At 71.2% G+C, this 57,216-nt stretch carries 50 protein-coding genes (2 of these 50 running past the window's edge); 6 read left to right on the top strand and 44 right to left on the bottom strand.

The annotated features are described in order from the left end of the window. The 11 genes from VF584_13370 to VF584_13320 all read right to left on the bottom strand — a co-directional run. Positions 1-799 carry the 5' portion of an anti-sigma factor gene (locus VF584_13370; GenBank protein ID HEX8211158.1) on the bottom strand. The gene continues 47 nt to the left of window position 1, outside the view, so 799 of the gene's 846 nt are visible here — the first part of the coding sequence; it begins with the start codon at positions 797-799; the stop codon falls past the left edge of the window. After that, the gene (locus VF584_13365) at positions 796-1,410 is read right to left on the bottom strand and encodes a sigma-70 family RNA polymerase sigma factor (protein ID HEX8211157.1); all 615 of its coding nucleotides are present in this window, start codon (positions 1,408-1,410) and stop codon (positions 796-798) included. The genes VF584_13370 and VF584_13365 overlap by 4 nt, the downstream gene beginning before the upstream one ends. Before the next feature lie 202 nt (positions 1,411-1,612). Then, a complete protein-coding gene (locus tag VF584_13360) occupies positions 1,613-2,281 on the bottom strand; it encodes a helix-hairpin-helix domain-containing protein (GenBank protein HEX8211156.1) in 669 nt (222 codons plus the stop codon). Between the two features lie 10 nt (positions 2,282-2,291). Further along, positions 2,292-4,544, bottom strand: a complete 2,253-nt coding sequence (gene glgB, locus VF584_13355; protein ID HEX8211155.1) for a 1,4-alpha-glucan branching protein GlgB — start codon at positions 4,542-4,544, stop codon at positions 2,292-2,294. A gap of 102 nt (positions 4,545-4,646) precedes the next feature. Continuing rightward, a complete protein-coding gene (gene pgl, locus VF584_13350; protein ID HEX8211154.1) occupies positions 4,647-5,402 on the bottom strand; it encodes a 6-phosphogluconolactonase in 756 nt (251 codons plus the stop codon). A 192-nt stretch (positions 5,403-5,594) separates the two neighbouring features. Beyond that, positions 5,595-7,145: a glucose-6-phosphate dehydrogenase gene (zwf, locus tag VF584_13345; protein HEX8211153.1), complete on the bottom strand. Its 1,551-nt coding sequence runs from the start codon at positions 7,143-7,145 to the stop codon at positions 5,595-5,597. Beyond that, on the bottom strand, positions 7,142-8,059 hold the full coding sequence (gene gnd, locus VF584_13340; protein HEX8211152.1) for a decarboxylating 6-phosphogluconate dehydrogenase: 918 nt from the start codon (positions 8,057-8,059) through the stop codon (positions 7,142-7,144). Before gnd ends, zwf begins: the two co-directional genes overlap by 4 nt. A gap of 746 nt (positions 8,060-8,805) precedes the next feature. Beyond that, entirely contained in the window at positions 8,806-9,924 is a 1,119-nt protein-coding gene (gene tal, locus VF584_13335) for a transaldolase (protein ID HEX8211151.1), read from the bottom strand. Positions 9,925-10,033: 109 nt separating this feature from the next. Then, positions 10,034-12,133 (bottom strand): transketolase, encoded by a 2,100-nt coding sequence (gene tkt, locus VF584_13330; protein HEX8211150.1) that lies wholly within the window; start codon positions 12,131-12,133, stop codon positions 10,034-10,036. Between the two features lie 75 nt (positions 12,134-12,208). Then, on the bottom strand, positions 12,209-13,690 hold the full coding sequence (locus tag VF584_13325; GenBank protein HEX8211149.1) for a gluconokinase: 1,482 nt from the start codon (positions 13,688-13,690) through the stop codon (positions 12,209-12,211). 332 nt (positions 13,691-14,022) lie between these two features. After that, a complete protein-coding gene (locus VF584_13320; GenBank protein ID HEX8211148.1) occupies positions 14,023-15,111 on the bottom strand; it encodes a DUF2382 domain-containing protein in 1,089 nt (362 codons plus the stop codon). A 331-nt stretch (positions 15,112-15,442) separates the two neighbouring features. Here VF584_13320 and uvsE point away from each other — a divergent pair, with 331 nt between their 5' ends. Then, positions 15,443-16,390 carry a UV DNA damage repair endonuclease UvsE gene (gene uvsE, locus VF584_13315; protein HEX8211147.1) on the top strand — a complete coding sequence of 316 codons (948 nt, stop codon included), beginning with the start codon at positions 15,443-15,445 and terminating at the stop codon, positions 16,388-16,390. Between the two features lie 290 nt (positions 16,391-16,680). Here the strand turns inward: uvsE and VF584_13310 are convergent, their stop codons facing one another. The 5 genes from VF584_13310 to VF584_13290 form a co-directional block, all read right to left on the bottom strand. Beyond that, positions 16,681-17,721: a 3-isopropylmalate dehydrogenase gene (locus VF584_13310; protein ID HEX8211146.1), complete on the bottom strand. Its 1,041-nt coding sequence runs from the start codon at positions 17,719-17,721 to the stop codon at positions 16,681-16,683. A gap of 213 nt (positions 17,722-17,934) precedes the next feature. Then, entirely contained in the window at positions 17,935-18,381 is a 447-nt protein-coding gene (locus tag VF584_13305) for a c-type cytochrome (protein ID HEX8211145.1), read from the bottom strand. A gap of 51 nt (positions 18,382-18,432) precedes the next feature. Beyond that, positions 18,433-19,068 carry a zinc ribbon domain-containing protein gene (locus tag VF584_13300; protein HEX8211144.1) on the bottom strand — a complete coding sequence of 212 codons (636 nt, stop codon included), beginning with the start codon at positions 19,066-19,068 and terminating at the stop codon, positions 18,433-18,435. Positions 19,069-19,103: 35 nt separating this feature from the next. Beyond that, entirely contained in the window at positions 19,104-20,165 is a 1,062-nt protein-coding gene (locus VF584_13295) for a tetratricopeptide repeat protein (protein ID HEX8211143.1), read from the bottom strand. Positions 20,166-20,167: 2 nt separating this feature from the next. Next, the gene (locus VF584_13290) at positions 20,168-21,277 is read right to left on the bottom strand and encodes a tetratricopeptide repeat protein (GenBank protein ID HEX8211142.1); all 1,110 of its coding nucleotides are present in this window, start codon (positions 21,275-21,277) and stop codon (positions 20,168-20,170) included. Positions 21,278-21,475: 198 nt separating this feature from the next. Here VF584_13290 and VF584_13285 point away from each other — a divergent pair, with 198 nt between their 5' ends. The 3 genes from VF584_13285 (at position 21,476) to VF584_13275 (ending at position 23,303) form a co-directional block, all read left to right on the top strand. Continuing rightward, entirely contained in the window at positions 21,476-21,796 is a 321-nt protein-coding gene (locus VF584_13285) for a hypothetical protein (GenBank protein HEX8211141.1), read from the top strand. Between the two features lie 116 nt (positions 21,797-21,912). Next, the gene (locus VF584_13280) at positions 21,913-23,034 is read left to right on the top strand and encodes a ribonuclease D (GenBank protein HEX8211140.1); all 1,122 of its coding nucleotides are present in this window, start codon (positions 21,913-21,915) and stop codon (positions 23,032-23,034) included. A 23-nt stretch (positions 23,035-23,057) separates the two neighbouring features. Then, positions 23,058-23,303, top strand: coding sequence for a hypothetical protein (locus VF584_13275; protein ID HEX8211139.1), 246 nt, complete (start codon positions 23,058-23,060; stop codon positions 23,301-23,303). 321 nt (positions 23,304-23,624) lie between these two features. Here VF584_13275 and VF584_13270 read toward each other — a convergent pair whose 3' ends face one another. The 6 genes from VF584_13270 to VF584_13245 form a co-directional block, all read right to left on the bottom strand. Continuing rightward, complete coding sequence (locus VF584_13270) at positions 23,625-24,896, bottom strand: dipeptidase (protein HEX8211138.1); 1,272 nt, start codon at positions 24,894-24,896, stop codon at positions 23,625-23,627. A gap of 19 nt (positions 24,897-24,915) precedes the next feature. Continuing rightward, a complete protein-coding gene (locus tag VF584_13265) occupies positions 24,916-25,596 on the bottom strand; it encodes a hypothetical protein (GenBank protein HEX8211137.1) in 681 nt (226 codons plus the stop codon). A gap of 46 nt (positions 25,597-25,642) precedes the next feature. Further along, positions 25,643-26,986, bottom strand: a complete 1,344-nt coding sequence (locus VF584_13260) for an ATP-binding protein (GenBank protein ID HEX8211136.1) — start codon at positions 26,984-26,986, stop codon at positions 25,643-25,645. Beyond that, positions 26,983-27,678, bottom strand: a complete 696-nt coding sequence (locus VF584_13255; protein HEX8211135.1) for a B12-binding domain-containing protein — start codon at positions 27,676-27,678, stop codon at positions 26,983-26,985. Before VF584_13255 ends, VF584_13260 begins: the two co-directional genes overlap by 4 nt. Before the next feature lie 123 nt (positions 27,679-27,801). Beyond that, complete coding sequence (locus VF584_13250) at positions 27,802-28,362, bottom strand: NUDIX hydrolase (GenBank protein HEX8211134.1); 561 nt, start codon at positions 28,360-28,362, stop codon at positions 27,802-27,804. 71 nt (positions 28,363-28,433) lie between these two features. Beyond that, complete coding sequence (locus VF584_13245) at positions 28,434-29,081, bottom strand: hypothetical protein (GenBank protein ID HEX8211133.1); 648 nt, start codon at positions 29,079-29,081, stop codon at positions 28,434-28,436. A gap of 128 nt (positions 29,082-29,209) precedes the next feature. Between VF584_13245 and VF584_13240 the strand changes: the two genes are divergently transcribed. Next, positions 29,210-29,404 (top strand): hypothetical protein, encoded by a 195-nt coding sequence (locus VF584_13240; GenBank protein ID HEX8211132.1) that lies wholly within the window; start codon positions 29,210-29,212, stop codon positions 29,402-29,404. A 160-nt stretch (positions 29,405-29,564) separates the two neighbouring features. On the opposite strand, the gene VF584_13235 is transcribed toward VF584_13240, so the two are convergent. From VF584_13235 to VF584_13225, 3 genes are all read right to left on the bottom strand, one after another. Beyond that, positions 29,565-31,058 carry an amino acid permease gene (locus VF584_13235; protein ID HEX8211131.1) on the bottom strand — a complete coding sequence of 498 codons (1,494 nt, stop codon included), beginning with the start codon at positions 31,056-31,058 and terminating at the stop codon, positions 29,565-29,567. Between the two features lie 130 nt (positions 31,059-31,188). Continuing rightward, positions 31,189-32,013, bottom strand: coding sequence for an energy transducer TonB (locus VF584_13230; GenBank protein HEX8211130.1), 825 nt, complete (start codon positions 32,011-32,013; stop codon positions 31,189-31,191). 192 nt (positions 32,014-32,205) lie between these two features. Further along, positions 32,206-34,095, bottom strand: a complete 1,890-nt coding sequence (locus VF584_13225) for a potassium transporter Kup (protein HEX8211129.1) — start codon at positions 34,093-34,095, stop codon at positions 32,206-32,208. A 339-nt stretch (positions 34,096-34,434) separates the two neighbouring features. Here VF584_13225 and VF584_13220 point away from each other — a divergent pair, with 339 nt between their 5' ends. Continuing rightward, entirely contained in the window at positions 34,435-35,055 is a 621-nt protein-coding gene (locus VF584_13220) for an HD domain-containing phosphohydrolase (GenBank protein HEX8211128.1), read from the top strand. Between the two features lie 168 nt (positions 35,056-35,223). On the opposite strand, the gene recA is transcribed toward VF584_13220, so the two are convergent. The 19 genes from recA to rsmH all read right to left on the bottom strand — a co-directional run. Further along, positions 35,224-36,276 (bottom strand): recombinase RecA, encoded by a 1,053-nt coding sequence (recA, locus tag VF584_13215; protein ID HEX8211127.1) that lies wholly within the window; start codon positions 36,274-36,276, stop codon positions 35,224-35,226. Positions 36,277-36,430: 154 nt separating this feature from the next. Next, positions 36,431-37,483: a GntG family PLP-dependent aldolase gene (locus tag VF584_13210; protein HEX8211126.1), complete on the bottom strand. Its 1,053-nt coding sequence runs from the start codon at positions 37,481-37,483 to the stop codon at positions 36,431-36,433. A 286-nt stretch (positions 37,484-37,769) separates the two neighbouring features. Beyond that, a complete protein-coding gene (locus VF584_13205; protein ID HEX8211125.1) occupies positions 37,770-38,000 on the bottom strand; it encodes a hypothetical protein in 231 nt (76 codons plus the stop codon). A 308-nt stretch (positions 38,001-38,308) separates the two neighbouring features. Beyond that, positions 38,309-38,542 carry a hypothetical protein gene (locus VF584_13200; GenBank protein ID HEX8211124.1) on the bottom strand — a complete coding sequence of 78 codons (234 nt, stop codon included), beginning with the start codon at positions 38,540-38,542 and terminating at the stop codon, positions 38,309-38,311. Continuing rightward, positions 38,542-39,303 (bottom strand): 1-(5-phosphoribosyl)-5-[(5-phosphoribosylamino)methylideneamino]imidazole-4-carboxamide isomerase, encoded by a 762-nt coding sequence (gene hisA / locus VF584_13195; GenBank protein ID HEX8211123.1) that lies wholly within the window; start codon positions 39,301-39,303, stop codon positions 38,542-38,544. The genes VF584_13200 and hisA overlap by 1 nt, the downstream gene beginning before the upstream one ends. After that, positions 39,296-40,585: a peptidoglycan DD-metalloendopeptidase family protein gene (locus VF584_13190; protein HEX8211122.1), complete on the bottom strand. Its 1,290-nt coding sequence runs from the start codon at positions 40,583-40,585 to the stop codon at positions 39,296-39,298. The genes hisA and VF584_13190 overlap by 8 nt, the downstream gene beginning before the upstream one ends. 225 nt (positions 40,586-40,810) lie before the next feature. Then, on the bottom strand, positions 40,811-42,052 hold the full coding sequence (ftsZ, locus tag VF584_13185) for a cell division protein FtsZ (GenBank protein ID HEX8211121.1): 1,242 nt from the start codon (positions 42,050-42,052) through the stop codon (positions 40,811-40,813). 76 nt (positions 42,053-42,128) lie between these two features. Continuing rightward, positions 42,129-43,388 (bottom strand): cell division protein FtsA, encoded by a 1,260-nt coding sequence (gene ftsA / locus VF584_13180; GenBank protein HEX8211120.1) that lies wholly within the window; start codon positions 43,386-43,388, stop codon positions 42,129-42,131. Positions 43,389-43,511: 123 nt separating this feature from the next. Continuing rightward, the gene (locus VF584_13175; GenBank protein ID HEX8211119.1) at positions 43,512-44,261 is read right to left on the bottom strand and encodes an FtsQ-type POTRA domain-containing protein; all 750 of its coding nucleotides are present in this window, start codon (positions 44,259-44,261) and stop codon (positions 43,512-43,514) included. Then, positions 44,261-45,670: a UDP-N-acetylmuramate--L-alanine ligase gene (murC, locus tag VF584_13170; GenBank protein ID HEX8211118.1), complete on the bottom strand. Its 1,410-nt coding sequence runs from the start codon at positions 45,668-45,670 to the stop codon at positions 44,261-44,263. Before murC ends, VF584_13175 begins: the two co-directional genes overlap by 1 nt. Before the next feature lie 269 nt (positions 45,671-45,939). After that, positions 45,940-47,067, bottom strand: a complete 1,128-nt coding sequence (gene murG, locus VF584_13165) for an undecaprenyldiphospho-muramoylpentapeptide beta-N-acetylglucosaminyltransferase (GenBank protein ID HEX8211117.1) — start codon at positions 47,065-47,067, stop codon at positions 45,940-45,942. After that, a complete protein-coding gene (gene ftsW, locus VF584_13160; GenBank protein HEX8211116.1) occupies positions 47,064-48,284 on the bottom strand; it encodes a putative lipid II flippase FtsW in 1,221 nt (406 codons plus the stop codon). The genes murG and ftsW overlap by 4 nt, the downstream gene beginning before the upstream one ends. Continuing rightward, complete coding sequence (gene murD, locus VF584_13155; GenBank protein ID HEX8211115.1) at positions 48,281-49,657, bottom strand: UDP-N-acetylmuramoyl-L-alanine--D-glutamate ligase; 1,377 nt, start codon at positions 49,655-49,657, stop codon at positions 48,281-48,283. The genes ftsW and murD overlap by 4 nt, the downstream gene beginning before the upstream one ends. 352 nt (positions 49,658-50,009) lie before the next feature. After that, entirely contained in the window at positions 50,010-51,116 is a 1,107-nt protein-coding gene (mraY, locus tag VF584_13150) for a phospho-N-acetylmuramoyl-pentapeptide-transferase (protein ID HEX8211114.1), read from the bottom strand. A gap of 4 nt (positions 51,117-51,120) precedes the next feature. Continuing rightward, positions 51,121-52,536 (bottom strand): UDP-N-acetylmuramoyl-tripeptide--D-alanyl-D-alanine ligase, encoded by a 1,416-nt coding sequence (murF, locus tag VF584_13145; GenBank protein HEX8211113.1) that lies wholly within the window; start codon positions 52,534-52,536, stop codon positions 51,121-51,123. Then, positions 52,533-54,032, bottom strand: coding sequence for a UDP-N-acetylmuramoyl-L-alanyl-D-glutamate--2,6-diaminopimelate ligase (locus tag VF584_13140; GenBank protein HEX8211112.1), 1,500 nt, complete (start codon positions 54,030-54,032; stop codon positions 52,533-52,535). Before VF584_13140 ends, murF begins: the two co-directional genes overlap by 4 nt. Further along, positions 54,032-56,035 (bottom strand): penicillin-binding transpeptidase domain-containing protein, encoded by a 2,004-nt coding sequence (locus VF584_13135; protein HEX8211111.1) that lies wholly within the window; start codon positions 56,033-56,035, stop codon positions 54,032-54,034. Before VF584_13135 ends, VF584_13140 begins: the two co-directional genes overlap by 1 nt. Then, entirely contained in the window at positions 56,032-56,418 is a 387-nt protein-coding gene (locus VF584_13130; protein ID HEX8211110.1) for a septum formation initiator family protein, read from the bottom strand. The genes VF584_13135 and VF584_13130 overlap by 4 nt, the downstream gene beginning before the upstream one ends. After that, positions 56,415-57,216, bottom strand: the 3' portion of a protein-coding gene (gene rsmH, locus VF584_13125) for a 16S rRNA (cytosine(1402)-N(4))-methyltransferase RsmH (GenBank protein ID HEX8211109.1). Its footprint extends 134 nt past the window's final position; only the last 802 of its 936 coding nucleotides appear in the window; its start codon lies beyond the right edge, outside the window — the gene reads right to left on this strand; the stop codon is at positions 56,415-56,417. The genes VF584_13130 and rsmH overlap by 4 nt, the downstream gene beginning before the upstream one ends.

Genomic DNA, 57,216 nt, shown 5'->3' with positions numbered 1-57,216 from the left:
GGAGGCCGCCAGCGGGCTCCTCCGTGACGGCGACCGCGCGGATCTGTTCGTTGGGAACGTCGTAGGCGCCCTCCACGCTGCCGGCGCCGTCGCGGCCGGGGCGGAAGGTGGGGGCGGCGACCGGGCCGGCGGGAGTGATCAGCCAGAGCTGGTACTCGCGGCCCGGACGCACCTGCGGGAGGTTGTACGCGAAAAAGGTGTAGCGCCGCCGGACCGGGTTCCAGAACATGCGCCCAGACGGTGCTCGCTCCTGCGTGGACGCCAGGGTGATCACGCGCACCTCCGGCCCGGCCAGCGCCGCCAGCGTCGCCTCTCGCTCCGCCAGCGTGGATTCCAGACGGCCACGGTCGCGAGAGAGGGAGGCGGTCTGCTGCTCCAGCGAGCTGACCCGGCCGCGCAGCGAGAGGGCGTACGCACCCAGGCCGATGGCGATGAGCACCGAGGCCGCCGCCGCGAGCCAGGCAGGCAGCGCCGAGCGCCGGCGCGACGCGATCGGGATCACGCGCGTCTCCGGCGCGGCCACCACGGGCTCGGCCGCTTCCCCGCCCCGCACGTCGGCGGCGGCGCGGGCAAGGAGGCGCGCGCGGATGCGGTCCGAGCGGGCGGGCGCCAGCGGGACGTGCGGGGCCGTGTGCGCCAGGAGCGACGCGGCCTCTCGCAGCGACTCCAGCTCGGCGCGGCACTCGGCGCAGCCAGCAAGGTGGGCGTGCAGGGCTTCCCGCTCCTCACCGTCGAGGGCGTCGAGAGCCTCCGCGGCGAGCGCCGCCTGCACGTTTTCGTGCTCAGTGTCGAGACTCATCCACCCTCCTCCCGGAAAACCACGAGCGATTCCCTCAGCTTCTGGAGCGCCAGGCGAGCGCGCGTCTTCACCGTGCCCAGCGGCTGTCCCAGCTTCGCCGCGATCTCGGACTGGCTCAGACCGCGAAAGTAGGCGAGCTCCACCGTCTCGCGCTGTTCGGGCGGAAGCTGCGCCACCGCGGCCGCGATCAACCGCCTGCGCTCGTCCTGCTCCGCCGCGGCATCGGGCGAAGCGGGACCCTCGCCATCACCCGAGCCGGGCTCCGGGATGTTCTCCCACGACTCCTCGCGGAGCCGGCCACGCGCGCGCACCCGGTCCAGCGCGCGGCTGCGCACGATCATGGTGAGCCAGGTGGAGACGCCGCCGCGCCCTTCTTCGTAGCGCCCCGCCTGCCGCCACGCCTGCCAGAACGCCTCCTCCAGCACCTCTTCGGCGTCGTTGGGATCGGCCACGATGCGGCGCGCGACGGAGTGCAGGAGAGGGGACCAGCGGTCGTACAGGAGCCCGAGGGCCTTCTCGTCTCCCGCCGCCATGCGCCGGACCAGCGCGCCGTCGTCGGGACCCGAGTCGTCTGCAGGGAGATACGAGACCGTGCGCTGTGTCGGATGCATGGAGAGAAGTTGCTGCGACACGAAGGGCCTCGCAAGGTATAAGTTGGAGCGGGTACAGGGTGGAGCCTGAAACGTCCTTTGCACAACGCGCGCCATCCTGATGCAAAGCTTGTACGACAGCAGAAAAAGCGCATGAACGGAAGCATGAAAACGCCCCCTCCCCGGCGGACCAGGAAGGGGGCGGCGTTACAAATGACGAGGATCAGGCGAACTGCTGATGCACCCGCTCGGCGAGGGCCCGGTTCATCCCGGGCAGCTCGGCCAGCTCGGCGGCATCGGCCTGGCGCAGCGAGTAGAGGGTGTGGTAGCGGCCGACCAGCGCCTCCACGCGGCGCGGACCCATCCCGGGGATCGCCTCCAGGTGGACGGCCAGGCGCTCGCGCTCCAGCGACATCCCGACGACGGACGCGTCGGAGACGTCGTGGCCGCGGCCGCGCAGGTCGTCCAGCAGGCCGAGCCACTCGGCGTGGTTCCACCCCTTGGGGCGGGCGCTGACGAACTCGCGGAGGTCGGCGCGCAGGTTGGCGTCGCGGCGCACCGCGTCCTGCCGGTTGCCGCCACGCGCGCCCGTGCCGGCGCGCGGCGAGTTCCCCGCCGCCTTCTTCGCGCTCACGCCGGCGCGCGGGCCGGCTGCGCGCACGGTGCGGGTGGAGGTGGTGCCCCCCTCGGTGCCGCCCGGGACGGCGCCGCCCTCCTCCTTGGCCGTGCGCGTGGTGCGGGTGGCGCCCTTGCGCGCCGCGGTGCTCGTCTCGCCCGTGGCGGTGGTGGTGGAGCGGCCGGTGCGCTTGGACGGGGTCTTCGCGTCCCCGGCCGGGCCGGCGGTGGCGTCGGCTTTGGCGCCCTTCGCCCGGGTCTTGTCTGTCTTCGCCATGGACGTTGGCTCAGTCGTTATCGGTGATGGCCGGCGTGCCGGCCGTGGGCTGCTGCTCCTCGTCCCGCTTGAGGACCAGGATGGAAAGCGGCGGAAGCATCAGCCGCAGCGAGTCCGGCCGCCCATGCTCGGGCACCGGCTCGCTGTACACGGCGCCCGCGTTCCCCAGGTTGCTCCCGCCGTACGCGAGCGCGTCGCTGTTCAGCAGCTCGCGGTACAGCCCCGGGCGCGGCACACCGATCCGGTAGTCCGGCCGCGGGATGGGGGTGAAGTTGCACGCGAAGACCAGCTCTTCGCCAGTGGCCGTGCTGCGCCGCAGGAAGGAGAGCACCGTCTGCTCCACGTCGTGGAAGTCGATCCACTGGAAGCCCTCGTGCGTGCAATCCGAGTCCCAGAAGGCGCTCTCGCGTGCGTACAGCGCGTTGAGGTCGCGCATGAAGCGCTGGACGCCGCCGTTGAGCGGGTTCTCAAGGAGGTGCCAGTCCAGCGACCTCCCCTCGCTCCACTCGCTCCACTGCCCGAACTCGCCGCCCATGAAGAGGAGCTTCTTCCCCGGGTGCGCCCACATGAACCCGAGCGCCATGCGCAGGTTGGCGGCCTTCTGCCAGGCGTCGCCCGGCATCTTGCCGATCAGCGAGCCCTTGAGGTGCACCACCTCGTCGTGCGAGAAGGGGAGCACGAACCGCTCGCTGAAGGCGTACATCAGCGAAAAGGTGATCAGGTTGAAGTGGTACTTCCGGTAGACGGGGTCCTCCTCCACGAAGCGGAGGAAGTCGTTCATCCACCCCATGTTCCACTTCATGTGGAAGCCCAGCCCGCCCAGGTGCGGCGCCTGCGTCACCCCCGGCCACGCCGTCGACTCCTCGGCGATCATCAGCACGCCGGGGAAGCGGTCGCGCACGGTGGCGTTGAGCTGCTGGAGGAAGTCGATCGCCTCCAGGTTCTCGCGCCCGCCGTAGCGGTTGGGGACCCACTCCCCCGCTTTGCGGCTGTAGTCCAGGTAGAGCATGGAGGCCACCGCGTCCACCCGCAGCCCGTCCAGGTGGTACTCCTCCATCCAGAAGAGCGCGTTGGACAGCAGGAAGTTGCGGACCTCGTTGCGCCCGAAGTTGAAGACCATCGTCCCCCAGTCCGGGTGCTCGCCCTGGCGGGGGTCTTCGTGCTCGTACAGCGCCGTGCCGTCGAAGCGGCGCAGCGCGAAGGCGTCCTTGGGAAAGTGCGCCGGCACCCAGTCCAGGATCACCCCGATCCCGCGGCTGTGCAGGTGGTCCACCAGGTACTTGAAGTCCTGCGGCGGCCCGAAGCGCGACGTCGGCGCGAAGTACCCCGTCACCTGGTACCCCCACGACGGGTCGTACGGGTGCTCCATCACCGGCAGGAGCTCCACGTGCGTGAAGCCCATGTCGCACACGTAGTCCGCCAGCTGGTGCGCCAGCTCGCGGTAGGTGAGCGGACGGTTCTCCTCCTCGGGAACGCGCTTCCAGCTCCCCAGGTGCACCTCGTAGACGGCCATCGGGCGATCCTTGCCCGGGTCCTCGCGCCGCTTCTCCATCCACTCCGCGTCCGTCCACTCGTAGCCGCGCAGGTCCGCGACGACGGATGCGGTGAGCGGGTTGTGCTGCGCCGCGAAGGCCACGGGGTCGGCCTTGAGGAAAATCTCGCCGGTCGGACCGCGGATCTCGTACTTGTACGGCGTGCCGGTTGGGACGCCCGGGATGAACATCTCCCACACACCGACGCCGGGGTGGCGGCGCATGGTGTGGCGCCGGCCGTCCCACAGGTTGAAGTCGCCCACCACGCTCACGCGCTGCGCGGCCGGCGCCCACACGGCGAAGCGCACGCCCTGGACGCCGTCGATCTCGTCCGGGTGCGCGCCGAGCACGTCGTACAGGCGCAGGTGCGTCCCCTCGCCAATCAGGTAAAGGTCGAACTCGGCGAGGGTGGACTTGAAGGAGTACGCGTCCGCGAACTCGCCCACGGACCCGTCTTCCCACGTTACGCGCAGCTGGTAGGCGAAGGGCTCGGTGCCGCGCGGAAGGATCGCCTCGAAGAAACCCGCATCGTTCACCCGGTCCAGCGTGCGCGGCGAAACGATCCCGGTGCCGAGGAGCGCCACCTCACTCGCGCCGGGGATGAAGGCGCGCACCACGGTGCGGATCTCCCGCCCCACGGAAACTCTGTGCATGCCGAGCACCCGAAACGGGTCCGTGTGCTCGCCCTGGACGATCAGTCGTACGTCGTGCTGGAGTGTTGCCTGGGCCATCGTGCTCCGGTCTCTGGCGTGCGGGGGCGCGGGGTAAAAGCGTGCCCGCCTTGTGGCTCGAAGCCCGCGCCGTGCTGCGAAGCCCGTGCCGCCGCGCGCCTTCTACCCGTTCGCCCCCTTTCCGTGTGACGCGAGCCGCGCCGCCGCGGCCTCGTCCAGCAGCCACACCATGTCGCCGCCCGCCGGCCTCACCCCCTGCGCGGGGATGCGATGGGGGTCACGCGGCCCCTCCAGCACCTTCTTCACGACCTCGGCCTTGTCCCCGCCCGGCGCCAGCATCTCCACGTGCGCCGCCGCGTTGACCACGGCGAAGGTGAGGGTGATGCGCGGCTCGCCCAGCGGCCGGTACAGCGCCGCCGCTACCGTGCGCCCGCGCTCCAGCAGCAGTGGATCGAAAGGGAAGAGGGAGCAGGTGTGCCCGTCGGTGCCGAGCCCCAGGTGCACGAGGTCGAAGCGCGGAATCCCCTCTCCGAAGTCCGCCGCCAGCTCCATCGCGTACTCCTCCGCCGCGCGCTCGGGTGGAATCTCGCCGCGCATGCGGTGCACGTTGGCGGGCGGGATGGGGACGCGCGACACGAACGCCTCGTTGGCCATCCTGAAGTTGCTGCGCACGTGCCCCGGAGGCACGCACCGCTCGTCCCCCCAGAACAGGTGCACCTGCTCCCACGGGATGCTGGACCGCAGCGGCTCCTCCGCGAGCATGGCGTACGCCGCGCGCGGCGTCGTTCCTCCGGAGAGCGCCACGGTGAACCGTCCGCGCTCCGCCACCGCCTTGCGCGCGAGCTCCGCGAATCGCTCCGCGGAGGCGCGGGACGCCTCCGCGGCGGTGGGGAAGGTGAGGAGGAGCGGGGTGGTCATGGCAATGGCGTTCAGTGTAGGTATGCTCGGCGATGAGCCCAACGCGGCCTCCCCCTCTCCCCGGCCCTCTCCCCCGCAAGCGGGGGAAAGGGTGCACTCCGCCCGTGATCACAATCCCGAAGCGCTCCCCCTCCCCCAGGCGGTTTTGGGGAGGGGAATGCGTCGCGGAGCGACGCTGGGGGTGAGGGTCCCTCACGGCTGATGCCACGCCCTCCGATCGTCCCCCATCAGCCGGTCCGCGCACTCCGGCCCCCAGCTCCCCGCCGGGTAGCCCTCGGGCTCGCCGCCTGCCTCCCAGCGCTCCAGGATCGGCGTGACCAGGGTCCATGCGGCCTCCACCTCGTCGCGGCGGGCGAAGAGGGTGGCGTCGCCGAGCATGGCGTCCAGGAGGAGGCGCTGGTAGGCCTCGGGCGACTCGGCGCCGTCGAAGGCGGTGGCGTAGTCGAAGTCCATGCTCACCGCCTGCATGCGGCCGGTGAGGCCGGGGACCTTGGCCTCGAAGAAGAGCGAGATCCCCTCCCTGGGCTGGATGCGCAGGACCAGCGAGTTCGGCGCGGGGAGGTCGCCCTCCACCAGGTCCATCACCGGGTGCGGCGCCGGGCGGAAGGCGACCACCACCTCCGTCGCCTTGGCCGGAAGACGCTTCCCCGTGCGCAGGTAGAACGGGACCCCTGCCCATCGCCAGTTCTCCACCTGCAGCCGAAGAGCCGCGTAGGTCTCGGTGCGCGAATCGGGGGCGGCGCCCTCCTCCTGGCGGTAGCCGCGGCCCGCGATCCCGGCGGTGTACTGGCCGCGGACGGTCTCGCGATCGATGTCCTCGCCCAGCAACGGGCGGACGGAGCGCAGCACCTTGACCTTCTCGTTGCGCACCGAGTCCGCGTCGTACGATGCGGGGGGCTCCATCGCCACCAGCGTCAGGATCTGGAGGAGGTGGCTCTGCACCATGTCCCGCAGGGCGCCGCTCTTCTCGTAGTAGTCGGCGCGCATCTCCAGCCCCACCTCCTCCGCGACGGTGATCTGCACGTGGTCGATGTGGCTGCGCGTCCACAGCGGCTCCCACACCGAGTTGCCGAAGCGGAAGACCATCAGGTTCTGGAGCGTCTCCTTCCCCAGGTAGTGGTCGATGCGAAAGATCTGCCGCTCGTCGTAGACCTCCAGCAGCGCCAGGTTCAACTCCTTCGCGGAGGCCAGATCGCGGCCGAAGGGCTTCTCCACGATGGCGCGCGTCCAGCACGGGCAGCTCGGCGGGCAGATGAGCCCCGACTTCCCCAGGTCGCGCGAGATCTCGTCCACCACCTGCGGGGGCACGGCGTAGTAGAAGAGGCGGTTGCCCGGGACTCCGAACTGTTGATCGATCGCCTGGAGCTGCGTCTTGAGCCGCTCGAAACCTTCCGCATCGTCGAAGACGTGGCTTCCGAAGAAGAGCCGCCGCCCGAACTCCGCCCACTCCTCGTCGGTCGCCGCCGTGGCGAACTCGCCCAGCGCCTCGCGTGCGCGGCGACGGTACTCCTCGTCGTCCATCTGCTCGCGCGCCACGCCGACCACCGCGAACCCCTCGGGCAGAAGCTGCTGCTGCCAGAGGCGAAAGAGCGCGGGGATCAGCTTGCGGCGCGCCAGGTCGCCGGTGCCGCCAAAGATCACCAGCACCAGCGGCTGCGGCACGCGCACACTCGACAGCGCCTTGCGCAGCGGCGACGCAGAGGCCGCTCTCGCCCCTGCCGCGGCCGGCGATGCGGTGCTCACTTGGGCCCCTCCGGCTCGGCGGCCTTGATGGCGTGCCCGCCGAACTGGTTGCGGAGCGCGGCCAGCACCTGCGCGCCGTAGCTCTCGTCCTGCCGGCTGGCGAAGCGTGCCATCAGCGACAGGGTGATGACGGGGGCGGGAACGTCCAGGTCGATGGCGGCCTGCACCGTCCAGCGCCCCTCGCCCGAGTCGGCCACCCACCCGCGGATGCGCTCCAGCTCCTGCCCCTCGGCGGCGTAGGCGCGCTCCAGAAGCTCCAGGAGCCACGACCTCACCACGCTCCCGTGCTGCCACAGCCCGGCGATGCGCTGCAGGTCCAGCGGAAACTCGGACTTCTTGAGGATCTCGAAGCCCTCGGCGTACGCCTGCATCAGGCCGTACTCGATGCCGTTGTGGACCATCTTGGTGAAGTGCCCCGCCCCGCTCGGCCCCACGTGCTCGTAGCCGTTCTCCGGCGCCAGCGTGCGGAAGGCGGGCTCGCAGATCCGCACCGCCTCGTCCGGCCCGCCCACCATCAGGCAGTAGCCGTTCTCCAGCCCCCACACCCCGCCGCTCGTGCCCGCGTCGATCAGGTGGATGCCGCGCGCGCCCAGCTCGGCCGAGCGCCGCTTGGTGTCGTGGAAGTTGGAGTTGCCGCCGTCGATCAGCACGTCGCCGGGCTGCAAGAGGTCGGCGAGCGAGCGCAGGGTCTGCTCCGTGGGGTCGCCGGCGGGGACCATCACCCACACCACGCGCGGCGCCTGGAGCGCGCCCACCAGCTCCGCCAGCGAACCTGCGGGGGTCGCGCCGGCGTCGGCCACCTTCTGGACCGCCTCGGCGTTGAGGTCGAACACCGCCACCTCGTGCCCGCCGCGGATGAGGCGCTGCACCATGTTGCCGCCCATCTTCCCGAGCCCCACCATCCCGAGCCGCATCCGCCCCTCCGCGTGTGCTGGTGTACGCCGGCCGCGCTTCGTCGCGCGGCATCGCTGCAAATACGCACCCCCGGCCGGGCGCGGCAAGCTCCGGGCACAAAAACGCCACCGGGCCGCTCCTGGTTAGGAGGCGGCCCGGCGGGGAGGCGATGTCCGGAGGGGTCCTGGCGGGGAGCGGCGGGGAGCCGCTTCGTCTTGGGCCCGGGGCACGCCGCCATCCGAGGCGGTCCCGGGGTGCTGCTGTGAATGTGCGAGGCGGAAAAGTGGCGAGCAGGGGGACATTCGATGACATCCCTCAGGGCAACCGGTGTGCCGATCCCGGCCGATTCCGGTGTTGTGCTACGATATCGTGTGGCAGCAACATCTTAGCCTCGGGGAACATTTCCGTCCGATGGGAACATGTGCGGCACGATTGGGACAGCCGGGACACACGGGTCGCAGCCAGGTGTCCCAAATCGGATGCCGGGCGTCGTCGCGAAGGCGGGCACGGGCAGCCACGCGGGGCGGCCCCTACGAGGTCTGGTTGGTCAGGCGGCTTGGGCGCGGAAGAAGGGTGGGCAGACACGTGGGTCTGCCCTACGGAATTCGTGCGTGGGGGCGAATGTCGAGAACGGGCGGAGGGTGGGCGCGATGAATCGCGCCCACACGGAATCCGTGCACCCCACGGAGATCTGCGCGACCGCCCCCTTCCCCAAGGTAGTTATAGGGGGAGGGGGCAGCGAGGTGACGAGCGGGGGAGGGGGCCCCTACGCCTTCGCCCCCACCCGCGCCAGCTTCTCCTCCACCACCTGCATCATCCCGCGGAACGACTTGGAGAACTTCTCCACGCCCTCGGTCTGCAGCTGCTCGGTGACGGCGTCCAGGTCGATCCCCAGCTCGCGGAGGTCGGCGAGCACCTGGCGCGACGAGGCCACGTCCTGGTCCACCGTGCGGCGCGCGACGCCGTGGTCCGCGAACGCCTTGACGGTGGCGAGCGGCATCGTGTTGACGGTGTGCGGCCCGATCAGCTCCTCCACGTAAATGACGTCGCGATACTCGGGGTTCTTGGTGGAGGTGCTTGCCCAGAGCGGCCGCTGCACCCGCGCGCCGCGCCCCGCCAGCCGGTCCCATCGCTCGCCCGCGAAGACCTCGGTGAAGCGGTGGTACGCCAGCTTCGCGTTCGCCACCGCAGCCTTCCCCATCATCGACTTCGCCGTGTCGCCGCCCAGCTTCTCGAGCTGCGCATCGACCGCGGAGTCCACGCGCGAGATGAAGAACGACGCCACCGAGGCCACCCGGTCCAGCGCCCCGCCCTGTTCGGTGCGCTTCTCCAGCCCGCGCAGGTACGCCTCCATCACCCGCTCGTAGCCGGAGATGGAGAAGAGGAGCGTGACGTTGACGTTGATCCCCTCCGCGATGAGCTGCTCGAAGGCGGGGACGCTGTGCTCCGTGCCCGGCACCTTGACCATGAGGTTGGGCCGGTCGACCGCCTTCCACAGCCGCCGCGCCTCCTCCAGCGTCTCCTCCGCGCTGTGCGCCAGCTCGGGCGACACCTCCAGCGACACGAACCCGTCGTGCCCGCCCGCGGCCTCGTAGACGGGGCGAAAGAAGTCGCAGGCGCGCTGGATGTCCTGCACCGCGAGCGTCTCGTACGCGCGGCTCGCGTCCGCCCCGTCCGCCGCCAGCTCCTCCATCGCGGAGTCGTAGTCGTCGCTCTTGCCGATCGCTTCCTCGAAGATGCTGGGGTTGGAAGTGACGCCGCGCAGGTCATACCGCGCGATCATCGCCTCCAGCTCCCCGTTCTCCAGGATCTCGCGACGGATGTAGTCCAGCCACACGGATTGGCCGAGGGGATGCAGTTGGTGAAGTGGGTTCGTTTCGGGCATGGGTCGTCCTCGCGGTATGGGTACTGAATACTGGAGTCCCAAGTGCTGAGTCCTAAGTGCTAAGTAACTGCGGTTCAGCACTTAGCACTCAGCACTTAGCACTTCTTTTCTATTTCTCATCCATTCCCAGCTTCGCCCCGCCGGCCCCCGCCTCCCCTTCCCCGCCGGTCGGCGTCGGGCCGCGGCCGAGGGCGGCGCGGGCGTGCGCGGCGATGTTGGCGGCGCTGAAGCCCAGCTCCTCGAAGACGCGCGTGGCCGGGGCCGATGCGCCGAAGCGCGTGATCCCCACGATGTGCCCGTCGCTCCCCACCCAGCGGTGCCACCCCATCGGGCTCCCCGCCTCCACCGCCACTCGTGCGGTGACCGACGGCGGGAGCACCGATTCGCGGTACTCGCGCGGCTGCCGGGCGAAGAGCTGCCAGCTCGGCATGCTCACCACGCGCGCCCGGATCCCCTCCGCACGCAGCGCCTCCTGCGCCTCCAGCGTCACCGCCACCTCGGAGCCGGTCGCCATCAGCAACACCTCCGGAGCGCCGCCCTCCGCGTCCGAGAGGACGTAGGCGCCGCGGCGCAGGCCAGACGCGGCGCCGAAGCGGTCGCGGTCGAGGTGCGGCAGGGCCTGCCGGGTGAGCGCCATGAAGATGGGGCCCTCCCTGAACTCCATCGCGAAGCGCCACGCCTCCGCCGTCTCGTTGGCGTCGCACGGGCGCAGGTCCACGAGGCCGGGGATGGAGCGCAGCGCCGCGAGCTGCTCGATCGGCTGGTGCGTGGGGCCGTCCTCGCCCAGCCCGACGGAGTCGTGCGTGAAGATGTAGATCGTCGGCTGCTCCATCAGCGCCGCCAGGCGGATCGGCGGGCGCATGTAGTCCGAGAAGATCAGAAAGGTGCCGCCGAAGACGCGGACGCCGCCGTGCAGCGTCATCCCGTTCATCACCGAGCCCATCGCGTGCTCGCGTACCCCGAAGTGCAGGACGCGCCCCGCATAGCTCCCCGGCTCGAAGTCGGCGCCGCCGTCGATGTTGGTGTTGTTGGAGCCCGCCAGGTCCGCGCTCCCGCCCATCAGCCAGGGGACGTTCTTCGCGATGGCGTTCAGCGCCTTCCCCGACGCCGCGCGCGTGGCGATCGGCTTCTCGTCCGGCGCCCAGGTGGGGATCTCCGCGTCCCACCCCTCGGGAAGACGCTGCTCCAGCGCGCCGTAGAGGCCGCGCGCCAGCTCGGGGTTTTCCGCGGCGTACCGGTCGAAGCGCTGCTCCCAATCGCGCTGCATCAGCGGGCCGCGCTCGGTGGCCTGGCGCATGTGGGCCAGCGCCTCGTCGGGAACGAAGAACGGCTCCTCCCAAGGCCACCCCAGGTTGTGCTTGGTCGCGACGATCTCCTCGGCGCCCAGCGGCTCGCCGTGCGCCTTCTCGGAGCCTGCCTTCTTGGGCGATCCGTAGCCGATCACCGTGCGGACGGCGATGAGCGAGGGGCGCGGATCGGCCTTGGCGGAGCGGATCGCCGCATCCAGCGCTTCCAGGTCGTTGACGTCCTCCACGCGCTCCGTGTGCCAGCCGCACGCGGCGAAGCGCCCCTCCACGTCCTCCGTGAAGGCGAGATCGGTGGAGCCTTCGATGGTGATCTTGTTGTCGTCCCAGAAGTAGATCAGCTTCCCCAGCTTCAGGTGCCCCGCCAGCGACACCGCCTCCGCCGCGACGCCTTCCATCAGGTCGCCGTCCGAGCAGATGGCGTACACGTGGTGATCCACCACGCGGTGCCCGTCACGGTTGTACAGCGCGGCCAGGTGAGCCTCCGCCATCGCCATCCCCACCCCGTTCGCCACGCCCTGCCCCAGCGGTCCCGTGGTCGTCTCCACGCCGGGCGTGTGGCCGTATTCGGGGTGCCCGGGGGTGCGGCTCTCCCACTGGCGGAAGTCCTTGAGGTCCTGCAGCTCCAGCCCGTACCCGGTCAGGTACAGCATCGAGTACAGGAGCATCGACGCGTGCCCCGCCGACAGGATGAAGCGGTCGCGCCCGAACCACTTCGGGTCGAGCGGGTTGTGGCGCATGTGGCGCGTCCAGATGACGTACGCCAGCGGAGCCAGCGCCATCGGCGTTCCCGGGTGTCCCGAGTTGGCCGCCTGCACCGCGTCCATCGAGAGGGTGCGGATCGTGTTGATGCAGAGCTGGTCCAGTTCGCTCCCGCTCGTCGTGCCGGAAGAGGGCATCGTCATTTGGCTCGAATGTTTGATTGGATGCTTCACGCAGTTCCCCCCCTCTCCCGAGAACGAGAGGGGCACCCTCTCCTGTTATCGGGAGAGGGGGCCGGGGGGTGAGGGCCTCCGCTCCCGCGCCGCCGCGTACACCGCGTGCCGCCCTTCGTCCGGCTCGAACAGCTCGCCGCCGACACGCGCGACGGCCGCCAGGTCCTCGATCAGCCCCAGCCGCTCCAGCGCGATGAGCGCCGCGCCGCGCGCCGTCTCCTCGTCCACCGCGGCCAGGCGCACGGGGCGACCCAGCACGTCCGCGATGATGCGGGTCCACGCGGGCGACGCATGCAGCGCGCCGCCGCTGGCGACCACCTCGGCGGCGGGTCCGTACGCGCCCTCCACCGCGTCCGCCGCATCCGCGATGCGGTAGGCGACCGCCTCCAGCCACGCCCGCGCGATGTGCAGCGGCGTCGTGGCGAGGGAGACGCCGAGGAGCGCCGCGCGCTCGTCCGGGTCCAGCGTGGGAGGGCGGCCGGGCACCAATCCGGGGCTCACCGTCAGCCCGTGCCCGTCCGGCGGAAGCTCGTCCAGCGCCGCGTCCAGCTCCTCCGCCGGGGGCAGCACCAGCGTCCGCGAAAGCCAGGCGAACGCATTCCCCGCGTTCGAAAGCGCCCGGCCGGAAACCGTGCGCCGCCCATCCAGCCGGTAGCACCAGAGCGACTCTGGCGGCTGCGGGTCGGGATCCGCGCGCAGCACCCGCAGCGCCGCCGACGTCCCCACCGTCAGCCCGATGCGTCCGGGCCCAAAGGCGCCGCTCCCCAGGCTCGCGCACCCGCCGTCGCCCAGCGCGGGGAACCAGGGAACGTCCGCCAGCTCCGGCCAGCGCGCCGCCCACTCCGCCCCCAGCCCGCGCAGTGGCTCGTCCGACACCCTTGGCAGCGCACCCGGCTCCACGCCGACCGCCGCCAGCGTCTCCTCGTCCCACGCGCACGAGCGAAGCCCGAGGAGCCCCGTCCCCGACGCCATCGACAGCGACGTGCGCGCCTCGCCAAAGAAGCGCAGCAGGAGCATCTCGCCCACCGAGAGCCAGGTGACGGCGCGCGGCAAGCTATCGCCCGCCTCGGCGCGAAGCCAGAGGAGCCGCGCGGCGGGATAGGTGGGATGGAGCCAGCACCCGGTCCGTCGGTGGTACTCCGCCGCGTCCATCCGCCCGGCGAGCTCGCGCGCGGCGCCGGCGGCCCGCGCCTCGCCCCAGCCGAAGAGCGGCGTGACGGCGCGCCCGTCGCTCCCTACACCCGCGAGCCCATGCCAGAACGTCGCCATCGCCACCCCGGCGATCTCCGCCCCGGCCCTCCGCGCCGCGACCACCGCCCCGTCGATCACCTCCACGCACCGCCCGACGAGCGCCTCGGGGTCGGTCTCCATGGCGCCCTCCTCGGTGCGCCACGAATACTCCGCCCTCGCGGCCCCGAACCCGGGCGGCTCCCCGCCCGCCGTGTCGAACAACTCGGCGCGCACGGACGAGCTCCCGGCGTCAAGCGCCAGGATCCACGGCCCCCGTACCGCGCCTGAATCGCTCATGGTTTCCCGGATGGCGAGTGAACTCGCTGCAACAACAGCACAAAGTCCGCCTGCGCGGACTCGGGGGCGGGATCCGCGCGGCGCTTCTGACTTCTGCGCGGCTGGAAGCCCGCTCCACGAGCGAATGAATTGGCCGCTGGAACCACACGAAGTCCGCCTCCGCGGACTCCGGGTCTAATGCCGCGTTTCTCGAGCCGGCTTCAGCCGCCTTCCCGTCGTTCCAGCCGGGGGCTTCAGCCACCGGTGCCCCGCGGTCCCGGCCTATCACCACCGAAAAGGGGCGCCCCCGCAGCCGCGGGAGCGCCCCTCCGTTCATCCAGCCCGGCCGGCGGCTACAGGTTGCCGCCGGTGTCGTTGCGCCGGAGCGGATCGGTGGAGCTGTTGTTCAGCCCCATGCTGTCGCTCCCGTTCCCTATCCCCGGGTTGTCGGTGAGCCCGTTGCCAGTCGAATGTCCAGGGCCGGTCGCACCGCCGAGGCCCGATTCGGTCGTGCCACCGAGCCCCGCGGACCCGGCGCTGTATCCCCCGCCGCCGACCGTCCCCTCGTCCCGGCGCACCTCAGCGCGCTCGCGGCGCAGGTCGGCCTCGACCGTCTCGGTCTCGGTCACCTGGTTGGTGCGCACCACCAGCTCCTCCTTAGCCACCGTGCGCGTCTCCGCGACCACCTCTTCCTGCGTGAGCGGCACGCGGATCGTCTCGTCCTCGCCGATGGTGGCGCCGCGGGCGGCCATGGGGTCGGTGATCGGGCGGCGTTCCACGACGGCCTCCTCGTGCATCACCGGCACGCTCTCGGCGACGTGGCGGGTCTCGACGTGCTTGTCGATCTCCACCTGGCCCGCCTGCACCTGCCGCGTGCCGACCGCCAGCTCCTCCTCGGAGAGCGTGAGGCGCTGCTCGCTAGTCCCGGTCTCCATCCCGCGCCCGTAGAAGCGGTTGTCGTCGAACGAGTCGTGCGTGTAGAAGTCGGTGTCGTGCGAGCCGGCCGCGGCCATCCCGGTGTCCACGGCGCCGGTGCCGGTATTGCTCTCGATCTCGGACGCCGCCAGGCCGCCGGGGAAGCTGTTGCGCACGCTCGTCTCGTAGTCGCGCGTCACCGGCGACTGGTCGTAGGCGGGCATGGTGCGCAGGTCGGTGGAGGCGATGTGGTCCACCATCACGCGGTCGGCGCTGCGGTCCAGGCGCGCGTAGCCGATGGGGACGAGGACGTGGCGGTCGGGCTCGGCCATTAGGCCGTTCTCCACCTCTACGTCCAGGTAGCGCACCTTCATGGCGTTGGTGTCGATCAGCAGCTCGTCCACCTCGCCGATCGTCCGCCCGTCGGAGGCCACCACTTCCCAGCCGCGCACGTCCGGATCGCCCTCGGCCACCTTGAAGTCGTCCAGCTGCCCCAGCGGTACCACCCGATCCATTTCGCTCGCCATGGGATGTCTCCTTCGTGGTTTCGCCGGCTCCCGGTGCCGCGCCGCGCCGGCTCGATCCTCAGAGGGGAATCCGCCCCTCCCCGCCCACCGGGGGAGGCGGGACCCATCGCAACAGCCGTTCCACGTGTGCCCTCGCAAAGGCATCTGTTACAGAGATCTCACCCGGATTACGTGCGGGCGAGGAGTTCGGGCGGTGAGTTGCGTTACTGCGTTAGTCCGTTTTCACTTGGCACTTGGCACTCGGCACTTGGCACTCGGCACCTGGCACTTCCGTTCCAGCGGCAGACTTCTTGACCTTCCCCTCGGCACTTTCATCACAGAGGCGAGGCGGATGGCGAAGCGGGAATGGCCGAAGCGGCTGGGATTCGCGGTGAAGGTGGTGGGGCGCGAGGGGCTCAAGAGCAACGATGCGCGAAAGTGGCAGTCGAATCCGCACGTGCGCGTTTCCATCGACTTCCTCCACCCGATCCTGGACTACCTGGACGAGGTGGACATCCGCATGTACCGGATCTCCTCCGACTTCGTCCCGTACTCCACGCACCCGGACATGCCGCAGTTCCATGCGCAGGTGCGCGAGTGCGCGCGCGAGCTTGCGGAGCTGGGGCGTCGCGCGCGCGACTTCGGGATCCGACTCTCGCTGCACCCGTCGCAGTACGTCCTTCTCTCCGCGCAGGACCCCGCGATCAACGCCAAGGGCATCGCCGACGTGAACGCGCAGGCGGAGTTGCTGGACGCGATGGAGCAGGGGCCCGAAGCCGTCGTCGTGCTGCACCTAGGCGGCGCGTACGGCGACAAGGACTCGGCGATCGCGCGCTTCGTGGACAACTTCGCCCGCCTCTCCGAATCAGGCCGCCGCCGCCTGGTGATCGAGAACGACGAGACCGTCTACTCGATGGCCGACTGCCTGCGCGCCCACGAGGCCACCGGCGTCCCGCTCGTATTCGACCACCAGCACCACAACCTGAACCCGGGCGGGCTCAGTGTGGGCGAGGCCGCGCGCAAGGCGCTCGGCACCTGGGGCGGCATCCAGCCCAAGGTGCACTTCTCCTCCCCCAAGATGGACCTGCGTACCATCGTGCGCGGCAAGAAGGAGGTCACCGTCCCGCCCCTCCTCTCGCAGCACGCCGACTTCGTGAATCCCTGGGAGTTCGCCTGGTTCCTCCGCGAAACCGGACCCCTCCCCTACGACGTGATGCTGGAGGCGAAGCAGAAAGACCAGGCGCTGCTGAAGCTCCGCGCGGACCTGGACAAGCTGCGGCTGTGGCCGGAGAACAGTTAGAATCCGGCGGTTGAAACCGCAGCAACAACCGCGGGAAACCTGCCTTCGCAGGTTGTGGGGGCGGGATCTGTGCGGGATTGCGGCGCCGGTCCCGCGCACACCGGGGGCTGAAGCCCCCGGCTGGAACCACGGGAAGACCGCTGAAGCGGTCTCGCGTGCCGCCGGATGCGGCGCACGCCCGCACCGGACGTATCCGACCCGCAAAGATCTACGCGTGCGCCCCTCCCCCAGGTTGTTTTGGGGGAGGGCAGCGAGGAACGAGCGGGAAGGGGGCCCGCAGCGCCCGCGCCCTACCCCTCCAGCCGCCGCAGCACCGCCTCCCCGGCCGCCACCGTCCCCAGCATCCCACCCAGGTCCGAGGTCGTCTCGCCGGCGAGGACGGCGGATTGGACGGCGGTCTCGATGCGCGCGGCGGAGGCGTCGTCGCCCAGGTGGCGGAGCATGAGGGCGGAGGTCAGGATCGCGGCCAGGGGGTTGGCCTTGTCCTGCCCCGCGATGTCCGGCGCGGAGCCGTGCACCGGCTCGAAGAGTGAGACGCGCCCCGGGTGGATGTTGCCCGAAGCGGTCAGCCCCAGCCCGCCCACCAGCGCGGCCCCGAGGTCGCTCAGGATGTCGCCGAACAGGTTTCCCGTGACGATCACCTGGTAGCGCTCCGGGCGGCGCACGAGGTCCATCGCCAGCATGTCCACGTACAGCGCCTCGCGCTCGATCTCCGGGTACTCCTTTGCTACTTCGGCGAAGACGCGGCGCCAGAGACCGCCGGCGAACTCCATCGCGTTTGCTTTGTCCGACAGGGTGACGCGGGAGTGGCCGTGGGCGCGCGCATAGTCGAAGGCGGCGCGGATGATCCGCTCCACGCCCTTGCGCGTGTTCATGTCCTCCTGCACCGCGACCTCGTCGGGAGTCCCCTGCTTGAAGGTGCCGCCCATCCCCACGTACACCCCCTCGGTGTTCTCGCGGAAGATGACGAAGTCCAGGTCCTCCACCGTCTTCCCCTTGAGCGGGCAGAGGCGCTCGTGGAGGAGGCGCACGGGGCGGAAGTTGATGAACAGGTCGAGCTTGAAGCGCATCCCCAGCAGGATCTGGCGCGCGTGCTCGTTCCCCGGCACGCGCGGATCCCCGAGGGCGCCGAGCAGGATGGCGTCGTAGCTGGAGGAGAGCTCGGCGAACTCGGCGTCGGTGATCGTCTCGCCGGTTTCCAGGAAGCGATCGGCGCCGTGGGGCCACTCCACCAGCTCCAGGTCAGGGCGCACGGCGCGCAGCACGCGCGCGGCCTCGCGGGTGACCTCCTTGCCAACGCCATCGCCGGGGAGCACCGCAACGCGGGCCATGATCTCTCGCCTTGTTCTCTCGATGGAAGGTGCCGCAACGAAGCGCGCCAACGTACCGGGATGCCGGTCCGGGCGTCAAGAACAGCAATTCACACAGAGGCGCAGAGGTCAAAAGCAAGGAAGAGGAGAACGGCACGACGTTCTCCTCTTCCTTGCTGGTTTTCTCTGTGGCTCCGTGTGAGGCCGCGGTAAAAGCATGCGGCTCGAACGGACTCAGCGCGCGTTGGCGATGGATGACGTGTAGGCGGCCACCGCGCGAATCTGCTCGTCGGAGAAGCTGCCGTCGCCGCGGGGAGGCATGGGGACGGGGAACTCCTTCGGAGTCTCGACGCCCTCGCGCGTGACGGCGATGATCTCGTCAAAGGAGCCGTTCCCCTCGATCCACCTGCGGTCCGTGAGCGAGGGGCCCAGCGCGGTGCCGCCGCCGTTCTCGCCGTGGCACATCACGCACGCCTTCAGGTACAGCTCGCGCCCCTGCTCCCCCGCCTCGCGCGGGACGCCGGGAGGAAGCACCCCCACTGGCGCCGCGGCAACCGGGCGGCCGGCCTGGGCCGTCGACGCGGGCGCCGAGCTGCCGCCGCCGGTCTCTCGCGCTCCGCCGATGCGATCGCACGCCATCACCACCATCACCGCCGCCACCCACCAGGTCCGTCGCCGCATCAGCTCATGTCCGCCGGTCGCAGGAAAAAACGGAACTTCGCGGGGGGCGCGTCACCGCAAGCGTTGTTCCGGGGGGGGAGGCATGACGCGCGCCCCGGGCTCGCGCGGCCACCCGCACGTCGCGCAGAACCTCCACTCCGGCTCGATCATTGAGCTGCACTCGGCGCACGGCACCGGCACCAGGCACTTGCCGCACGACGGGCAGAAGCGCACCGGACGGTCGCCGGGGAGCGGGGTGCGGCAGCCCGGGCACGCCGCCGCCCGCTTCGGCGCCGTCACCTCGGCGGCTGGAGCAGCAGGTGCGGCTCCGGGCTCTACGGAGACGGAGCGCTGCGCGGGGAGCGGCTGAGCGACGACCGCCATGGTGACTTCGGGGGCGTAGGGGTTGAGGTACACCCCCACGCTGGCGTAGTCGCGGTAGATCCCCAGGATCGGGTTGGTGGCGCGTAGCTCACGCTGCAGCTCCTCCTGCACCTCCGGGCGCTCCACGATCACGTAGTCGCGCTCGCCGGACAGAAGGCGCAGCAGGGCGTGCTCGTACTCCGCCAGCTCGCTGAAGCCCAGCTCGCTTCGCACCAGGCGGTACGGCACCAGGTTCTGGTACACGTCTCCCACCGTCACCTGTGCGTCCGGCTGGCGGAGGAGAACGTCGGCGACCCGCCGGTACAGGCGGTCGAGTGCGTCCATCGTAGGAGGTGCCCCGGAAAGAGAAGCGGCCCCGGTCAGGGGGCCGCGGGAAGCTGGCCCTGCGGCGTCGCGGCGGGCGCGGCCGGGATCTCGGGCAGCGAGCGCGGCACCAGCTCGCGCACCGCCAGCGGCGCACGCTCGCGCGCCTGCTCGGCCTGCGGGCCCATCCCCGCCTCCCGCATGGCGCGCAGCAGGCCGACCCAGGCGCGCTCGTTCTCCGCGTCCGCGTCCAGGGCGCGGCGGAAGGCGCGCACCGCCTCAACGGGCTTGCCGGCGTCCAGCAGGAGGTGGCCCAGCTCCGAGTTGAGCCCCGCATCCTGCGCGCGGGAGACGAGCCCGGCACGGACCTCCTTGAGCGCGTCCTGCCGGCGGCCCGCCTCGCGGTAGAGGGCCGCCAGGCGCAGGCGCCCGTCCGGGTCTTCCGGGCGGTCGTTGGCGTACTCGCGCAGGAGCTGGGCGGCGGCGGCGATCTTCCCCTCGCGCACCAGCCGGTCGGAGCGCTCCAGGTCGCCGCCGCGATTGCCGCGTACGGCCCAGGCAGCCAGCAGCACGATGGCGGCGATTCCCGCCGCGCCCGCCAGGAATGCCAGCGGCCTGCGCCCCCGGTCGCGGGGGACGGCGTGCACGCGGGTGGCGTCGTCGTGGGCCGGGATCGGCGCCTCTGCCTCTTCAGCCAGCACGGGGTCCTCCAGCAGCGGGGCCGGCGCGGCGGGTGCGGAAAGGAGGTGGCGCTCCAGCCCGTCCGAGACCGTGCGGGCCATCTCGAAGTCGCGCACGCTCGGCTCCGCGCCGTCGGACACGCGCGCGGCGACGGCGCCCAGCTCGTGCACCCCCGCCGCCAGCTCCAGCGACAGGCGGTCGCGGCGGCGCAGCTCCGCCAGCAGCTCGTCCGTGGAAAGGTCGTCGGGAGAGAGGGCGCGCAGCCGAAGCTCCACGGGCGCGGTGGGATCGTCGCGCAGCACGCGGCGCAGGGTGCTCTCGGCGGCGCGGGCCACGCGCACCAGGGCGCCGGGGCTGGCCGTGCCCCCGCGCAGGGCGCTGATGTCGCCGGCGACGGCGCGCAGCGGGCGCAGGGTGCTCTCGGGAACGGGAAGCACGGCTACTCCTCGATGCGGAGAAGGCCCAGCCGCGCTCCGCCCCGAACGAACGCTTCCGGCGAGTCGTACGGCAGGTCGCGCCCGATGCTCTCCTGGATCTTCCGCGAGGTGCGGCGCATGAAGGTGGCGACGGGCATCGACGGATCGCTCTCGTCGCGCATCCGCTCCACGATCTCCTCCCACGTCCCCTCGAACACCGCCCCTTCGCTCGTCCGCACGCGGTGCTGCTCGGCGGGGACGCCGGTGGTGTTGAGCATGCGCAGGATCATGTCGATCTGCGGCGCCAGCTCCAGCACCGGCGGCGCGTCCTCGGCGCTCTCGAACTGCGCTTCCACCTCGGCCAGCAGGTGGTCCACCTCGTCCGGCTCGATCTCCAGCTCAATCAGCCGCTGCCGCCAGGGGTCGAGCCGCGCGTCGTCCTGCGCCATCCCCTCCAGCGCGCACTTGAGCTCCACGTAGCGCCACAGCGAGAGCGTGTCCCAGTGCTCCGCGGGCGGCACGCGCTCCAGCTCGCGCAGCGCCCCGCGCGTGTCGCCGCGGTCGTGGAAGAGGTGGGCCAGGTAGATGCGCGCCTCGTGGAGCTCCGGGTCCAGCCGCAGGGCGCGGCGCAGCTCGCGGCGGGCGCCCAGGTCGTCGCCCAGCGCGTGCAGCGTGTAGCCGCGGGCGGCCGCGACCTCGGCGTTGTCCAGGTGCTTGCCGGCGAGCGACGAGAAGCGCACCCGCGCGTCGGCGAACAGCCCCTCGCGGTACAGCGCGCGGCCCATGGTGAGCCCCAGCTCCAGATCGTCCGCCAGCCCCAGGTCGTCCACGCGGGCGAAGCAGCCGAGCGCCGCGTCCACCTGCCCGAACTTGAGGAGCGTCTCGCCGAGCCCCACCCACGCGTCCTCGTACTCCTCGTCGGCGCGCAGCCCTTCCTCGAACGACTTGCGCGCCCACGCGTACTCCTCGCGGGCGATGCGCACGTAGCCCATCCCCACGTGCAGGAGCGCGGAGTCGGGATGGTGGCGCAGCCCCTCGCGGAGTATCTCGAGCGCCTCGTCGTAGTCGCCCGACTCGTACAGGCGGTGAGCCCGTTCGTCGAACTCTTCGGAACTGAGGAAAGACGTTCCCATGCGGTGTTCCCAGGCGGCGGGAGCGCGCGGCACGGCGGCCGCGCGTCGGTGGGCCCACGGGGAGCCCGGCGTAATATAAGCGCCCCGTGGACGCCGCACCAAGCCCTTGCGCGCACACGCGGGGGCGGGGTTGCAGTGCGGCGCCCGCGGGGCCAGATTCAGGACGCCCCGAGAGCCCCGAACCGCAAGGAATCCGTCATGTTCGACTGGCTGCGCCGCCGCCGCCTCTCCGCCGAAGCAAAGCGCAAGCTCCTGATCGTCGCCGCCCGCAGCGAGGAGGCGATCGTGGAGACGCACGTGGCCAACATCTTCGACCTGGTGGACGCGCTGGCCGGCGAGGTGGACGTGGACCGGGCGCTGGATCTGTACGCCGAGCTCATCCCGCTGGACGAGCACGTCTCCGCGATGGTCACCAACCGGGTGCTGGCGCGGCACGACGACCCGGCGGGGCGGGGTCCGGCGCGGGCGCCCGGCACGCGGCGCTACGCGAACGTCTTTCGTGAAGACGGAGCGCGCTGACGGAAGTGCGTGAGTGCGCTTTGAGGACTTAGCACTCAGGACTTAGCACTTTCCCCCCTGCCCTTGCCACACCTCGCGCACGGGGCGATTTTGCCGCGTCTTTTACCCTGGCGGCAATGGAATACGAATACATCGACACTCCCGAAGGGCTCCGGCGCACCGTGGAGCGGCTGCGCGGACTGCCGCTGATCGCGGTGGACACCGAGGCGGCGGGGTACCACCGGTTCTTCGACCGGATGAGCCTGGTGCAGATCTCCTCGCGCGAGGAGCACTTCCTCGTCGACCCGTTCACGGTGGGCATCCTGGACCCCCTCGCCGACCTCCTGGAGGACCCGGCGGTGGAGACCGTGTTCCACGACGCGGACTACGACCTGCGCATCCTGGACCGCGACGCGGGTCTTTCCGTGGCGGGGCTCTTCGACACGCAGATCGCCGCTTCCTTCCTGGGCGAGAAGTCGCTGGGGCTGGGGAGCATCGTGGAGAAGTACCTGGGCCTCAAGCTCCCCAAGGAGTACCAGCGCGCGGATTGGGCGGAGCGCCCGCTCACCGAGGGGATGAAGCAGTACGCCGCCACCGACACGGCGCACCTCCCCGCCCTGCGCGACAAGCTCCGCGCGGCGCTGGAGGAGCGCGGCCGCCTCGCCTGGGCGGAGGAGGAGTTCCGCCGGCGCGAGCTGACCAAGTTCGTGGAGCCGGAGGAGGGGCGCGAAGCGTTCCTCAAGATGAAGGGCGCGCGCGACCTGGCCCCGCGCGGGCTGGCGATCCTGCGAGAGCTGCACGAGTGGCGCGAGGGCGTGGCCCGCGAGCGCGACCAGGCCACCTTTCGCGTCCTCAACAACCAGGCCCTCCTGGAGATGAGCGCGGCGCCGCCGGAGGACCAGCGCGCCCTGCGCAACATCACCGGCGTCTCCGAGGGGATGGCGCAGCGGCGAGGCCGCGACATCCTGGCGGCGGTGCAGCGCGGCCTGGCCGTGCCCGAGGACCAGCTCCCCCGCTTCCCGCGCGCGCAGCGCTGGGACCGCGACGTGGAGCTGGAGGAGCGCGTGGAGCGCCTGAAGCACGCCCGCAACGGGCGCGCGGAGGAGCTGGACATGGACGGCGGCTTCCTGATGAGCCGCGCGGTTCTGGAAGAGGTGGGGAAGGCCCGCCCGCGCGACCTGGAGCAGCTCGCCGCGGTCCAGGGCGTGCGCCGCTGGCAGGTGGAAGCGCTCGGCGACGCGCTCCTCAAGGTGCTGTGACCCCGACGAACGGATCAGCGACGATGCGACAGATTACGGACGACCAGGGACGGGTGTGGGAAGCGGTGGGCGCCGAGGCGGTGGTGGCGCACATGCGCAAGGGCGCGGTGCTCGCCTTCCGTCCCGCGGAGGAGCCCGCCGCCGAGCCGGTGCGCACCACGATCACCTTCAACAGCCAGGCCGCCGCCGACCTCGCCATCCGCGGGATGAGCGACAAGGAGCTGCGCCGGCGCCTGGACTGGGCGAAGACCTCGGCGGGCGTGGCGTAGCCCTCACCCCCCCGACCACTTCGTTTGACCGCGCCAATGCCCCGTAGGGGCGCGATTCATCGCGCCCACCCTTCGCCTTCCTCGACACCCGCCCAGCCGCACCGAACCCGTAGGGGCAGCCCCGTGTGGCTGCCCGTGCCCGCCCCACCCGTATCCCCGCCCCTCCGCCCCGCAACCCGTAGGGGCAGCCCCGCATGGCTGCCCGTGCCCGCCCCCACCCAAACTCCCGCCACCCGCACGAAGTCCTCCCCCTCTCCCGAGAACGAGAGGGGCACCCTCTCCTGTTATCGGGAGAGGGGGCCGGGGGGTGAGGGCCCGCCCCTACCGCCGCACCACCCCCCCATCCATCTCATCGATCTTCGCGGACGAGGCGGGACGCTCGCGCTGGAGGCGGGCGGCGGTCGTCTCCGCGGTGCGCATGACGCGCAGGAGGTTGCCGCCGATGACCTTGCCGACGTCCGCGTCGGAGTAGCCGCGGCGGAGGAGCTCCACGGTCAAGTAGGGGAAGCGCGAGACGTCGTCCAGGCCCACCGGGAGCGAGGTGACGCCGTCGTAATCCGAGCCGATCCCAACGTGGTCGATCCCCGCCACCTTGACGATGTGGTCGATGTGATCCGCGATGGTGGCGATGGTGCCGCGGGGGACGGGGTTCTGGCGCTGCCAGTCGCGGTAGGCGCGCTGCGCGGCCTGCGCGTCGTTGGGGTACTGCGCCCGGAAGCGGCGCTGCACCTCGAACATGTTGCGCATGGCGGCCGCGGCGGCCGGGTCCACGAAGCCGGAGTAGAAGTTCACCATCACGATGCCGCCGTTCGGCTTCAGCAGCCGCAGCACGTCGTCAGGCACGTTGCGCGGGTGGTCCGCCAGGGCGCGGGCGGAGGAGTGCGAAAAGATCACCGGCGCCGCCGAGACGCGCAACGCGTCCTTCATGGTCGCCGGGGAGACGTGCGACAGGTCCACCAGCATCCCCAGGCGGTTCATCTCGCGGACGACCTCCTCGCCGAAGCGGGTAAGGCCGTCGTGGCGCGCGGAGTCGGTGGCGGCATCGGCCCAGTCCAGGGTGCTGGCGTGGGTGAGGGTCATGTAGCGCACCCCGGTGCCGTAGAACTGCCGCAGCGCGCCCAGCGAGTTCTCGATGGAGTGCCCGCCCTCGATGCCGATCAGCGAAGCGATCTTCCCCTCGCGATGCGCGCGCACCACCTCGTCCGCGGTGAGGGCGAGGCGCAGGTCGGGGGAGGCGGCGGTCATGCGGTGGATCAGGTCAATCTGCTCCAGCGCCACGCGCGCCGCGCCGCCCTTTGCGAAGTCGGAGGGGACGTAGGCGGCCCAGAAGACGCCGCCCACCGCGCCGGCCCGCAGGCGCGGGATGTCGGTGTGCTGCGCGGGGTTGGAGCGGCGCGGGTCCAGGCGCGCCAGGTCGCCCCCCGCCTTTTCGCGAATCTCCCACGGCAGGTCGTTGTGGCCGTCCACCAGCGGCGTCTGCGCGTGGATGCGTCGGGCGCGGGCCAGCAGGTCGGCTTCGCTCTGCTGGGCGCGCGCGGGAACGGCGGCGGCCGCCAGCCCGAGCGCGGCGGCCGCGAGTGCGGCGTGTCTCATGTGTGGGCCGGGAAAGGGTTCAGCGGGCCAGGCCGCGGAAGACGCCGGCGGTGCGCAGCTCCAGCGCCTGCGAGCGGCCCACCCACTCCACGTTCGCGATCAGGCGGCGGCGGCGCTGGAACTCGTCGCTGATCACGGGCGTGGCGGCGAAGTCGTCGGCCAGGTCGGGCGGCACCAGGAGGAGGAAGTCCTCGCGGCGCGGGTCGTTGGCCCCGCCCCACTTGCACTCGGCCGCCGGGATGCGGCCGTTGGCGGCCAGCGCGGCCACCGGTGCTTCCGCATCCACGTTGGTGCGCACCTGGTACGAGGTCGGCTGCTCGCAGTACAGCTCCGCCTTCACCGTCTTGCCGATGGCCGCGGGGCCCTGCAGCACCAGCCGCTCGAAGCCCGCCGCTCCGAACGCCGCCTCCACCGGCTCGTTGGCCGCGTGCGGCCGCGTCCCCTCGGCGGGGAGCGCCACGGGGGGCGCGCCGGGGCCGCGCGTCACCATCGGGGCGTCGTTGGCGGGAGGCGGCTCGTCGTCGCCGCTCATTCCGCTCCACAGCAGCATGACGACGAGGGCGCCGGTCACGCCGTATGCGGCGTACGCCCACGGGCGGCGCCACATGGGCACCGGGGCGCGCCGCTCGACGCTCCTGCGATCGTTTCCGCGCCGGTCCGAGTCGCGCGGCTGGCGGGGAGCTTCATTCGTTTCGGTCATGGGCCGGGATAGATGCAGGGAGTGCGCCGCCGTGGGCGGGGTGGGGTCAGAGCAGGGCCGGGGGCGTGGGGGGAAGGATCACGCGGAAGGTGCTTCCCACGCCGGGCACCGAGGTGGCGTCGAGCGCGCCGCCCAGCAGCCGCGCCACGCGCCGCGCGATGGGGAGGCCCAGCCCGGTGCCGTCCTGGCGCAGCGACTCGTCGTTCTCGTCGCGCGCGAGCTGCACGAACTCGTCGAAGACCCGTGCCAGGTCTTCCGGCGCGATCCCGTCGCCACCGTCCACCACCTCGATCTCCATCCCCCCATCCGGCGCGCGGGAGCAGTTGACCCACACCGGAGCCCCCTTGCCGAACTTGATGGCGTTGGAGAGTAGGTTGGAGAGCACCTGCCGCAACCGGCGCCCATCCGTCCGGATCAGGAAGGGCCGGTCCGGCGCGGAGACCTGCAGCACGGCGCCGGTGGAGTGCGCCATCGGGCGCAGCGACGCGAAAGTCTCCTCCACCAGCGACGGCACGTCCACGTCCTCCAGCTGCAGCTCCGGCTTCCCCACCTCCAGCCGCGAGATGTCCAGCACGTCGTTCACCAGCTCGCGCAGGTGCCGGGCGGCGCGTTGCGACCGCTCGATCGCAAGCTCCTGCTGCTCGCCCAGGGGGCCGTAGATGGAGGCCAGGAGGAGGTCGTTGTACCCCATCACCGCGTTGATGGGGGTGCGCAGCTCGTGGCTCATGTTGGCGTAGAAGCGGTTCCGCGCCGAGAGCGCCAGCTGCAGCTCGCGGCTGCGCCGCTCCAGCTGGTGGTTGAGCTGCATCAGCTGCTCCTGTCCCGCGTGGAGCTCCTGCGTCATCGCCAGCAGCTCCTCGTTCTGCGCCTCCATCTCCTCGTTCTGCGCCTGCAGGGCGCGCGAGAGCTTGGCGTTCTCGTTCAGCTCCCGCTCCAGCTCGTCGAGCGCGCGGCCCAGGCGGCCCTTCTCCTTGGCGAGCTGCCGCTGCGCGCTGGCCTGCTCGGAGTTGGCCGAGGCCAGCTCGTCGTGCAGCACCCCCATCCGCGGGTCGCGGGGCGACTCGACCAGCCAGAGCCGCGGGCTGGCTGGGTCCTCGTCCCACACCGGGAAGATGGCGACGGGGTGGACCGTGTCGCGCCCCTCCACCATCAGCTCCCACGCGGCGGAAGGCTCGCCGGGCTCGGGACGGCGAAGGAGGAGCTGCTCCACCTTGAGCCGGCTGGGGCGGTCCAGCACCTCCTCCAGCCGCGTGCCCGGCAGCGGACGGCCGAGGAGCTCGTCCAATCGGCCGTTGGAGTCCAGCACCATGCCGTCCGCCCCCAGTTCCACCACCACGCCGGGGAAGGCGCGGAGCGCCGGGTGCATCCCCTGCCCTATGCGGAAGCTCATGGGAACGTCTCCTTCAGCCTGCGTGCGGCTTCCAAAGCGTCGTTCGCGGTGAAGTCGGCACCGATCCGCATGGCGAGCCCGGGATCGTCGTGGAAGGCCCGCCCGCCCACCGCGATCAGCGGGGTGCCCTCCCCCAGCTCGCCGCGCAGCGCCTCGACCGCAGCCTGCACCCGCGCCAGGTGCGGGGCGATGGAGGCCGAAAGCGCCACCACCTCCGGCTTGCGCGTGCGCACCATCTCCACCAGCTCGGGGATGGCGACGGTGGCGCCCAGGAATACGGTGTCCCACCCCTCCATCTCCAGCACGTCGCACAGCATCCGCAGCCCCACCTCGTGCCGCTCCGAGTCCGCGCAGGCGGCGATCAGCAGGCGGCCGGTGCCGTCGACCGTGGCGAAGAGGAGCTCGTACAGCCGCGCCATCGCGGCCTCGGTGATGGCGGTGGCCAGGTGCTCGTCGGCCACGCTGATCCGGTTCGCCTCCCACAGCCGCCCCACCTGGTGGAGAACGGGTTGAAAGACGTCCAGGTAGAGCTGCCGGAGGTGCACCCCATCTGCGAGCGCCTGGTCCACCACGCCGAACGCCGTGCGCCGGTCGCCGGCGAGCACCGCGGCCAGGTAGCGCCAGCGCACGCCGGCCAGCGCCTCCTCCGGGTGCTCCTGCGGCTCCGTACCGGCTGCGATGGATGACTCCATGCCCTCTCGACGGCTCCGGCGGCTCGCGCCGGAAAGTGATGATTTCGCCCGCGCGGGGCCGGCGCCGGACGTTTGGCAGAAATAGCCGCGCAATCGCCCGCGCGCAAGCACCGCGCGCTTCCGTTAATCCCCCGCCCACTCCGCCAGCGCCAGCGCGCTCACGGCCACGGTGGCGCGAATCCCGCCCGTCCTCACCAGCTCCCGCGCCCGCTCGCGCGTGACGGTCAGCACGCGAATGTCCTCCGCCTCGTCCAGGTCGGTGGGCGCGGTGCGGCGCGCGCCAGCCACCGCCACCACGTACACCCTCGTCGTCTGCCACGAAGGGTTCAGCTCCAGGCACCCGATGACGCGCGGATTGTCGCCCTCGTAGCCGGTTTCCTCGCGCAGCTCGCGGAGCGCCGCCTCCAGGGGGCTCTCCCCCTCGTCCATGAAGCCGCTGGGCGTCTCCATCGTCACGGTGCGCAGCGCGTGGCGGAACTGCTCCACCATCACCACCTCGCCCTCCGCCGTCGTGGCCACCACCGTGACGCCATCCGGCGACTCGGCGATGTGGAACTCCTCGACTTCTCCCGTACGTGGCGAGCGGGCCCGGTCCGTCCTCACGCGAAAGATCTCGTAATCCTCCCGCTGCTCGCTCTCCAGCCGCTCCCACTCGCGCGGGCGTCCCTCCTTCCCATCCGCCATCGCTCCCCCCGGTCAGCCCGTTTCGAGGCGCGCGATTGCAAGCGGCACGCCAGGATACCCCGCCTCCGCGGTCACGGTTCGGTGGCCGGCCTCACCTCACCATGCACCCCCGCCAGCTGCAGCCCCCACTGCATCGCCGGGCCGATGGTGAAGGCGAAGATCAGCGTCCCGACCCCCACCGGCCCGCCCATCCACCACCCGCAGCCGAGCGCCGCCAGCTCCACCAGCGTCCTCATGCGACGCACGGGCCACCGGGTGCGGTCCACGAGCCCCAGGATCAGCCCATCGCGCGGCCCCTTCCCCAGCCCCGCGCTGATGTACAGCCCCGTCGACAGCCCGCACACCACCACCGCGACGGCGTAGAAGACGAAGCCCCACGCGTACGACGGCGAATCGGGGATCAGGGGGTGGAAGAGGTCGATGAACCACCCGATCAGCACCATGTTGGCGAGCGTCCCCACGCCCGGGCGGATGCCGATCGTCCACGAGAACGCCACGATTGCGAACCCAACCGCGATGCTGGCCATCCCCATCGTGATCCCGGTCTGCTTGGAGAGCCCCTGGTGGAAGGCGTCCCACGGCCCCAGCCCGAGCCCGCTCTTCACCATCAGGTCGATCGACACGCCGTAGCCCATCAGCCCCACGATCAGCCGTGCCCACGCCCTGGGAGAGCGCAACCGGGCGTGCGTCTCAGGTTCGGGTGCCGCCACCTGCGTCATCAGGGTACTCGCCGCTTGCGGATGTGAGAAAGGGCGCCAATCTGCCGCCCCGCGCCCCCGGGCGCCAGCCGCCCCCGGCGCGGGAAATGCACGATCCGCGCGCCAACGCCCAACCGGGAGACGAGCGAATGTTCAAGGTCCGCGTGGTGAAGTCGGTGTACGACGGGTCGGAGCGGTACGTGGGCCAGGTGGGCGAGGTGATCGGCCACTGGGGCCCCGACAACAGCGAGAGCGGCCGCGAGGGCCACATGGTCCAGTTCCCCGACGGCACCGTCGTCGGCCTGTCTGAAGACGAGATCGAAGCGGTGACGGGGGAGGAGTAGGGGCCCCCTCCCCCGCTCGTCACCTCGCGGCCCCTCCCCTATAACTACCTGGGGGAGGGGCGTACGCAGGAATCTCCGCGGGGCGCACACCGCGCCCCGACGAAAACCGCCCGCGGCTCGTGCACCGCGGGCGGTCTCGTGCATCGTCGCGATGTGCGTGCTATACGGCGCGCTGGGCGGCGGTGCGGCGGCTGTTCCACAGGTAGTATACGGGCACGCCCAGCAGCACCAGAAAGAGCCCCGCGAACGAGAACTGCGGCCGCGCCACCAGGAGCAGGAGCGCGATGAACAGCGCGGAGGCCATGTACAGCGCCGGGATCACCGGGTAGCCGAAGGCGCGGTACGGACGCTCCATCTCCGGGCGCTTGATGCGGAGGGAGAAGAGCGCCACCATCGTCAGCACGTAGAAGATGAGCGCCGCGAAGACCACGTAGTCCAGCAGCTGCCCGTACGAGCCGGTCAGCGTCAGGAACGCCGTCCAGATCCCCTGCACCAGGAGCGCCCAGGTGGGCACGTGCGTCTTGGGCGAGAGGCGGCCGGCGGACTCGAAGAAGAGCCCATCGCGCGCCATCGCGTAGTACACGCGGGCGCCGGCCAGGATCAGCCCGTTGATGCACCCGAACGTCGAGATCAGGATGGCGGCGGCCATCAGGTAAAGGCCGGTGTCGCCCAGCATCGCGCGCATCGCAAGGGTGCCGACGCGGTCCTCGGGGGCGTTCTGGATGGCGGAGAGGCGCAGAACCATCAGGTACGCCACGTTCGCCAGCAGGTACAGCCCCGTCACCAGCCCCGTTCCCAGCGCCAGCGCGAGGGGGAGGTTGCGCTGCGGGTTCTTCACCTCGGCCGCGGCGAAGGTGACGTTGTTCCACGCGTCCGACGAGAAGAGCGAGCCCACCATCGCCCCGCCGAAGGCCAGGAGCACGGCCGGAAGCACCAGCTCCATCCCCAGGAACGACGTGGTCCGCGGGCCGGTGACCGTGTCCGCCCACATCATGTTGAAGTTGCTGCCGATTGCCCCCGCGTTGCGCCCGATCACGAACGCCAGCAGGATCAGCCCCAGCAGCGCGCCCGTCTTGGCGAAGGTGAAGGTGTTCTGGATCCATTTGGCCTCGCGCAGGCCGCGCATGTTGACCGCCGTCAGGAGCGCGATGATTGCGATGGCCACGACGCGCTGCCAGCTCAATCCCAGCTCGATCACGCCCCCCGGCACCGGCACCTTGCCGAACGACGCGAACAGCGTGGGCGAGACGGCGGGGAAGAAGACACCCAGGAACTTGGCGAACGCCACCGCCACCGCCGCGATCGTCCCCGTCTGGATCACCAAAAAGAGCGTCCACCCGTACAGGAAGCCGGGGAGGTGCCCCAGCCCCTCGCGCAGAAAGACGTACTGCCCGCCCGCCTTGGGCATCGCCGCCGCCAGCTCGCCGTACGAGAGCGCGCCGAACACCGTGATCAGCCCCGACGCCACCCACACGAACAGCAGCCCGCCGGGCGAGTTCATCTGCCGCGCGATGTCGGCCGACACGATGAAGATCCCCGATCCTATCATCGACCCCACCACCAGCATGGTGGCGTCGAGCAGTGACAGTCCGCGCTTGAACTCGCTTTCGGGAGATACGTTCACCGACGGCTCGGTGACGTTCGACAGGGCCATGGGAGCTCCGTTGGGGGGTGGGGGTGCTACGGAAGGGGAGGTGCTGAGTGCGAAGTGCTCAACGGCAGTGCGTGAGTGTGTCAGTGCGCTGTCCACTCAGCACTTGGCACTTAGCACTTAGCACTATTTCCTAAATATCAAACCCGATCGGATACCGGACCGCCACCGGACGGCCGGTAGCCCGGTCGCGCGCGGGGCGGAAGTGCCACTCCATCGCCTGGCGGCGGAGAAGCTGGTCGTAGCGCCGGTCACCGCTGGAGACGGTGACGTCCGCGCCGGTCACCGCCCCCAGCTCGTTGACGGCCACGGTCACCTCGACCGCGCGCCCGCGGAGGGCTCTGGGCGGATCGGGCGGAAAGAGCTGGAGATCCGCGACGGGAGGGATCACGCTCCCCTCACCGCCCGCCGTCCCGGGGCCGGTGCCGCTGCCCACACCGCCGCCGGTTCCGCCGCCCGAGCCCCCGCCGGAGCCGGGACCCACGCCGGAACCCGTGCCGGCACCCTGCCCCGCCCCCGCGTTCGCTCCTGCTCCGCCGCCCGTCCCTGGCTGCGTCGGTGGCGCGGGAGTGGGGGCCGGTGCGGCGGCCGGCGCGGGCCGCGCCTTCGGCTGCTCCACGGGCGGGGGCGTCACCGGAGGCGGAACGACCGGCGGCAGGACCTCCACCTCGGGCGGAACGGGGACCGGGGGTGCCACGGGCGGAGCGATGGGCGTGGAGACTTCGTAGTAGGTTACTTGCTCACCCGCGTCGCCGCCACCCCCGCCGCCGCCGCCCGCCCCCTGGTCGTCCGCGGCCGAAGGCCCATCGCCCGCCATCTCGTCGGCCAGCAGGAGCCCGCGCCTGCCCAGGCCCAGGAGCAGCACCACGATCAGCAGGTGCGCGACGATGGAGGCCGCGACCGCGCCCCCCACCCGCTTCCCGTTCGATTTTCTACCGTGGACGATGTGGTCGAACACCGCTTCTCTCCTGGCTGAATCTCAGCCGTCCCCCCTGGACGGGCACCACGTCATACCGCCGACGCAGCCCGTTGATCCACAGTAAAGGGAAACCGCGCATCACACGGAGACGCAAAGGACACGGCAAGAGCAACCGAAAGGTTTTCCTCTGTGCCTTTTTCCGTCCCCTCTGTGCCCTCTATGTGATGCTGTTCAGAGCTCGATCTGCGCCCCCAGCTCCACCACCCGGTTCGGCGGGAGCGAAAAGAACGACGTGGCCGTGCGTGCGTTGCGCGACATGATCCAGAAGAAGTGCTCGCGCCACAGCGCCATCCCGGGATTCTTGGACGGGATCAGCGTCTCGCGTCCCAGGAAGAAGCTCGTCTCCATCGGCTTGAAGGAGAGCCCGGGGTGCGAGATGCGCGCGAGCGCCTCCGGGATGTGCGGGTCCTCGGTGAAGCCGTAGCGCACCTCCACCTGCCAGAAACCGTGCCCCACCTCCCGCACCGAGTGCCGCTCCTCGTCGTCGACCGCCGGCACCTCCAGCGTGGCCACGTTCAGCAGCACCACGCGCTCGTGCAGCACCTTGTTGTGGATCAGGTTGTGGAGGAGCGCGGGGGGCGTGGCGCCGCTCGTTCCGTACATGAAGACGGCCGTCCCCGCCACGCGCGCGGGCGGGTTCTTTTCCACGTCGCGCATGAACAGCTCGATGGGGAGCGTGCGCGAGTTCATCCGCGCGGCCAGGATCTGCCGGCCCTTCTTCCAGGTGGTCATCACGGCGAACATCGCCGCCGCGATCACCAGCGGGAACCAGCCGCCCTGCGGGATCTTGACGATGTTGGCGCCCCAGAACGCCAGGTCCACCACCAGGAACGCGCTCGCCAGCAGCCCCACGCGCAGCATGCTCCACTTCCACAGCGTCCGCGCCACGAAGGCGAAGAGGATCGTCGTGAACACCATGTCCGTGGTCACCGCCACGCCGTACGCCGCCGCCAGCCGGCTGGACGACCGGAAGCCGATCACCAGGCTGATGCAGGCGACCATCAGCGCCCAGTTCACCGCCGGGATGTAGATCTGCCCCATCTCGCGCGCGGAGGTGTGCTCGATCTCCATGCGCGGCAGGTAGCCGAGCTGCACCGCCTGCCGGGTGAGCGAGAACGCCCCCGAGATCACCGCCTGCGACGCGATCACCGTCGCCATCGTGGCGAGCGCGACCAGCGGGTACGTCGCCCACTGCGGCGCCATGTGGAAGAACGGGTGCTCCACCGCCGACCGGTCGCGGATGATCAGCGCCCCCTGCCCGAAGTAGTTGAGCGCCAGCGCGGGGAGGACGAGGGTGAACCATGTGAACTGGATCGGCTTCTTGCCGAAGTGCCCCATGTCCGCGTACAGCGCCTCGCCGCCCGTCACCACCAGGAAGACGGAGCCGAGCACCAGGTAGCCATGCCACCCGTTTACGGCGAAGAAGCGGTATCCGTACATCGGGTTCACCGCCGCCAGCACGTCGGGGCTTTGGACGACCTGCACGAGTCCGAGCACCCCCAGCGTCAAGAACCAGAGCACCGTCACCGGCCCGAACACCTTGCCGATCCCCGCCGTCCCGCGGCTCTGCACCACGAAGAGGAGCACCAGGATGGTGATGGTGATGGGGATGATGTAGGGCTCGAAGAGCGGCGTGGCGACCTTGAGTCCCTCCACCGCGCTCATCACGGAGATCGCGGGGGTGATCATGCTGTCGCCGTACAGCAGCGACGCGCCGAACAGCCCCGCCAGCGCCAGGACCCAGCGGTGCCCGCGCTCCGTCGCCTGGCGCGGCGCCACCAGCGCGGTCAGCGCGATCATCCCGCCCTCGCCGCGGTTGTCCGCCCGCATCACGAAGACGAGGTACTTGATGGAGATGACGATGATCAGCGCCCAGAAGATCAGCGAGAGCACCCCCAGCACGTTGTCGCGCGTCGGCGCGATGCCGTAGTGGCCGTGGAACGACTCGCGAATCGCGTAGAGCGGGCTGGTGCCGATGTCGCCGTACACCACGCCCAGCGCCGTGAGCGCCAGGACGTAGAAGTAGCGGCCACTAGGCGGCGCATGCTTCGGGTCGGTCAAAGGATTCCTCTCGTGGGGGCCCGCTCTCGCTCCATTCCGCACCAGGCCGCTCCAACCGGCCGCGTCTCGACCGGTGCAACCATGGTGCCGAGAAGATGCTGCTGACCGCCGGGCAGGCGACCCCGCAATCCCGCCAACCCGCAACTCCATGCGGCGGAAAAGTTTGCGCCGCCGCGCATCTGATTGCGCACCGGGCCGTCAACTGCTACGCGCCGGACATCCCGCCCCGCCCTCCCCGCCGCACTTACACGATCTCAGGCGTAGCAGTCGCCCGGCACGCACGGTGCTTTCTCCGTACGGCGAAGCGTTGCTGAAGTCCCTCCCGCGGAGCCACCCCCGTTGAACTTTCTGAGCAGCATGTTCGGCTCGCCGGGCGTCGAGCCGCCGACCGCGTTCGAGGATGCCGAGATCGAGGCGTGCCTGGCCGTCGCCTCCGCGCTGATGGTGGCGCTGGAGCGGCGCGACGACGAGCTCGGCCTCGCCAGCCACTGCGCGCGCGTGGCGATGCTGGCGGACCGTCTCGCCGCGCACCAGGGCGTCGACCCTGAGCTCCGCGCCATCCTGCACCACGCCGCCCTCCTCCACGAGGTGGGGATGATCGGCGTCCCCGCGGAGCTCCTCCGCAAGACGGAGGTCCTCACGCACGACGAGCTGGGGATCATCCACCGCCAGGCCGAGCTGGGCGCGGAGATCGCGAGGGGCGTGTGCGGAGCGGTCGGCGCCACCCTGATCCGCCACCAGTACGACGACTACGCCACCCTCCGCGACATCCTCGCGGACGAGGAGGTGCTCGAGCTCGCCGGCATCCTGCGCACCGCCGACGTGGTGGAGGCCATCACCCGCCCGCGCCCCTACCAAACGCCGCTCCCCCCCGCCACCCGCCGCGCCCTCCTCCGCTCCGGCGCCGGCTCCCTCTTCGACCCGACCGCCGTCGACGCGTACCTCACCAGAGGCGGGTGACCCGCCACAGACCCACTCGGTCCGCGAGACCGCTTCAGCGGTCTTCCCGTCGTTCCAGCCGGGGGCTTCAGCCCCCGGTGCCCCGCGCCGGCACCCGCACACCACAACCCCACGCAGAAGGCCCCCACCCGCATCCGGGTAGGGGCCTTCCTCGCGTCGAGGCGTGCCTCAGTCGTCCGAGGCCGCGCCGTCCCCGTCCGCGGCGGCGTTGACACCGCGCATCCCGAGGATGTCCTTGACCTTTGCCTCCACCTCGGCGGCGAGCTGCGGGTTCTCCTGGAGGAACTGCTTGGCGTTCTCGCGCCCCTGCCCAAGCCGCACGTCGCCGTACGAGAACCAGGCGCCCGACTTCTGCACCACCTCGTTCTCCACCCCCAGGTCCACGATGATCCCGTAGTGGTCGATCCCGACGTTGAACATGATGTCGAAGTCCGCCTGCTTGAAGGGCGGCGCCACCTTGTTCTTTACGATCTTCGCGCGCGTCTTGTTGCCGACCAGGACCTCCTTGTCCTTGATCGAGCCGATGCGGCGGATGTCGATGCGCAGCGAGGCGTAGAACTTCAGCGCGCGTCCGCCGGTGGTCGTCTCCGGGTTTCCGAACATCACGCCGATCTTCTCGCGGATCTGGTTGGTGAAGATCACCGTGGTGTTGGAGCGGTTGATGGCGCCGGTCAGCTTCCGGAGCGCCTGGCTCATGAGCCGCGCCTGGAGGCCGACGTGGCTGTCGCCCATCTCGCCCTCGATCTCGGCGCGTGGCACCAGCGCGGCCACAGAGTCGATCACCACCACGTCCACCGCGCTGGACCTCACCAGCACCTCGGCGATCTCCAACCCCTGCTCGCCCGTGTCCGGCTGCGAGACGAGGAGGTTGTCCACGTCCACGCCCAGCCTGCGCGCGTACTCGATGTCCAGGGCGTGCTCCGCGTCCACGAACGCCGCCACGCCGCCCGCGCGCTGCGCGTTGGCGATCACGTGCAGGCAGAGCGTCGTCTTACCCGAGGACTCCGGCCCGTAGATCTCGGTGATCCTCCCCCGCGGCACCCCGCCGATGCCAATGGCGGCATCGAGGTTGACCGCGCCCGTCGGGATCGCGCTGACCCTGATCGCGGGGGCGTTGACGCCCATGCGCATGATCGACCCCTTCCCGTACGCCTTCTCGATCTGCCCGATGGCGACGTTCAGGGCCTTCTTCTTGTCGTCGGCGATCTCGACCTTTGCCATTGGTTCCTCAGTTTGGATGCTCTGGGAGAGCTGAAGTGCGGAAGTCCTGAATACCCCCTGCCCCGGACGCCGTTCCCGAAGACAAGGCGAAAGTGTACGGCAAAAACACCCCCCACGCAAGGCTCTCGGTCACCGCCGCGAACACCCGGAATCCTCAGCCGCGTCCGGAGCCCAGCACCTCCTCCAGCACCGCCGCCGCGCGCTCGATCCCCGCGTCGTCCACGTCCATGTGCGTGACCGCCCGCAGCCTGCGCGCGCCGAACTGCGTGAGCCTCACCCCACGCGCCTCCAGCGCCGCCAGCAGCGCCGCCGGCTCCGGCGCCGGGTCCACCAGGTCGATCATGACGATGTTGGTATCCGGCACCGGCGCAGCCACGCCAGTGAGCGCGGAGACCCGCTCCGCCAGCAGGCGCGCCCGCCGGTGATCCTCCGCGAGCAGCGGGAAGTGGTTGCGCAGCGCGTGCAGCCCCGCCGCGGCCAGGATCCCCGCCTGCCGCATCCCGCCGCCCATCCGCCGCCGCACGCGCCAGGCGCGCTCCATGTGCGCCGCGCTCCCGGCCAGCAGCGAACCCACGGGTGCGCCAAGCCCCTTGGAGAGCGCCACCATCACCGTGTCCGCCCCGGCCGCGAAGTCCGCCATCGGCACCCCGGTGGCGGCGGATGCGTTGGCGAGGCGCGCCCCGTCCAGGTGGACGGCCACCCCGCGCTCGTGCGCCACGGCCGCCACCGCCCTCAGCTGATCCAGCGGCATCACCCGCCCGCCCGCGCTGTTGTGCGTGTTCTCCAGGCAGACGACCGAAGTCTGCGGGACGTACGGGCTCGGCGGGCGGATCGCCTCGGCCACGATCTCGGGGGTCAGCAGCCCGTCCGGCGTGCGCACCGCGCGGAGCTGGATGCCGCCCCACGCGGAGGCGGCGGCCTCTTCCCAGTTGAGGATGTGCCCGCCGTCGTCGATCACCGCCTCCGTCCCGGGCGCGGCGAGCACCAGCAGGGCGGTCTGGTTGGCCATGATCCCGCTGGGGAAGAAGAGCGCGGCTTCCTTCCCCAGCAGCTCGGCACCGTACCGCTCCAGCTCCGCCGCTGTAGGATCGTCCCCCAGGACCGCGTCCCCCACCTCCGCCTCGGCGATGGCACGCCGCATCGCGGGCGTCGGCTTCGTCACGGTGTCCGAGCGGAGGTCTACGACGGGTGTGGCTTTGGTGGGCATCGTCGGTTCGCGGCAGGCTTACGGTGCGCCGCCCGGATGCGGCGGCAGAGCCCCGCAAGATCCCGCCACCGCGCTCACCCGGCAAGGTGCCGCCCCGTCCACACCGTAAACTTCTCACACGCCACGGCGCGAATCAAGCTCCCCTATGAAAGTCGATCCGACGGTGGCGCCTTGGTGGCGCGAGCGGGACTGGCGGGCTGACCAGACTGGGCCGGGCGAGTGAACTCGCGGCAACAACAGCACAAAGTCCGCCTTCGCGGACTCGGGGGCGAGATCCGTCCGATCATCAAGGGCCTGGCGCCGCCTCACCCTTGTATGGGTGCGATTCATCGCGCCCGCGCCATATCCGCAGACGCGCCTTCGCTTCCTCCTGCGTGAACGTCGGCTGCGTCTCAGCCGATTCGAGCCCACGGCGGATCTTCTCCAGCACGTATCGGCGGTACTGGATGTCCTCGTCGACGGGCTCATCCCGGACACTCTTTAGCAGGGTGTCGATCTCCTCCTTCTCGTCCGCCAATCGCCTCTCCTTCACCCGGTGAGCTTCAGGCCCGCGATTTCAATCTGTCCACCCGCACTCCCACCGCACAACGACTAGGTGAAAACACGGTCAGCAGACGCTCACAGACGTCGAGCCCTGGCGAGTTACACCCGCACCGCGGCTCACGAGCCGGCTTCAGCCGCCTTCCCGTCGTTCCAGCCGGGGGCTTTAGCCCCCGGCGGTGGTGGGATTCACCCCGGTGTTGCGGTGCCCGCCTCCAACACCCAAACGCACGAAGCCCACCGGAGCGATCGTCCGATGGGCTCCCGCAGCCGCCCTTCCCTGCGTCAGTAATCGCTCTCGTCGGCTTCGGCGTTGACACCGAGGGAGGCGAGTTCGTTGGCGAGGTCGTAGGCCTGGTCCGGGTCCTCGACGCGGAGGGTCATGCGGGTGCCGGCGGCGACGGCGTCGGCCATGCGGCGGGCTTCGACGGTGCCCATTCCGGTGTACGCCTGGAAGGCGCTGGTCAGCGCCGCCCGCCGCACGCCGTAGCGCACGCCCGTCATGTGCACCTGCGGCATCACCCCTCCACCAGGCGCACGGCCTCGGCTAGGTCGAGCCTCCCCTCGTAGATCGCCTTCCCCATGATGACCCCGACGGTGCGGATGCCGGCGCGGCGCTCCGCGTAGACCTCCTCCACGTCCTCGATGCCGGAGATCCCGCCCGAGACGATGACCTCGGCGCCCGAGAAGCCGGCGAGCGCGGAGGCGATGACGAGGTTGGGCCCCTGCATCATCCCGTCGCGCTCGATGTCGGTGTAGATGAGGGTGCGCACGCCCATGCCCACCAGCGAGCGGGCGACGTCGAAGAGGTCTTCCCCGCTCTCCTCGGTCCAGCCGCGGGCGGCGGGGCGGCGTCCTCTCGCGTCCAGGCCGACCGCGATGCGCTCCGCGCCCCAGCGCTCCACGGCGCGGCGGACGAGCTCCGGGTTCTCCAGCGCGGCCGTGCCGATCACCGCCCGCGCGACACCCGCCTCCAGCACCTCGGCCAGGTCGTCCTCGCTGCGCAGGCCGCCGCCGGTCTGCACGCGCAGGGGGGCGGCGCCGGCGAGCTCGCGGATCAGCGCGCGGTTGGAGCCGTCGCCGAAGGCCGCGTCCAGGTCCACCACGTGCACCCAGCGCGCGCCCGCGTCCGCAAAGGTGCGCGCCATTGCGACCGGGTCGTCGCTGTAGACGGTCTCGCTCTCGGCCTCACCCTTCTGGAGCCGCACGCAGCGGCCGCGGCGCAGATCGATGGCGGGGAAGAGGTCGAAACGGGGTCCGCGCGCGGTGGATTCACTCACCTGCGCGCGCGCCCGAGGTGCGCATGGCCAGGCGCGGCGATCCGGCGCGATCCATCACGGCCATCCGCTGCTCAACCAGTGCGCGGAAGCGGCCCCTGGCGGACGCCACCACCGGCTCGCCGGTGATGAACTTGACCCGGTTGGGGTCCACCGCGCGCCCGTCGCTGTGGAACTCGTAGTGCAGATGCGGACCCGTCGAGAGCCCGGTGCTCCCCACGTAGCCGATCACGTCGCCCTGCTGCACGCGGGTGCCGGCGCGGATGCCGTCCGCGAAGCGCGAGAGGTGCGCGTAGCGGCTGCCGTAGCCGCGCATGTGCCGAAGCTGCACCACGTTGCCGTACCCGCCGCTCCACCCGGCACGCGCCACGACGCCATCACCGACGGCGCGCACCGGGGTGCCCCGGGACGCGGCGAAGTCCACGCCCTTGTGGGCGCGCATGCGGTGCAGGATGGGGTGGTAGCGGCCGGTGGAGAAGGTGGAGGAGATGCGGCGGAACTCCAGCGGGGCGCGGAGGAAGGCGCGGCGCAGCGACTCGCCGTCGCCGTCGAAGTAGTCGTCGCGCCCGTGCTGGCGGAAGAGGTAGGCCTCCTGGAGCTTGCCGCCGACCTCGAACTGCACCGCCAGGACGCGCCCCGAGCGGGCGGTGCCGTCCGGCCGCGCCATCCGCTCGTAGACGATGCGAAAGGAGTCGCCGGAGCGAAGATCGCTGGAGAAATCGAGCTTCCACGCAAAGATCTGGTCGGCCAGCACGTCTGCGATCTGCTGCCGCTCGGCGCGCGGAACGTCGCCCGCGCCCTCAATGAGGGCCTGGTAGAGCGACGACTTCACCGTCCCGGCCAGCACCGCCGTGTCGGGGCTCACCTTCACCTCGGCCACGCGCGCCGCCAGCCCTTCCTTCCCCGCTTCCACCGAGAGCACGTGGTCCGGGTCCAGCCCCAGCTCCGCGCGCTTCATCAGACCGTCAAAGGTGGCCTGCGTGTAGCGCAAAACGAGCCCCGGCCGCACCTTGCGCACGTCCTGCACCGCCTCGATGTGCGCGAGAAGGGCGCGCGCCTCCTCGATGTTGAGCCGCGTGCGCCCCATCAGCTCCGAGAGCGTCTCGCCCTTGCGGAGCGTGTCCGCGTACGAGACTTCGAGCGGCCGAGGCGCGGCCCTGACCTGCGCGACCGGAACCGTCACCCGCCGCGGCTTCTCGTCCTGCGGCTTGTCGCCAATCGACGAGAGTACCAATCCCAGACCGCCCAACACTCCGAGCGCGAAGAAGCTTTTCGAGTGCGCCATCCGACTCTCCCTGCTTGGATGTCCGAACGGCAGCTCACACAGAGACACAGAGGGAATTGAAAGAACAGAAGAAGTCCTTCTGTGACTTGTCCGTCATCCTCTGTGGCCTCTGTGTGAGGCCGCTGTTCCCACCAGCAAAAGCGGGAGCGAAGCGGCCAGGGCAAATTCCTTCGCCCAGGCCCGCTTCGCTCATGAAACCGCGACAACTTAATGCGCCGGCACGCCTCAGTCCATCTGCCGGCGAATGAAGGTCGGGATTTCGAGGTCGCTCGGCATGCGCGGGTCCGGGGCGGGGCGCGGCGGCGGGAACTTGTGCACCGGAGTGCTCCCCGCCGATTCGCGGCCGCTGGACGCCTGCGTCTCCACCGGCGCGGGCGGCGGCGAGACGGCGCCCGAGGGCATCACCTGCCGCGTGCCGTACATCGGCGTCGCCTGCGTGCGCGGCTCCACGGAAGTGCGCCCGCCGCGGAAGTCCGGGCGGATCACGTTGTCCGACCGCTCGAACTCCTCCTTTTCGAAACCGGTGGCGATCACCGTGACGCGCACCTCTTCCTTCATGTTGCTGTCGTGCACCGCGCCGAAGATGATCTCGGCGTCGTCGCCGGCGGCTTCCTGGATGATGGTGGAGATGGTCGTCACCTCGTCGATCGCCAGGTCCATCCCGCCGGTGATGTTGATGAGCACGCCGGCCGCGCCCTTGATGGAGATGTTGTCCAGCAGCGGCGACGAGATCGCCTCCTGCGCCGCCTCCACCGCGCGGTTCTCCCCCTTGCCGAAGCCCGTGCCCATCAGCGCCGTGCCGCGGTTGCTCATCACCGTGCGCACGTCCGCGAAGTCCACGTTCACCTCGCCCGTCACGCGGATCAGGTCCGAGATCCCCTGGGTGGCGTGCAGAAGCACTTCGTCGGCCTTCTTGAGCGCATCCTTGAACGAGGTGCCTTTGCCGACGACCGAAAGCAGGCGCTCGTTTGGCACCACGATCATCGTATCCGCGCAGCGCTTCAGCTCCGCGAGGCCCAGCTCGGCCTGCTTGAGGCGCTTCTTCCCCTCGAACATGAAGGGCTTGGTGACGATGGCGATGGTCAGCGCCCCCATCTCGCGCGCCATCTCGGCGATCACCGGCGCCGCGCCGGTGCCGGTGCCGCCGCCCATCCCCGCCGTGATGAAGACGAGGTCCGCGCCTTCCAGCGCCTTGCGCAGCTCGTCCGCGTTCTCCTCCAGCGCCAGGCGCCCGATCTCCGGACGCGCCCCGGCGCCGAGCCCGCGCGTGAGCTTCTGCCCGATCTGCAGCTTGATGGGGCACTTGCTGGTCTTCAGGACCTGGGCGTCGGTGTTCACGCTGATGAACTCGACCCCCTCCAGGTCCTCCTCGATCATCCGGTTGACGGCGTTTCCGCCGCCGCCGCCCACGCCCACCACCTTCATGCGGGCGTTCTGCGGCATAATCTCTTCGTACTCGAAGATCATCCTCTAGTCCTCCAGGCGCGTGGGAGGGACGTGCTCGTCATGTCTTCTGGGCATGCTCTATCCAGGGGCTGCACGGTCAAAAGAAGTCCGTGAGCCAATCTTTCATCCACTTGATGACGCCGTTTACGGAGGCGTTAACGGGCGCGCTCCCTTCGGGGGATTCCGAGATGAGTCGGCGGGATCCATACAGCGCGAGTCCTGCGGCAGAAGCAAATTTGGGGCGGCGGACCGAATCCGCAAGGCCGCCGAGACCCTCCCCCGGAACGCCGATGCGCACGGGCCCGGCGAAGCTCCGCTCGGCCAGCTCCACGATGCCGTGCAGCGACGCTCCGCCCCCGGTCAGCACGATGCCGCCGGCCAGCTCCGGCGCGAGCCCGCTCCTCTCCAGCTCGGCGGCGACGAGCCCAAAGATCTCGTCCATCCGCTGCTCGATGATGTGCGCCAGCAGCTCGCGCGCGATGTGGCGCGTCTGACCCGCGGCGGCCGCGGCGACCTCGAACGTCTCGTTGGGGTCCACCAGGTCCGCGCGGGCGGCGCCGAAGCGCTCCTTTGCGCGCCCCGCCTCCGCGTACGGAAGCGAAAGGCCCTTGGCGATGTCGTTGGTGACGGTGGCGCCGCCCCAGGGGAGCGAGGCCAGGTGCCGCACCTTGCGCTCGTAGAAGATGGCTACGTCGGTCGTCCCGCCGCCCAGCTCCACCAGCACGGTGCCGATCTCCTTCTCGTCCTCGCTCATGACGGCGAGGGACGAAGCGAGCGGCTCCAGCACCAGCTCGGCCACCTCGTAGCCGGCCCGGCTCACGGCCTTGCGGATGTTCTGCGCCGCCGGGCTCGATCCGGTCACGATGAACACCTCCGCCTCCAGCCGCGTCCCCGCCATCCCCACGGGATCGCGGATGCCGTTCTGCGAGTCGACGATGTACTCCTGCGGGATGGCGTGGATCAGCTCGCGGTCGGTGGGGATCACCACCGCGCGCGCCACCTCGTGCACGCGGTCCACGTCGCCGGGGCGGATCTCTCCGTCGGTGCCGGGGGAGCGCGCCACGGCCACGACGCCGGTCGACGGCCAGGCATGGATGTGCTCCCCGGCGATCCCGGTGAAGACGCGCTCCACCTTGACCCCCGCCATCAGCTCGGCTTCCTGGATCGCCTTGCGGACGGACTCGGTGGTGGCCTCGATGTCGGTGACGATCTCGCGGCGGATGCCTCCCGTGCGCGCCTGCCCCACCCCCAGGATCTTGACCTGGGCGCGGTGGATGGAATCGCCGGTCACCTCGGCGATCACGACGGCGGTCTTGCTGGAGCCGATGTCCAGTCCTGCGACGAGTTGAGGGCGCATCCGGGGGGGAAGTAGGTGCTAAGTGCTAAGTGCTAAGTGCTAAGTGCTAAGTGCTAAGTGCTAAGTGCTAAGTGCTAAGTGCTAAGTGCCAGGTGCTGCAGTTCAGGACTTAGCACTTAGGACTCAGGACTTCTTTTCCGGCAACCTCACCACGATCTGATCCTCCCACCGCGCGTCCACCCGAATGCGGCGCTGCGACGAGTCGGCGGGGACGCGGCGCTCCAGGTCGGCGAGCGCGGCGCGCAGGCGGACCAGGCGGGCGTCGTCCGCGCCGGCGGGGATCAGCACCTCGGCGGCGGGGGCGCTCAGCACCAGGCGAAGCGCGCCGGACGGGTCGGGGCGCACCTCGCTCACCCGGGCCATCAGCGCCGGGTCCAGCTCGCCCAGCCGTCCCGCTTCCGCGAGAAGCGCGCGCACCGGGCCCGCGGGAATGCGGCCGCGCGCGTCCGGCTTCACCGGTGCGCGCACGAGCGGCAGGTCCAGCGGCACACGCGCGGGGTCGACCGGGAGCACCTCACCCTCGGCGGTGACGGGGCGCAGGGTGCCGGCCTGCACCAGGGCGGCGGCGCGCTTCTCCGTCACGCGGATGCGCAGCGTGTTCGGCAGGCGGCGCGTGACCTCCGCTTCGGCGACGACCGGGTGGCGGCGGAGGGCGGCTTCCCAGCCGGCCGGGTCCGTCCACACGCTGCCGCCGATCTTCACGCCCGAGGCGGCGAGCACCTCGTGCGGGGCCAGCAGGCGTGTGCCGGAGACTTCCACGCGGCGCGTCTCGAAGCCCGGCGTCACGCGCAGCAGCGGCGGGCCCCAGAAGGGCGACGAGGCCGCCACGAGGGCGACGGCGGCGAGGACGATGCGGCGGGTGCGGCGCTTCATCAGCCGGTCGGCCGGCGGCGGGAGGCCAGCAGCTCGCGCGCGGCGGAGTCCAGGTTCCCGGCGCCCATGGTGATGCACAGGTCGCCCTCGCGGAGCTCCGCGGCCACGGCGCCCACGATGGCGGCGCGGTCCGGCACGTAGCGCAGGTCGGCGCCGGCGGCGCGCGCGGGCTCGGCGATCAGCATCCCGTTGACTCCCTCGATCGGCAGCTCGCGCGCGGCGTACACGTCGGTCAGGAAGACGACGTCCGCCATCGCCAGCGCCTGGCCGAACTCGTGGGCGAAGTCGCGCGTGCGGGAGTAGAGGTGCGGCTGGAAGGCGAGCACCAGGCGCCGGCCGGGGTGGGCTTCGCGGGCGGCGCGCAGCGTGGCGGACACCTCGGTGGGGTGGTGCGCGTAGTCGTCCACGAAGAGCACTCCGCCCGCCTCGCCCACGTGCTCGAAGCGGCGGTCCACTCCGCTGTACGAGGCGATCCCCTCCGCGATGGCGTCCCACGACGCGCCCAGCCGCCGGCCCACCGCGATCGCCGCAAGGGCGTTGCGGACGTTGTGCAGGCCGGGGGCGCGCAGCCGCGCGGTTCCCAGCGGCTCTCCGCGCTCGCGCACCTCGAACAGCGTCTCGATGGGGGCCATGCGCACGTTCTCCGCGCGGAGCATGGAGCCGGCGTTGACGCCGTAGGTCATAACGCGGCCGGCGTCGCCGGGGAGCGCGGCGGCGAGGCGCCCGGCCCCGTGGTCGTCCGCGCACGCCGCCACCAGCCCGTCCGCGGGGACCGAGTCCACGAAGATGCGGAACGATTCCTCGACGGCTTCCAGCGAGCCGTAGATGTCGAGGTGGTCGGCTTCCAGGGTGGTCACGACGGCGATGGTGGGGCGGAGATGGTGGAACGAGCGGTCGTATTCATCGGCTTCCACCACGTAGAGGTGGTCGTCGCCACGGCGGAGGTTGCCGCCCCAGGCCGGCACGTGCGCGCCCACGAAGCCCGTGGGGTTGAGCCCGGCGGCGGCCAGCACCGCGGTGGTGAGCGTCGTGGTCGTCGTCTTTCCGTGCGTCCCCGCGATGCCCACCACGAGCCCGTGGTTGACGATCGCGCCCAGCGCCTCGGCCCGCTTGAGCACCGGGATCCCCCGCTCGCGAGCGGCGCGGATCTCGGGATGGTCGGCCGGGATCGCCGCGGTCATCACCAGGGCGGCGGCATCCTGGATGTGAGCGGCGCCGTGGCCTTCCAGCACCGTGGCGCCGCGCTCGGCGAGCAGCCGGCTGGCGGGGTTGGGATGCGCGTCGCACCCGGTCACCCGCACGCCGGAAAGCATGAGCATGTCGGCCAGCGGGCTCATCCCCGCCCCGCCGATGCCCATGAAATGCACGGGCCCGCGCCCCGCCAGCTCCACCAGATCGAATCCGTTCAATATACCGCCCGCAATACGGTTGGGAAAGTTGCTGAATCCAGAGCGAAGACATTCGCCGCTGGAGCTACACGATGTCCGCCTTCGCGGGGCCGTGCCCGTGGATCGGGGCGTTCCCGCCGACATCGGCCCGTCCGCCTCACCGGGGGATGAATCCCCCGGCTGGAACGACGGGAAGGCGGCTGAAGCCGGCTCCAGAAACGCGAGGTCAGACCCGGAATCCGCAAAGGCGGATTTGCGTGTTCCCAGCGGCCTTCATTCGCTCCTGGGATTCACCCGATCAGCTTCGTCAGCTCGTGCACGATCAGGTCGGCCGCGTTGGGGCGCCCGCGCTCGCGCGCATGCCCGGCGATCTCCTCGCGCCGCTCGGGCGACGAGGCCAGCGCCATCACCTCGGTCCACAGCCGCTCGGCCGCGAGGTCCTTTTCCTCCACCATCACCGCGGCGCCCGCGTCGGCCAGCGCGACGGCGTTGTGGTGCTGGTGGTTGGCCGCCGCGTGCGGAAAGGGGACGAGGATGCTGGGGATGCCCCACGCGCACAGCTCGGCCAGCGTCATCGCCCCGGCGCGCGCGATGGAGAAGTCGGCGGAGGCGAGAGCGCCCGGCATGTCCTGGATGTAGGGGAGGACGTGCACCCACCCCGGATTCCCCACCTGCGCCAGCTTCTCGGCCGTCTTGTCGTACGTCGCGGGGCCCGTCGCCCACAGGATCTGGAAGCCGGCCGGCGGCGCGGGAAGGCGCCCGTCCGCCACGCCGCGAAGTGCGCCGAGCAGCGCCTCGTTCACCGAGCGCGCGCCCTGGCTGCCGCCCGTCACCAGGCACACCGTGCCGTCGGACAGGCCGAAGCGGGCGCGGGCGGCGGCGCGGTCCAGCGTCAGGTCGGGCGGGTTGATGGGGTTGCCGTGCTCGAACACCTCCGTGCGCTTCCCAGGCTTCAGGTGCGCGCGCGCCTCCGGAAAGGCGAGGTGAAGCTGGCGGACCCGGCCGCTCATGGTGCGCGTGACGAAGCCCGGATACGAGTTCTGCTCCTGGAGCGCGGTCGGCACCCCCCGCATCACCCCCCACGCCACGGCGGGTCCGCTCGCGTAGCCGCCCGTCCCCACCACCAGGTCGGGCTTGAAGGAGCGGAAGACGGAGCGCAGCCCGGTCGCCGAGCCGAGCATCGCGGGGATCAGCCGCCAGTTCTGCCACGGCTTCTGCCTGCGGATCGGCTCCAGCGGAAGGAGGCGGTGCGGGACGCCCTTTTCCGGCAGCACGCGAGCTTCCACGCCGCGCCGCGCGCCGATGAACATCACCTCCGCGCCGGGGTGCATCCGCTGGAAGGCGTCGGCCAGGGCGAGCGCGGGGTACAGGTGCCCCCCGGTTCCGCCGCCGGCGAAGAGGATGCGGGGCGGCGTCATGCGGCCGTCCCCCGCGTGCGGGCCACGCTCAGCAGCACGCCGACCGCCACGAAGTAGGTGAGCAGCGCGCTCCCCCCGTACGACATGAAGGGAAGGGTGAAGCCCGTGGTCGGCAGCAGTGCCATTGCGACGCCCATGTGGAGGAAGGCGGTGACGACGATCAGGTTGGTCATCCCGAGCGCCACCAGGTAGCCGAAGCGGTCCGGCGCGCGCGCCGCGATGCGGTAGCCCAGTACCAGGAACCCCGCGAAGACCGCCACGACGAACAGCACGCCCACCAGCCCCCACTCCTCGGAGATCATGGAGAAGAGGAAGTCGTTGTGGGCCTCGGGAAGGAAGCCGAACTTCTGGCGCGAGTTGCCGAAACCCACCCCGCCCAGCCCGCCGGAGCCGATGGCGATCAGCGACTGGTTGATCTGGTACGCGACGCCCTGCGTGTCGTTGCCGGGATCGAGGAAGGCGGCGATGCGCTTCATCCGGTAGCCCGCGTCCTGGACCTTGGCCCAGACGACGGGGATGGCGATCAGCCCCAGCACGATGAAGTGTCCGATCCGCGCCCCGCCCGCAAAGAGTACCAGCGCGCTGAGCAGGACCACGAGGAGCGCCGCGCTCAGGTTGGGCTCCAGGAAGATGAGGAGCGCGATCGGCACCCACACCATCAGAAAGGGCACCAGGCCGCGGCTCATGGAGTGGAGCTTGTCCTCCTTCTTCACCGCCAGCATCGCCGTCCAGATGATCAGCACCAGCTTCGCCAGCTCCGACGGCTGGAACGACATCCCCAGGTCCAGCCAGCGCCGCGCGCCGTTGATGCGCGGCGCGATCGCCTCCGTACCCGGCATGATCACCACCACCAGCATCAGCCCCACGCCGATCAGCATCGGCCACGCCCACAGCCGGAAGCGGCGGTAGTCGAGCCGCGAGATGATGGCGGCCATCAGCACGCCCGCCGCGACGGCCCGCAGCTGCTTGAGGGCGTAGTAATGCCCCGGAAGGTCCTCGCTGCGCGCGATGAACGACGAGGCGCTGTACATCTCCACCAGCCCGAAGCAGAGCGCCACGGCGGTGAGGGCGACGAGCGCGCGCGACTCCAGCGTGGACTCGGCGCGGGCAACCCTGGCGGCGGCCGGGCGGGGCGCGGCGGGGCGCCGGTCGCGCGGGGGGACCGGCGGCTGGGCGGGACGGGCTTCGGCGCGGGGGCGGCCTGGCAGGGTGATCACGTGCGATCCTCGGCGGCGAGCTCGGCGAAGCGCCGGCCCCGCTCTTCGTAGTTGGGGAACATGTCGAAGCTGCTGCACGCGGGCGAAAGGAGGATGGCGTCGCCCTCGCGCGCCAGCTCGCGGGCGCGGCGCACCACCTCTTCGAACGATCCGTCCACGCGTTCGACCGGGACGTGACCGGCAAGGTCGCTCTGCACGATCGGGGCTGCCTCGCCGTACGCCACCACCGCGCGGACGTTGGGGCCCAGCTCTGGGAGGAGCTCCGTGTACGGCTCGCCCTTGTGCCGCCCGCCCAGCAGCAGGACGACGGGCCGCGTCATCCCCCGCACCGCGACGCGGGTGGAGGCGATGTTGGTCGCCTTGCTGTCGTTGACCCAGAGCACGCCGCCCTTTTCGCCCACGGGCTGCAGGCGGTGCGCGGGCGCCTCGAATCCGCGCAGCGCGTGCCCGATGTCTTTTGCATCCGCCCCGGCAAGCCGCGCGGCCAGCGCGGCGGCGAGGGCGTTGGCGGCGTTGTGCGGACCCAGGATCCTGAGCTCGTGCGCGGGAGCCAGCGCTTCCTCGGTCTCGCCGTCCATCCGCAGCGTGAGCCACCCTTCCGGGTCCAGGAAGCCGCCGCGCTCTCCATCCTCCGGCTGCGATGCGACGCGGAAGTAGAAGCGCTCCCCCGGCGCATCCCCCGGAAGGAGGCGGGCGCGCTCGTCCTCGGCGTTCAGCACCCAGCGGCTGGCGGGGGTGGCGTTGCGGAAGAGGTTGGCCTTGTCCGCGTAGTACGCCTCCACGTCCGGGTACCAGTCCAGGTGGTCGGGCGCCAGGTTGGTCAGCACTCCGATCTCCGGCGCGAACTCGCGGACCATCCCGAGCTGGAACGACGAGGTCTCCACCACCGCGATCTCCGGCTGCGGCTCGCGCAGCGCAAGCTCGCTCAGCGCCGTGCCGATGTTGCCGCCCGCCACCGCGTCGCGCCCGGCGGCGCGCAGGATGTGCTCGATCAGCCCCGTGACCGTCGTCTTCCCGTTGGTCCCCGTGATGCCGATCACGCGCGACCCGAGCTGCTCGTACGCCAGCTCCACCTCGGGGATCACCGGCACGTGCGCGATGGCCGGATCGCGGAGGACCCTTGCCGTCGGCGGGATGCCTGGGGAGAGGACGATGCGCGTGCACGCCGCCAGCTTCGCCAGGTCGTGCCCGCCCGTCTCCGCGTCGCCACCCAGCGCGCGCAGCTCCTCGGCGGCCTTCTGCGCCGCGGGCCCGCTGCCGGCGTCGCTGGCGTAGACCTTTGCCCCGCGCGCCAGCGCCAGCCGCGCCGCCGCCATCCCGCTCCGCGCCAGCCCGAGCACCCCGATCGTTTCGCCGGCGAGCGTGCGGCTCATACCCGAGCCCCCCGCCCTACCACTTCCTGAACGGAGCGCCGCGCCGACCCTGCACCCGCGCGGTCATGTGGCGCGGAGTGAAGGAGACGGGCTTCGCCGCCCGCACCCTCCCATCCCATGTTCCCAGCCAATTCGTCGCGACCCGTGCTTGCCGCACCTGACCCGACCACCCGCCGGCTGATACGGATTCGGCAGCGGCGCTCCTTCGCGTACCTCTTGCGCCGATTGCCACGCACGCGCGTCCCAACATCGGATGTATCCGAGTGCGCGGCAGGGCCCGCTTCCTTCGCTTCGCGCCAGAGTGCGGAACGGCGCACGCGTTTGAGCGGCGCTCCGCTCAGGAGGGGGTGGTTCACCGGATCTTGAGCGTGGCGACGGCGGCGAGGGCGCACATGATCCCCACGATCCAGAAGCGGATGATCACCTTGCTCTCGTGCCACCCGATCTGCTCGAAGTGGTGGTGCAGCGGCGCCATGCGAAAGATGCGCTTGCCCACGCCGCTTCGCTTCTTCGTCCACTTGTAGTAGACGGTCTGCGACATTACCGAGAGCGCCTCGGCCACGAACACCGCGCCCACGATGGCCAGCAGGAACTCCGCCTTCAGCAGCACCGCCACCGCCCCCAGCACGCCGCCGATGGCCAGCGAGCCGGTGTCGCCCATGAACACCTCGGCGGGGTGTGCGTTGAACCAGAGGAAGCCCATGCACCCGCCGGCCAGCGCCACGCAAAAGATCGCCAGCTCGCCCGCGCCCGGCAGGTAGAAGAGGTTCAGGTAGTCCGAGATGTCCACGCGGCCGAAGAGGTAGGCAAAGAGCCCGAACGTCACAGCCGCGATCGCCGAGAGCCCCGCCGCCAGCCCGTCCAGCCCGTCCGTGAGGTTCACCGCGTTGGAGCACCCCACCAGCACGAACGTCACGAACAGGATGTAGACGGGCCAAAAGAACTCCAGGTGGACGCTCTTGAAGAAGGGGATCTGCGTCCAGGTGCTCGGCACCTCGCTGAGCGGAAACCAGACGAGTAAGGCGCCCAGGAGGAGCCCCAGCGAGCCCTGGCCCAGGATCTTGTAGCGCCCCGCCAGCCCGTCCGTCCCCTTGCGGGTGATCTTGAGGTAGTCGTCCATGAAACCGAGCGCTCCCAGCCAGAGGAGCGTCACGATGGCGATGACGGTGTACGGGTTGTCCAGCCGCGCCCAGAGCAGCGTGGGGATCACGGTAGCCAGCACGATGACCACGCCGCCCATGGTGGGCGTGCCGCGCTTGCCCAGGTGCGTCTGCGGCCCCTCGGTGCGCACGATCTGCCCGAGCTTGAGCATGCGCAGCCGGCCGATGATGGCGGGCCCGAACCAGAAGGCCACCAGGAACGCCGTCACCACGGCCCCCGCGGCGCGGAAGGTGTGGTAGCGGAAGACGTTGAAGGCCGCGTTGTACTCCGCGAGCGGCACCAGCAGGTGGTAGAGCACCGTGTCAGGCCCCGGCGTGTTGGTTGGTCTCGGCCGGCTGGCCGAAGTCCCGCTCGATCAGGGGGATGATCCTCTCCAGCGCCACACCGCGCGACCCTTTCAGCAGGATCGTCTCGTTCCCGTGCAGCGAGGGGCGAAGCTCCTCGTACGCCTCGATGGGGTCGTCCGCGGCGACAAGGCGGTCTCCCAGCTCTTCGGCGAGCGGCTCGAACGCAGCCACGAAGTCGCCCGTCGCCACTACCCGATCGATCCCCCGCCCCACCAGCCCGGCGATCTGCTCGGCGGCGGCGGCGTGCAGCGAGTCCGCGTGGTCGCCCAGCTCCCGCATCGTCCCCACCACGGCCACCTTCGCCCCGTCGCTGGGGATGGAGGCCAGCAGCTCGACGGCGGCGCGCAGGGAGGGCGGGTTGGAGTTGTAGCAGTCCGCCAGCACCCCCACGGTGCCCACTCTGCGCCACTCGTTCCTCATCTTTGGTGCCGACATGGCCCCAATTCCGCGCGCCGCATCCGACAGAGGAACCCCAAGCTCCTCGGCGACGCCGAGGGCGAGCAGGGCGTTGCGCACGTTGTGCATGCCGGGGAGCGGCACGTGGACGTCGACGCCGCGGAAGCGCCAGGCGGTGCTCCCATCCGGCCGCACCTCCACCTCGCCCTCCGGCCGTACGACCGCGTCGGCGGAGAAGCCCGCGACCCGCACGCAGTCGCGCAGGATGGTGAGGGAGCGCGCCACCAGCTCGGGCGGCTCGTCGGCCACGAAGGCGGTGCCGCCGGGGCGCACGGAGGGGAGGATGGCGAGCTCCTCCTCCAGCACGCCGGCCACGCTCCCGAACCCCTCCAGGTGCTCTTCGCCGATGGAGGTGATCAGCGCCACGTCCGGCTCGGCGATGGCGCCCAGCAGCGCGATCTCCCCCGGCTCGTTGGTCCCCGTCTCGATCACCAGCACCTCCGCGTCTTCCGGCGCGGCGAGGAGGGTGAGGGGGACGCCGACCTGGTTGTTGAGGTTGGCCTCGGTGGCGTGCACCCGGAACTTCGCGCCCAGCGCGGCGCGGAGGAGCTCCTTGGTGGTCGTCTTCCCGTTGCTCCCCGCCACCGCCACCACCCGCCCGCTCAGCGCGCGGCGCCGGTGGCGGGCCAGCCGGCCCAGGGCGTGGAGCGTGTCGTCCACCAGGTAGAGCCGCATCCCGCTCGGCTGCACGTCCGGCATCCGCGACACCACCGCCGCCGTCGCTCCGGCCTCCGACGCGACTGCGAGGAAGTCGTGCGCGTCGTAGTTGGCTCCGCGCAGCGCCACGAAGAGCGACCCCTGCGCGATCTTTCGTGTGTCGGTGGAGACGCCGGAATACTCGGCGTCGCCGTCCTCAGTCCCGCGTGTGCCCAGCGCGCGCTCCACCTCGGCGGCAGTCCATCGAAATCCGCTCACACCCATTCCCTGGTCGCAGACGTTGCCCGTTCGGCAAGGATTTCACGCACCACCACGCGCTCGTCGAACGAACGCTTCTCGCGGCCCACGATCTGGTACGTCTCGTGGCCCTTCCCGGCAAGGAGGATGACGTCCTCCTGGCCGGCCTCGAGTAGCGCCCGCCGGATGGCTTCGCGGCGGTCGGAAAGTCGCACGCGGGGTGCACTTCCCATGCCGCGTTCGATGTCGTCCAGGATCTTCTCGGGGTCTTCGGTTCGCGGGTTGTCGGAGGTGACGATGGCGAGATCCGCCCCCTCCGCCGCGATGCGCCCCATCTCGGGCCGCTTGGTGGGATCGCGGTCGCCGCCGGCGCCGAATACGACGATCAGGCGCCCCTGCACCAGCGGGCGGACGGCGGCGAGGGCCCGCTCCAGCGCGTCGGGGGTGTGCGCGTAGTCCGCGAGCACGGTGGCGGACGCGGGCGGGCCGGCGATCCTCTCCAGCCGTCCCGGCACCTGGGGGATCGTGGAGAGCCCGGTCGCGATCTCCTCCGCCGCCCACCCCAGCGACCAGAGCGTCGCCGCGGCGGCGAGGGCGTTGGAGACGTTGAAGTTGCCGAAGAGGGGGAGGTTCACCTCCGCACTCCCGTCGGGAAGGGTCAGCGTCCACTCCATTCCGCCGGGGCCCACGCGTACCTTCTCCGCGCGGACGTCGGCGGGGCGCTCCATTCCGAAGCGGACCACGCGCTCGGCCTCCACGACGTCCCACGCAGGGTCGTCCGCGTTGACGACGGCGGCGGCGCCGTCCTTGAGCAGCGTGAGGAGGCGGAGCTTGGCGGAACGATACTCCTCCATCGTCCCGTGATAGTCCAGGTGGTCCTGCGTGAGGTTGGTGAAGAGCGCCGCGTCGAAGCGCGCAGCCGCCATCCGCCCCTGGTGCAGCGCGTGCGACGACACCTCCATCGCCAGCGCGCGCACGCCGCCGTCCGCGAAGCCGCGCAGCCAGCGCGCCGCCTCGATGGGCCCCGGCGTGGTGAGCCCCTCCGTGCCCGGCACCACCTTGCCGCCCGCGTCCAGCGCGCCCAGCGTGCCGATGTACGCCGTGGGCATGCGGCGGGACAACATGTCGCGCAGGATGGCGGCCGTGGTCGTCTTCCCGTTCGTCCCGGTGACGCCCACCAGCGTCAGGGCGTTCCAGGGATCGCCCCACAGCTCCGCCGCGGCGTACGATGCGGCCAGACGCCCGCTGGTGACGGGGATCTGCGGGAAGGTGAGGTTGTCGTCGCGCCGCTCCACCGTCGCGCCGGCCGCGCCCTGAGCGGCGACGTCGGCCAGGTAGCGGTGCCCGTCGCCCTCGGTGCCGGCGATGGCGCAGAAGAGGTCGCCCGGGCCCACCTTGCGCGAGTCCGCGGAGGCGCTCGCGACCAGGCGCGCCGCGTCGTCCGCGGAGAGGCGCGCGCCGCCCGCGAGGAGCCCCTCGCGCTCCAGGCGCGCTTCGATCGCGCCGAGCGTCGTCATCAGCGCTCCGCCCCCACCACCACGACGGTCCCGCCGCGCGGCTGCACGGCGCCCGCGGCGGGACGGGTGCCCTTGACCGTGCCCGCGCCCTGCACGCGCACCTGGAAGCCAAGCGCGTGCAGGCGGCGCACGGCGTCGCGCAGCGACAGGCCCGCCAGCTCCGGCACCGGCACCGGCTCGCGCTTGGGCGCCGCGGCCTGCACGGCGCCCTGCGGAAGCGAGTCGAAGACGTACGTCCCCTCCCCGCCGGAGGCGCGCGGACGGCGCTGCACCACCTGCCGCGGCGCCGGCTGCGACGGCGTGGGGATGCGCGTGGCGAGCAGGGCGCGCCGGTCCAGCGAGGGCGAGCGCGCCGCCAGGATTGCCTGAAGCGTGGCGCGCGTCACCGGCGCCGCGGTCAGGCCGCCATAGTAGTCGCCCTGCGGACGGTCCAGCTTCACGAAGATGACGAGCTGCGGGTCGCGCGCCGGGAAGTACGACACGAAGCTGGCGTTGTACTGCCCCGCCTCATACCGCCCGTTCGCCCCCGTGCGCCGCGCCGTCCCCGTCTTCCCTGCCACCTCAAAGGTGGAGAGCGCCGCGGCCTTGGCCGACCCGTCCGACACCACCGTGATCAGCACCTCGCGCAGCGCGTCCGTCACCGCCGCCGGGACGGCGCGGCGAACCACGCGCGGCTCCATCTTCCAGCGCGTGCCGCCATCTGGTCCGCGCGTCTCGCGCAGGAGGTGGGCTTCCATGAGGTTGCCGTGGTTGGCGAGCGCGCCGTACGCCATCGCCATCTGCACCGGCGTGACGGAGACCTCGTAGCCGGTGGCAAGCGAGGCGGCGGTCATCTTGGACCAGCGCGCGGGCCTCGGCAGCCGCCCGCCCGACTCCACCGGGTACTCCACCCCCGTCGGCGTGCCGAAGCCGAAGTCGCGCAGGTTGGCGTACTGCTCCGCGGGCCTCAGCTTCGGCACCAGCTTCACCATCCCGATGTTGCTGGAGACGCGCAGTGCATCGCGCAGCGACAGCATGCCGTACGGGTGCACGTCGGTGTGGATGCGGCCGTGCGGATCGGCCCAGCGCCCGTTCTCCGCAAACACCTGGTCGTTGAGCGAAGCGTGGCGCCCGGCCAGCAGGTTGGCCACGAAAAACGGCTTCAGGATGGAGCCCGGCTCGTACGGCTCCACGAACGCCGCCAGCCCGCGCGATCCCTTGCGCCGCGACACCGCCGCCAGGATCTCCCCCGTGCGTGGCTCCGTGAGCAGCAGGTCGCCGCCGGAGGCGTTGGTGTTGCGGATCGCCTCGTCCAGCGCCGCGTCCGCGATCTCCTGGAGGTCGAAGTCCAGCGTCAGGTACACGTCGCCGCCGTCACGCGGGGGCGCCACGGGGAGCGACACCGCCGACTCCTTGCGGCCGCGCCCGTTGCGGCGCTGGATGCTGAAGCCGTCCGCGCCGCGCAGTACGGAGTCCATCGCCTGCTCGATCCCGCCCAGCGCCCGCCCGTCCGCCGAGACCGTGCCCATCACCTCGCGCCCCACGTCGCCCTGCGGGTAGAAGCGCTCCAGCTGGCGCGACAGGTGCAGCCCGCGCATCTCGCCCAGCTTGCGGCGCTGCTCCACCGTGAAGCGGCCGGGAAGCACGACCCACTTGCGGCGCGCGTCGGTCGCGCGCCGCGCCGCCGACTTCGTCAGCCCCAGCGCGTCCACGAGCCGCTTCGTCACCTCGCGCCGGTCGGTGATCTCCGCGGGCGCGACTGCCACCTCGTACGTTTCGCGTGTGAGCGCCAGCGGCACGCCGTCGCGGTCGTAGATGGCGCCGCGACGCGCGGGAAGCGGCACGCGCGCCTGCTGCTGGCTGGCGGCCTCCGCCTTCCACTCCGCCCCCTGGAAGCCCTGGAGCTGCACGGCGCGACCCACCACCAGCATCGCGGCCACGCCGAACGACGCCAGGAGGAGCTTCTGCCGCCCGGCGATGCGCTCGGGCGAGGTGAGGGCGGGGCGGGTGCGCTTGGCGCTCAAGGGGCCTCCGGCGGCGCCGGGGTGGTGGCGGGAACGGGGAGCATCACGATCTCCTCGTCACGTGCGACGTGCATCCCCAGGCGCTCGCGCGCCACGCGGGTGATGCGGGCGCGGGTCTGCAGCGCCTGGATGCGGTTGGTGACTTCGACGCGCTCCGCCTCGGCCTGCGAGAGCTCGGCGCGCACGGCGGAAAGCTGGCGCTCGCGCTCGTATCCCACCGTCTGCCGCCACACCACCGACGCCAGCGCGCCCAGCATCACCAGGATGAAGAAGAGGCGGCGCAGCGCACCACGGCGGCGCGCGCGGCGCTCCGAGCGGTCGGCCGGCGGCGGGTCCCACGGGTTTGCGCCGGGGCGTACCGCTGCGAGCGCGGCGGAGCTCACGCGCGCCTCCACGCCCGCAGCCGTACGGAGCGTGCCCGCGGGTTGCGGGCGACCTCGGCCGGCGAGGCAGACACTGGCTTGCGGGTGAGCGTCTCGCCCAGCGCCACGCCGCGGCAGTTGCACATGGGCATCTGCGGCGGGCAGATGCAGGCTTGGCTCCACTCACGGAACGCGTTCTTCACCAGCCGGTCCTCGAGGGAATGGTACGACATCACGGCGAAGACGCCCCCCGGCGCCAGCGCCTCGCGGAAGCTCTCCAGCGCCCGCTCCAGCGACGGAATCTCGTCGTTCACGGCGATGCGCAGCGCCTGGAAGATGCGGGCCTTGTCCGCCGCCTCGATCCTCCCGCCCAGCCCGCGCCGCATCGCCTCCACCAGCCGGTCGCTGGTATCCACCGGCGCCTCCTGCCGCATCTCCGCGATCACCTTCGCCAGCCTGCGCGACTTGCGCTCCTCGCCGAAGCGATAGAAGAGGTTCGCCAGCTCCTCCTCGTCCAGCGCGGCCAGCAGGTCGGCGGCGCTCGGTTCGCCGGCGGAGCCCTGCGCCATGCGCATGTCCAGCGGCGCGCCGGGGCGAAAGGTGAAGCCGCGCGCGTCCGCGTCGATCTGGTGCGACGAGATCCCCAGGTCCAGCAGCACGCCGTTGAGCGTCCCCGGCTCCACGCCGGCCGCTTCCACCGCGTCCGCGAAGTTGGCGCGCACCCGCCGCGCCCGCTCCCCGAAGCGCTCCAGCCGCGCCCCCGCCTCCGCCAGCGCGTCCGGGTCGCGATCCACCCCGATCAGCCGCGCCTCCGGCCCG

Source organism: Longimicrobium sp. (assembly GCA_036389135.1).
GTDB lineage: Bacteria > Gemmatimonadota > Gemmatimonadetes > Longimicrobiales > Longimicrobiaceae > Longimicrobium.
Note: the sequence above shows the minus strand (reverse complement) of the source record. Positions and strands in the feature narration are given on the sequence as shown.

Bases quoted from the DNA above. Each gene is read 5' to 3' on its own strand.
- VF584_13240 (HEX8211132.1), top strand. From the start codon at position 29,210: ATGTTCAAGGTCCGCGTGGTGAAGTCGGTGTACGACGGGTCGGAGCGG.
- VF584_13290 (HEX8211142.1), bottom strand. From the start codon at position 21,277: ATGGGAACGTCTTTCCTCAGTTCCGAAGAGTTCGACGAACGGGCTCAC.
- recA (HEX8211127.1), bottom strand. From the start codon at position 36,276: ATGGCAAAGGTCGAGATCGCCGACGACAAGAAGAAGGCCCTGAACGTC.
- VF584_13275 (HEX8211139.1), top strand. From the start codon at position 23,058: ATGCGACAGATTACGGACGACCAGGGACGGGTGTGGGAAGCGGTGGGC.
- VF584_13270 (HEX8211138.1), bottom strand. From the start codon at position 24,896: ATGAGACACGCCGCACTCGCGGCCGCCGCGCTCGGGCTGGCGGCCGCC.
- murG (HEX8211117.1), bottom strand. From the start codon at position 47,067: ATGACGCCGCCCCGCATCCTCTTCGCCGGCGGCGGAACCGGGGGGCAC.
- VF584_13310 (HEX8211146.1), bottom strand. From the start codon at position 17,721: ATGGCCCGCGTTGCGGTGCTCCCCGGCGATGGCGTTGGCAAGGAGGTC.
- VF584_13245 (HEX8211133.1), bottom strand. From the start codon at position 29,081: ATGACGCAGGTGGCGGCACCCGAACCTGAGACGCACGCCCGGTTGCGC.
- VF584_13320 (HEX8211148.1), bottom strand. From the start codon at position 15,111: ATGGCGAGCGAAATGGATCGGGTGGTACCGCTGGGGCAGCTGGACGAC.
- VF584_13265 (HEX8211137.1), bottom strand. From the start codon at position 25,596: ATGACCGAAACGAATGAAGCTCCCCGCCAGCCGCGCGACTCGGACCGG.
- VF584_13175 (HEX8211119.1), bottom strand. From the start codon at position 44,261: ATGAAGCGCCGCACCCGCCGCATCGTCCTCGCCGCCGTCGCCCTCGTG.
- murD (HEX8211115.1), bottom strand. From the start codon at position 49,657: ATGAGCCGCACGCTCGCCGGCGAAACGATCGGGGTGCTCGGGCTGGCG.
- VF584_13280 (HEX8211140.1), top strand. From the start codon at position 21,913: ATGGAATACGAATACATCGACACTCCCGAAGGGCTCCGGCGCACCGTG.
- glgB (HEX8211155.1), bottom strand. From the start codon at position 4,544: ATGGCCCAGGCAACACTCCAGCACGACGTACGACTGATCGTCCAGGGC.
- VF584_13255 (HEX8211135.1), bottom strand. From the start codon at position 27,678: ATGGAGTCATCCATCGCAGCCGGTACGGAGCCGCAGGAGCACCCGGAG.
- VF584_13300 (HEX8211144.1), bottom strand. From the start codon at position 19,068: ATGGACGCACTCGACCGCCTGTACCGGCGGGTCGCCGACGTTCTCCTC.
- VF584_13235 (HEX8211131.1), bottom strand. From the start codon at position 31,058: ATGGCCCTGTCGAACGTCACCGAGCCGTCGGTGAACGTATCTCCCGAA.
- gnd (HEX8211152.1), bottom strand. From the start codon at position 8,059: ATGCGGCTCGGGATGGTGGGGCTCGGGAAGATGGGCGGCAACATGGTG.
- VF584_13190 (HEX8211122.1), bottom strand. From the start codon at position 40,585: ATGGCGCACTCGAAAAGCTTCTTCGCGCTCGGAGTGTTGGGCGGTCTG.
- VF584_13140 (HEX8211112.1), bottom strand. From the start codon at position 54,032: ATGACGACGCTCGGCGCGATCGAAGCGCGCCTGGAGCGCGAGGGGCTC.
- uvsE (HEX8211147.1), top strand. From the start codon at position 15,443: ATGGCGAAGCGGGAATGGCCGAAGCGGCTGGGATTCGCGGTGAAGGTG.
- tal (HEX8211151.1), bottom strand. From the start codon at position 9,924: ATGCCCGAAACGAACCCACTTCACCAACTGCATCCCCTCGGCCAATCC.
- VF584_13250 (HEX8211134.1), bottom strand. From the start codon at position 28,362: ATGGCGGATGGGAAGGAGGGACGCCCGCGCGAGTGGGAGCGGCTGGAG.
- VF584_13260 (HEX8211136.1), bottom strand. From the start codon at position 26,986: ATGAGCTTCCGCATAGGGCAGGGGATGCACCCGGCGCTCCGCGCCTTC.
- VF584_13200 (HEX8211124.1), bottom strand. From the start codon at position 38,542: ATGCCGCAGGTGCACATGACGGGCGTGCGCTACGGCGTGCGGCGGGCG.
- tkt (HEX8211150.1), bottom strand. From the start codon at position 12,133: ATGACGATGCCCTCTTCCGGCACGACGAGCGGGAGCGAACTGGACCAG.
- ftsA (HEX8211120.1), bottom strand. From the start codon at position 43,388: ATGCGCCCTCAACTCGTCGCAGGACTGGACATCGGCTCCAGCAAGACC.
- VF584_13365 (HEX8211157.1), bottom strand. From the start codon at position 1,410: ATGCATCCGACACAGCGCACGGTCTCGTATCTCCCTGCAGACGACTCG.
- VF584_13325 (HEX8211149.1), bottom strand. From the start codon at position 13,690: ATGAGCGATTCAGGCGCGGTACGGGGGCCGTGGATCCTGGCGCTTGAC.
- VF584_13210 (HEX8211126.1), bottom strand. From the start codon at position 37,483: ATGCCCACCAAAGCCACACCCGTCGTAGACCTCCGCTCGGACACCGTG.
- ftsZ (HEX8211121.1), bottom strand. From the start codon at position 42,052: ATGATCTTCGAGTACGAAGAGATTATGCCGCAGAACGCCCGCATGAAG.
- VF584_13305 (HEX8211145.1), bottom strand. From the start codon at position 18,381: ATGCGGCGACGGACCTGGTGGGTGGCGGCGGTGATGGTGGTGATGGCG.
- VF584_13360 (HEX8211156.1), bottom strand. From the start codon at position 2,281: ATGGCGAAGACAGACAAGACCCGGGCGAAGGGCGCCAAAGCCGACGCC.
- VF584_13285 (HEX8211141.1), top strand. From the start codon at position 21,476: ATGTTCGACTGGCTGCGCCGCCGCCGCCTCTCCGCCGAAGCAAAGCGC.
- pgl (HEX8211154.1), bottom strand. From the start codon at position 5,402: ATGACCACCCCGCTCCTCCTCACCTTCCCCACCGCCGCGGAGGCGTCC.